Source organism: Arenibacter lacus (assembly GCF_008711145.1).
In the GTDB taxonomy this organism is placed as follows: Bacteria; Bacteroidota; Bacteroidia; order Flavobacteriales; family Flavobacteriaceae; genus Arenibacter; species Arenibacter amylolyticus.
The window spans coordinates 1-46,844 of sequence record NZ_VVIN01000030.1; the positions used below are offsets into that span (position 1 = coordinate 1).

Annotated in this window: 38 protein-coding genes and 2 tRNA genes; 20 read left to right on the forward strand and 20 right to left on the reverse strand. The window is 42.1% G+C overall.

All coding sequences use genetic code 11. From position 1 onward, the window contains the following. Positions 1–16 precede the first annotated feature (16 nt). From F1E73_RS10145 to acnA, 5 genes are all read right to left on the reverse strand, one after another. The gene (locus tag F1E73_RS10145) at positions 17–271 is read right to left on the reverse strand and encodes a methyltransferase domain-containing protein (protein ID WP_150451835.1); all 255 of its coding nucleotides are present in this window, start codon (positions 269–271) and stop codon (positions 17–19) included. Between the two features lie 36 nt (positions 272–307). Beyond that, positions 308–976: a ferredoxin reductase domain-containing protein gene (locus F1E73_RS10150; protein WP_150451836.1), complete on the reverse strand. Its 669-nt coding sequence runs from the start codon at positions 974–976 to the stop codon at positions 308–310. 32 nt (positions 977–1,008) lie between these two features. Beyond that, positions 1,009–2,004, reverse strand: a complete 996-nt coding sequence (gap, locus tag F1E73_RS10155; RefSeq protein WP_150451837.1) for a type I glyceraldehyde-3-phosphate dehydrogenase — start codon at positions 2,002–2,004, stop codon at positions 1,009–1,011. A 72-nt stretch (positions 2,005–2,076) separates the two neighbouring features. Next, positions 2,077–2,493, reverse strand: coding sequence for an OsmC family peroxiredoxin (locus tag F1E73_RS10160; protein ID WP_086477693.1), 417 nt, complete (start codon positions 2,491–2,493; stop codon positions 2,077–2,079). 47 nt (positions 2,494–2,540) lie between these two features. Then, positions 2,541–5,336 carry an aconitate hydratase AcnA gene (gene acnA / locus F1E73_RS10165; RefSeq protein ID WP_150451838.1) on the reverse strand — a complete coding sequence of 932 codons (2,796 nt, stop codon included), beginning with the start codon at positions 5,334–5,336 and terminating at the stop codon, positions 2,541–2,543. 1,077 nt (positions 5,337–6,413) lie between these two features. Between acnA and F1E73_RS10170 the strand changes: the two genes are divergently transcribed. Next, entirely contained in the window at positions 6,414–6,710 is a 297-nt protein-coding gene (locus F1E73_RS10170) for a hypothetical protein (RefSeq protein ID WP_223883407.1), read from the forward strand. 680 nt (positions 6,711–7,390) lie between these two features. Here F1E73_RS10170 and F1E73_RS10175 read toward each other — a convergent pair. After that, on the reverse strand, positions 7,391–8,632 hold the full coding sequence (locus F1E73_RS10175; RefSeq protein ID WP_150451839.1) for a 3-deoxy-D-manno-octulosonic acid transferase: 1,242 nt from the start codon (positions 8,630–8,632) through the stop codon (positions 7,391–7,393). 95 nt (positions 8,633–8,727) lie between these two features. On the opposite strand from F1E73_RS10175, the gene F1E73_RS10180 reads away from it, so the two are divergent. The 6 genes from F1E73_RS10180 to odhB all read left to right on the forward strand — a co-directional run bounded on the left by F1E73_RS10180 (position 8,728) and on the right by odhB (position 17,140). After that, positions 8,728–9,882 (forward strand): DegT/DnrJ/EryC1/StrS family aminotransferase, encoded by a 1,155-nt coding sequence (locus F1E73_RS10180; RefSeq protein WP_150451840.1) that lies wholly within the window; start codon positions 8,728–8,730, stop codon positions 9,880–9,882. 87 nt (positions 9,883–9,969) lie between these two features. Beyond that, complete coding sequence (gene galE, locus F1E73_RS10185; protein WP_150451841.1) at positions 9,970–10,986, forward strand: UDP-glucose 4-epimerase GalE; 1,017 nt, start codon at positions 9,970–9,972, stop codon at positions 10,984–10,986. 12 nt (positions 10,987–10,998) lie between these two features. Continuing rightward, entirely contained in the window at positions 10,999–12,276 is a 1,278-nt protein-coding gene (locus tag F1E73_RS10190; protein WP_150451842.1) for a metal-dependent hydrolase family protein, read from the forward strand. 30 nt (positions 12,277–12,306) lie between these two features. Continuing rightward, positions 12,307–12,663 (forward strand): hypothetical protein, encoded by a 357-nt coding sequence (locus tag F1E73_RS10195; protein WP_086477687.1) that lies wholly within the window; start codon positions 12,307–12,309, stop codon positions 12,661–12,663. 333 nt (positions 12,664–12,996) lie between these two features. Then, entirely contained in the window at positions 12,997–15,822 is a 2,826-nt protein-coding gene (locus F1E73_RS10200; RefSeq protein ID WP_086477686.1) for a 2-oxoglutarate dehydrogenase E1 component, read from the forward strand. A gap of 88 nt (positions 15,823–15,910) precedes the next feature. Continuing rightward, positions 15,911–17,140: a 2-oxoglutarate dehydrogenase complex dihydrolipoyllysine-residue succinyltransferase gene (gene odhB, locus F1E73_RS10205; RefSeq protein ID WP_086477685.1), complete on the forward strand. Its 1,230-nt coding sequence runs from the start codon at positions 15,911–15,913 to the stop codon at positions 17,138–17,140. A gap of 75 nt (positions 17,141–17,215) precedes the next feature. Here the strand turns inward: odhB and F1E73_RS10210 are convergent, their stop codons facing one another. Further along, positions 17,216–17,656 carry a retropepsin-like aspartic protease family protein gene (locus tag F1E73_RS10210; protein WP_150451843.1) on the reverse strand — a complete coding sequence of 147 codons (441 nt, stop codon included), beginning with the start codon at positions 17,654–17,656 and terminating at the stop codon, positions 17,216–17,218. 37 nt (positions 17,657–17,693) lie between these two features. Between F1E73_RS10210 and F1E73_RS10215 the strand changes: the two genes are divergently transcribed. From F1E73_RS10215 to F1E73_RS10250, 8 genes are all read left to right on the forward strand, one after another. Beyond that, positions 17,694–18,461: a TatD family hydrolase gene (locus F1E73_RS10215; protein WP_150451844.1), complete on the forward strand. Its 768-nt coding sequence runs from the start codon at positions 17,694–17,696 to the stop codon at positions 18,459–18,461. A gap of 120 nt (positions 18,462–18,581) precedes the next feature. Then, the gene (locus F1E73_RS10220; protein WP_223883408.1) at positions 18,582–19,613 is read left to right on the forward strand and encodes an asparaginase; all 1,032 of its coding nucleotides are present in this window, start codon (positions 18,582–18,584) and stop codon (positions 19,611–19,613) included. A 70-nt stretch (positions 19,614–19,683) separates the two neighbouring features. Beyond that, positions 19,684–19,771 (forward strand) — tRNA-Ser (locus F1E73_RS10225). A 78-nt stretch (positions 19,772–19,849) separates the two neighbouring features. Further along, positions 19,850–20,599: a MotA/TolQ/ExbB proton channel family protein gene (locus tag F1E73_RS10230; protein WP_150451845.1), complete on the forward strand. Its 750-nt coding sequence runs from the start codon at positions 19,850–19,852 to the stop codon at positions 20,597–20,599. A 24-nt stretch (positions 20,600–20,623) separates the two neighbouring features. Next, positions 20,624–21,067, forward strand: a complete 444-nt coding sequence (locus F1E73_RS10235; RefSeq protein ID WP_086477681.1) for a hypothetical protein — start codon at positions 20,624–20,626, stop codon at positions 21,065–21,067. A 14-nt stretch (positions 21,068–21,081) separates the two neighbouring features. Then, the gene (locus F1E73_RS10240) at positions 21,082–21,705 is read left to right on the forward strand and encodes an ExbD/TolR family protein (protein ID WP_150451846.1); all 624 of its coding nucleotides are present in this window, start codon (positions 21,082–21,084) and stop codon (positions 21,703–21,705) included. Between the two features lie 21 nt (positions 21,706–21,726). Next, a complete protein-coding gene (locus F1E73_RS10245; RefSeq protein ID WP_086477679.1) occupies positions 21,727–22,209 on the forward strand; it encodes an ExbD/TolR family protein in 483 nt (160 codons plus the stop codon). An 85-nt stretch (positions 22,210–22,294) separates the two neighbouring features. Continuing rightward, on the forward strand, positions 22,295–22,984 hold the full coding sequence (locus tag F1E73_RS10250) for a porin family protein (RefSeq protein ID WP_086477678.1): 690 nt from the start codon (positions 22,295–22,297) through the stop codon (positions 22,982–22,984). Here the strand turns inward: F1E73_RS10250 and F1E73_RS10255 are convergent. From F1E73_RS10255 to pyrH, 6 genes are all read right to left on the reverse strand, one after another. Then, entirely contained in the window at positions 22,979–23,584 is a 606-nt protein-coding gene (locus tag F1E73_RS10255) for a hypothetical protein (RefSeq protein ID WP_223883409.1), read from the reverse strand. The two genes, F1E73_RS10250 and F1E73_RS10255, sit on opposite strands and share 6 nt — an antisense overlap. Then, positions 23,584–25,041, reverse strand: coding sequence for an RNA polymerase factor sigma-54 (gene rpoN, locus F1E73_RS10260; RefSeq protein WP_086477677.1), 1,458 nt, complete (start codon positions 25,039–25,041; stop codon positions 23,584–23,586). The genes F1E73_RS10255 and rpoN overlap by 1 nt, the downstream gene beginning before the upstream one ends. A gap of 40 nt (positions 25,042–25,081) precedes the next feature. After that, positions 25,082–26,515, reverse strand: a complete 1,434-nt coding sequence (asnS, locus tag F1E73_RS10265; protein WP_150451847.1) for an asparagine--tRNA ligase — start codon at positions 26,513–26,515, stop codon at positions 25,082–25,084. A gap of 75 nt (positions 26,516–26,590) precedes the next feature. Next, on the reverse strand, positions 26,591–29,005 hold the full coding sequence (locus F1E73_RS10270; protein WP_150451848.1) for an efflux RND transporter permease subunit: 2,415 nt from the start codon (positions 29,003–29,005) through the stop codon (positions 26,591–26,593). Positions 29,006–29,286: 281 nt separating this feature from the next. Then, positions 29,287–29,841 carry a ribosome recycling factor gene (frr, locus tag F1E73_RS10275; protein WP_086477674.1) on the reverse strand — a complete coding sequence of 185 codons (555 nt, stop codon included), beginning with the start codon at positions 29,839–29,841 and terminating at the stop codon, positions 29,287–29,289. A 41-nt stretch (positions 29,842–29,882) separates the two neighbouring features. Further along, a complete protein-coding gene (gene pyrH, locus F1E73_RS10280) occupies positions 29,883–30,590 on the reverse strand; it encodes a UMP kinase (RefSeq protein ID WP_086477705.1) in 708 nt (235 codons plus the stop codon). A 234-nt stretch (positions 30,591–30,824) separates the two neighbouring features. Between pyrH and F1E73_RS10285 the strand changes: the two genes are divergently transcribed. Further along, positions 30,825–32,717: a M61 family metallopeptidase gene (locus tag F1E73_RS10285; protein ID WP_150451849.1), complete on the forward strand. Its 1,893-nt coding sequence runs from the start codon at positions 30,825–30,827 to the stop codon at positions 32,715–32,717. A gap of 402 nt (positions 32,718–33,119) precedes the next feature. Here the strand turns inward: F1E73_RS10285 and tsf are convergent, their stop codons facing one another. The 6 genes from tsf to F1E73_RS10315 form a co-directional block, all read right to left on the reverse strand. After that, positions 33,120–33,944 (reverse strand): translation elongation factor Ts, encoded by an 825-nt coding sequence (gene tsf, locus F1E73_RS10290; protein ID WP_086477673.1) that lies wholly within the window; start codon positions 33,942–33,944, stop codon positions 33,120–33,122. A 96-nt stretch (positions 33,945–34,040) separates the two neighbouring features. Then, positions 34,041–34,901: a 30S ribosomal protein S2 gene (gene rpsB / locus F1E73_RS10295; protein WP_086477672.1), complete on the reverse strand. Its 861-nt coding sequence runs from the start codon at positions 34,899–34,901 to the stop codon at positions 34,041–34,043. A gap of 237 nt (positions 34,902–35,138) precedes the next feature. Beyond that, positions 35,139–35,525 (reverse strand): 30S ribosomal protein S9, encoded by a 387-nt coding sequence (gene rpsI / locus F1E73_RS10300; protein ID WP_086477671.1) that lies wholly within the window; start codon positions 35,523–35,525, stop codon positions 35,139–35,141. Then, positions 35,525–35,980 carry a 50S ribosomal protein L13 gene (rplM, locus tag F1E73_RS10305; protein ID WP_086477670.1) on the reverse strand — a complete coding sequence of 152 codons (456 nt, stop codon included), beginning with the start codon at positions 35,978–35,980 and terminating at the stop codon, positions 35,525–35,527. The genes rpsI and rplM overlap by 1 nt, the downstream gene beginning before the upstream one ends. Before the next feature lie 584 nt (positions 35,981–36,564). Beyond that, entirely contained in the window at positions 36,565–39,411 is a 2,847-nt protein-coding gene (gene polA, locus F1E73_RS10310; RefSeq protein WP_150451850.1) for a DNA polymerase I, read from the reverse strand. A 42-nt stretch (positions 39,412–39,453) separates the two neighbouring features. Further along, positions 39,454–40,449, reverse strand: a complete 996-nt coding sequence (locus F1E73_RS10315) for an isoaspartyl peptidase/L-asparaginase family protein (protein ID WP_086477668.1) — start codon at positions 40,447–40,449, stop codon at positions 39,454–39,456. A gap of 42 nt (positions 40,450–40,491) precedes the next feature. On the opposite strand from F1E73_RS10315, the gene F1E73_RS10320 reads away from it, so the two are divergent. The 3 genes from F1E73_RS10320 (at position 40,492) to F1E73_RS10330 (ending at position 42,890) form a co-directional block, all read left to right on the forward strand. Beyond that, the gene (locus tag F1E73_RS10320; RefSeq protein WP_086477667.1) at positions 40,492–41,217 is read left to right on the forward strand and encodes a copper homeostasis protein CutC; all 726 of its coding nucleotides are present in this window, start codon (positions 40,492–40,494) and stop codon (positions 41,215–41,217) included. Positions 41,218–41,272: 55 nt separating this feature from the next. Beyond that, the gene (locus tag F1E73_RS10325) at positions 41,273–42,502 is read left to right on the forward strand and encodes a metallophosphoesterase (protein WP_086477666.1); all 1,230 of its coding nucleotides are present in this window, start codon (positions 41,273–41,275) and stop codon (positions 42,500–42,502) included. Positions 42,503–42,593: 91 nt separating this feature from the next. Next, a complete protein-coding gene (locus F1E73_RS10330; protein WP_086477665.1) occupies positions 42,594–42,890 on the forward strand; it encodes a thioredoxin family protein in 297 nt (98 codons plus the stop codon). 64 nt (positions 42,891–42,954) lie between these two features. Here F1E73_RS10330 and F1E73_RS10335 read toward each other — a convergent pair whose 3' ends face one another. Continuing rightward, on the reverse strand, positions 42,955–46,284 hold the full coding sequence (locus F1E73_RS10335; protein WP_150451851.1) for a glycosyltransferase family 117 protein: 3,330 nt from the start codon (positions 46,282–46,284) through the stop codon (positions 42,955–42,957). 286 nt (positions 46,285–46,570) lie between these two features. Here F1E73_RS10335 and F1E73_RS10340 point away from each other — a divergent pair. Further along, positions 46,571–46,642 (forward strand) — tRNA-Gln (locus tag F1E73_RS10340). Positions 46,643–46,844: the final 202 nt, after the last annotated feature.

Here is a 46,844-nt window from a genome sequence, read left to right on the forward strand (position 1 = left end):
AATGCAAAATTTATCCTCAAATTCCTTGAAGAAAAAACTCTTGGTGAATAATGCGGGCTAAAGCCGCCCGTATCATTTCAGGATCCAAATCAATACCCAGCACTTGTTGGTAATGTTCGCCCAACGCTAAGGAAAGGGTGCCTGTTCCGCATCCAATATCCAGTATGCTGCTATCCCTTTTTGGAATTTTTAATTTGATAAACTCCACTTGGTGGACATTGATTTTAAAAATATGGTGGTAATAAGGCGCAATTTGCTGGTAAAATCCCATAATGATCAGTGTATCCCTAAAGATAGCTGAAATAGCCTAAAATTCCTCCTTTACTATCCGTTCTTCAGAGACGCCCAATCCTACAAGGGCTTTTTCTACAGCTTCCATCATTTTTGGAGGGCCGCAAACATAAAAATATCCATTTAGGGAGGTATTTTCCTTTATAAAATTAGCGGTAATATGTCCGTGTGCGTAATTATCCGTTTTCTCCTCGGATAGGATATTGATGAAGTTTTGCCCTAGTGTATCTTTAAATTCTTTTTCTAAAATAATATCCGCCTTGGTTTTATTCCCAAAAAGAAGCTTGTTGTAGCCCAATTTACCCTGCGCTTTTAAATCTCTAAGAATGGCAACAAAAGGGGTGATGCCAGCCCCACCTGCTATGAAGGTGCCTTCTCCTTTATAATGGATGGCTCCAAATACCTCATTTACTATTAGCTGGTCACCGGCTTCTAGGCTAAGGAGCTCGTTGGTAACTCCCTGGTGGCTGGGATAGGTCTTTATCATAAATTCCAGATAGTCTTTCTCTGGTAAACAGGTAAAAGTGAACGGTCTTCCTTGATCCTCCCAACCAGATTTGTCCAAAAATATTTCAGTTGCCTGACCAGGAGCAAAACTTGCTTCCTTGGGTTTTTCAGTGACAATGTGTAATACATCATGGGTGATGTGATGTATCTTTTTTATTGTAACGGGTTGCTTTTCCATGGTTTAAATCGTTTAGAGGTTTTTAATGGATATTAGGATGTTTTTAATGCCACTATTTCTCGGATCATTTGATTGGTAAATCCCCATTCATTGTCGTACCAAGTCATAACCTTTAGTAAGTCGCCATCCACCACACGGGTCATGCTTAAATCAACCGTAGAGGCATAGGGGCTCTTTATGATATCCGAGGAGACAATGGGATCGCTGGTAACGGCCAATACCTGGTTATAACGCGCTGATGCAGCTTCTTCCGTGAAAATTTCATTGACCATTTCTGGAGTCACTTCTTTTTTGGTAACAAAGGTTAAATCTGAAATAGATCCCACGGGTACTGGGGTTCTTATGGCTACTCCATCAAACTTGCCAGAGAGCCCAGGTAAGGCTTTGGTAGTGGCTATAGCTGCACCGGTGGTGGTTGGTACAAGATTGGTGGCAGCTGCCCTGCCCATTCGAAAGTTTTTTTGCGATGCGCCATCTACCAGCTCCTGGGAAGCGGTATAAGCATGCACGGTAGTCATGATAGCTTTTTTAATGCCTATTCTTCGATCTAGGATTTCTACTACCGGAGAGATATTGTTGGTAGTGCAACTGGCACAGGAAAAAATGGAAATTTCCCCGTCCAAACTATTTACCCCATGGACCACCGTGGGAGTGTCCTTGCTTTTTGTGGGTGCGGAGATGACCACTGTTTTGGCTCCGGCATGGATGTGCTTTTCGGCATCTTCGCGAAGCGTGAACAATCCGGTGCTTTCTATGACTAGATCAATTCCTTTTTCCTCCCATGGTAATTCTTCAGGGTTTTTTATGGTAGTGTAGCCAATTTGGACTCCGCCTACCATAAGAGTCTGTCCTGTATGGGATACCCCTTTATCATAAATGCCATAGACGCTGTCGTATTTTAGGAGGTATGCTAGGTTTTCGATAGAAATAATATCGTTCACTGCAATAATTTCTAACCCTTTGGTTTCTAGGATTAACTTAAGGGCCGCTCTTCCAATGCGTCCCATGCCGTTGATAGCGATTTTCATAGTATATAATTTTAAATTAATGTTCCAATTATCTAGAAGGCTAAGGGATGTTGTTCACTGCTTGTTATTAGTTTATTCTAGAACGGCATCCAAGATGATGTTTAAACTTAGCGCCTTGCTCATAGGACAATGGTCCTTGGCTGAATGGGCATATTCCTTAAATTTCTTAAGCGCTATATTGGGGACCTTGGCCTTGAGGTACAAGTGTGATTCCGTAATTTCTAGCTTGTCTACATCCAAAATTACGGTAGCAGCCACATCTAGATAGTTTGGGGTGTACCCGGCCTCCCCTAAAATCTTGCACAAGGCCATGGCAAAGCATCCCCCATGTGCGGCCGCCAATAACTCTTCCGGATTGGTGCTGGTCCCATATCCAAAACGAGAGGTAAAGGAATACGGGGTATTGTTTAAGACTTTACTTTGGGTGGTTAGCTTTCCTTCACCCTCTTTTATGGAGCCACTCCAAAGTGCGTGTGCGGTACGTTTCATAGCGATTAGTTTTAAAAGTTATTGCTCAATTTGAAAGCATTTTCATTTTAGTGCTTTTCGTTTTCCAAGAACTGCCTAAGTACATACTGTAGAATTCCTCCATGGCGGTAATATTCAATGTCTATTAGGGAGTCGAGCCTGGTGATCGCACCAAATTTTATTTCTTCCCCTTTATCGTTCCTTGCAATCACCTGTACCTCTTTCATGGGGCTAATGTCCTTGGCAATACCGGTTATGGTGAATGTTTCCTCCCCGCTGATTCCCAATTTTGCTGCGGTGTCCCCCTCTTTATATTGCAGGGGCAAGACCCCTAGTCCTACCAAGTTGCTGCGGTGAATACGTTCGTAGCTTTCGGCCAGTACAGCTTTTATTCCCAATAAAAAGGTACCTTTGGCGGCCCAATCCCTAGAGGATCCACTGCCGTATTCTTTGCCCGCAAGCACTATCAATGGGGTTTTGTCTGCTTGGTATTTTTTGGCGGCATCATAAACTAACATCTCTTCTTGTGTTGGCAGATAGGTGGTATAGCCCCCCTCTTTCTCGGCGAGTTTGTTATTAATGCGAACGTTGGCAAAAGTGCCGCGGACCATCAATTCATCATTTCCGCGGCGACTCCCGTAGGAGTTAAATTCTTCCTTTTTTACCCCTCTGGAGATCAGGTATTTTCCCGCTGCTGAATGTTCGTCAAAAGCACCGGCAGGAGAGATGTGATCGGTAGTAATACTATCTCCTAGTACCAATAGTGCGCGGGCATGCTGAATGTCTTTTAAGTCAGGCGCCTCGGCAGAGATATCTCGGAAAAAGGGGATTTCTTTAATGTAGGTGGAGTCCTTGTCCCATTGGTACAGTTTTCCCTCTGGAATCTCCAAGTTTTTCCAGATCTCATTGCCCTCAAAGATCTCCCCGTAATTTTTCGCAAAATCTTTGGGAGAGAGAACTTTACTTAGTATTTCATTAATTTCGTCGTCTGTAGGCCAGATATCCTTGAGGTATACGGGCAATCCATTTTTGTCGTAACTAATAGGGGCCTTGCTAAGGTCTATATCTACCCTTCCTGCAATGGCATAGGCTACTACTAACATGGGCGACATAAGGAAATTCATTTTTACCTGAGAATGTACCCTAGCCTCAAAATTTCGATTCCCTGAGAGTACAGAACACACCACCAATTCATGATCGTCCACAGCTTTTGCTATTGCTGGTGGCAAGGGGCCCGAGTTCCCTATACAAGAGGTGCAACCATAACCTACTAAATGGAACTGTAAGGCTTCGAGATCTTTCATCAGGTCGGCTTTCTTTAAATAATCGGTGACTACTTTGGAGCCTGGGGCGAGTGAAGTCTTTACCCAAGGTTTTACATCAATACCATGTTCACGGGCCTTTTTAGCCACCAGTCCTGCCCCAATCATTACAAAAGGGTTGGAAGTATTGGTGCAAGAGGTTATTGCGGCGATCACTACAGAACCGTCAGAAAGCATAAATTTATCGTCCCCCTCGTTTATCCAGACCGTTTTGAGTCCGTCCTTTTCCTTGGTTTCAATTACTGCTTTGTGGGGCTGATGTTGGGTTTGAGGTTCGGGTTGGTTGCCCCCTTCCCCTTTCCATCTAGCCAATGAGTTTATGGTTTCTCGGTCTTTTTGCTCTATATATTCGCGCTCAAAGGAATGGTTTAGTAGGTCTATAAATGTAGGTTTAAAATTCCTTAACAAAATCTTGTCTTGCGGTCTTTTAGGGCCTGCTACGGTAGGTTCTATTGAGGAGACGTCTAGCGCTATTACTTCGCTGTACCTTATGCTTTCCTCATTTTCCCTCCACAGCATATTGGTTTTGCAATATTTCTCTACTAAGGCGATATGTTCTTCGGAGCGATTGCTTTTTCGCATGTATTCTAGCGTCTTGTCATCTATAGGGAAATAGGTGATGGTACACCCAAACTCGGGAGACATATTGCCGATGGTGGCCCTATCTGGTACGGAAAGGTGATCTAGACCAGGGCCAAATACTTCTACGAACTTGCCTACTACGCCTTGTTTTCTCAACACATTGGCAATAGTTAAAACAAGATCGGTGGCGGTAGCGCCTAAGGGAAGTTTTCCCGTAAGCTTAAGGCCAAGGACTTCAGGGGTGATAAAGTAAATAGGCTGTCCTAAAATTGCAGCTTCCGCTTCTATCCCGCCTACGCCCCAGGCCACTACGCCAATGCCATTGACCATGGGGGTATGACTATCCGTACCTACGAGGGTGTCTGGAAATAACACTCCGTCTCTTGAAATAACTCCTTTAGAGAAATATTCTAGATTCACTTGGTGGCAAATACCCATACCCGGGGGTACTACACTAAAATTATCGAAGGATTTTTGGGCCCATTTTAAAAATTGATACCGTTCCTTATTACGGTCAAATTCCTTTTCCATGTTCCGCTCATAGGAATAATTGGTGCCAAAATAATCTACTTGTACAGAATGGTCTATGACCAGGTCTACGGGGACTAGCGGATTTATCGATTCCGGATTTCCTCCCTTTCTGGCCACCTCTGCACGGAGGGAGGCAATATCTACCACCGCCGGTACTCCTGTAAAATCCTGCATTAAAACCCGGGCGGGTTTAAAGGGGATGTCCTTGTCAGATCCGAGTGGTTGCCAGTCTAGCAAGGTCTCAATATGCTGCTTGGTAATGGCAAAACCATCGTAATTACGGAGTACATTTTCTAAAAGGATACGAATAGAAAATGGGAGTTTATCTATTGGGTACCCCTGGTCTTTTAATGCGGTAAGACTGTAATAACTGAAAGGATTTCCCGCCAGAGTTATTTCCTTTTTTACTTTATATGGGTCTTTTTCCATGTCGTTTCTTTATTAAATGAGGGTGACAGATTAATATATTCCGATTTAGGCCTAGACTTGCTAGTATTTCCGATACCAAAGCTTGCTAAAAGGGGCCTATTTTTTTTATTTTAAAAGTTGTTGGCTAAGGAATTCTGGATGTCTTTATTTGGGGGAATATTATGATGCGTTTAATTGAACAGAACTTCTTGGCCAAGGGGGAGCTAGCTATTTTTATTGCCCTCATAGGAATAGGCGTCTACACCTTGCTTGTGGGGCCTATGCCTTAAAAGTGGATCGGGTCTTTAAATCCATTTTTAAGTTGTGAATACGATGGCATTAGGTTAATTGTAAGTGGCTGATTCTCTTCTAAAGATACGCATTATTTTATTTAGGACGAAACTATCTTAAATTGAAAATTGAGGGTGCTAGCTCTTCATTCTTAAGGAGATTAGGGGATGGCTATTTTCTTGGATTGTGGGGGTCTAGGGATGTTTAAAATGAAGGGGTTTGGATGTGTTTAGCATAAAAAGTGTAGCGGTTAGCTTACTGTCGCTACAAAGAGGTGGGATTCTGCGATCTAGAAAACAGATGGTAATTTATAGGTTGGACAAGATTGCCTTGCTATTGGTTTGATTCTTTTTTATGTTTTTCATCACTTTATCTTTTGTTACTTCGGTGCAATTGCCCCATTTAGCCAAGTTAATGAACATTGGACGGGGATTTTTTTTTCTTTATCGAGGTCTGTATAATTTAATTAATCCGTTTCCGTAGTTTTGCTTTACGGAGGGGATGTTTTGGCGGCTGGGATCGCTAAAAGTAGTTTGGCTTCCCTATGAGTATCACCGACAACAAATTACATTTTCCGAGGAATGAAAAAGAAATTCAATTTTATTGAAATGGTACTCACTTTTAGTGGGGCGTTTGTGGTGGTAATCTTGTTGTTGATATTGTTGAACTTTTTCAGGCGCAACTAAGGGATGCCCAATGGTTCTAGAACAATTTTAGTGCTTTATGGCAGATGATAAGGAAGCGTGGGGTCTCTTTTTAAAAAGACTTCCACTATAGGAATGAATGTTTTAATACAGGTTTACAATAATGTCTAAGAATAATGCTCGATGGATGTTTGCCATGGCGATGGTTATAATTGGTTTTCTAGTCGGAATTTACCTGCAAGATCTAAAGCACAGGGAAAGTACCGAAGCTGCCTGGAAAGCCAATAGGTTCAATGTGGCCAGGTTCAACAAAATTATGCGCTATACCGGGGAAATGAATGCCGAAAATTGGTGGGCTATGCGCGATAGTATTGGACAGCAATTGGACAGCTTAATGATTCTTCGTTTCCGTAAGGAAATGGATAGTTTAAATGCTATCAAGAAAAATAAAAAGCAATAAAACTACCTTTAAAACGCAAAATCGAATTTTGTTAATCCCTTCTTTTCACCTCCTACTTTCCTGGGTTTCGGACTTTTTAGTATAGTACTTAAATGCCTGTGTAAACCTTGCGGCATAAAGATGGCTGCGAAAGGGTAAAGAGGTGTAGCTAGGAGGGAATCGTAATGGTTCAGGAAAAAAGAGCAATAGATATTCTGGATGAAAAAGTTCATCTAATTGATATGCTGGAAAAATGGGTGCCTTCCAAGACGAGCCTATCGGTTTAAAAAAAGCCGAAAGCGGCTAGAATCAGGCTTACAATCACCGCCACTAGGATAGCGACCAAAACCACTATCATAACGGTTAGAAACCCATTGAGCACTCGTGTGCCTAAGGTGACATCGTTCATATCTTTTATGATTTTTATACAATGTAAGCAATAAATATTGATTTTGAGGCGATTAAAACCCCATTTCCGAGTGTTAAGTAGTGAATATTGTGTTTTTTAGATGAAGAGTTAAAAAACTCGATAAAACACCATATATCCTAAATATTTAAGGGAGTATCTGCTTCTAAATTTATTTGGGCCTCCATAAAAAGCCTGAGTTTTACTTGGGAGTGGATCAATACCCTTTGTTCCTGGGTAGGAGGTCATAAGTCGTGAGGTACTAATAGCAAGGGTTAGAGGGGAGGATTGGTACTTATGATTTAAGTAAGCCGTGAATGTGTTCCATTATACGGATGCTTGCTCCCTTATTTTTGATGACATAGGAGCCATTGATGTTTCCAGTACGCGTTAGATATTCCTGGTCCGAATGTAGTCTGTCCATATTGCTTTTAAACTCCTCCGGGTTGTTTACTACCAGCACGCCGCCTTCCTCTACGAGGTCTTCTGCTTCTTTAAACCCTTGGTAATTGCTCCCAATAAGAACTGGGATTCCAAAAACGGCAGGTTCCAAAGTATTGTGAAGTCCCGTGGCAAATCCGCCTCCAACATAGGCGATGTCTGCGTAGCTATACGTTTTGGTCAGTAACCCAATAGTGTCCAAGATCAACACATCGTACTGGGACAGGGACTTGTTTCGCAATTGGGAGTATAAAACGGTTTTTTTGTGGATAGATTCCTTTAGCTTGTTTATATGGTCGGCCTTAATGTTGTGTGGAGCCAATACATATTTAAAATGCGACGGGGCATTATTGATATAGGGCACTAAAACTGCTTCGTCCTCTGGCCAAGTACTGCCGGCAACCAGTAGTGGGGTGTCTGTTTTAAAGGCTTCCATAAACGCCAGCTGGTTGTCGCGTTCCAAGATTTCCATCACCCTATCAAAGCGCGTATCCCCGCCCACGGTAACGCTATGTATGCCTATTTGGTGCAGTAGGTCTACGGATTGCTGGTTTTGAACAAATATATGGGAGAATTGACCTAGCGCCTTTCGCATAAAGCCTCCGTAATTCTTAAAGTAGATTTGTTGCTTTTTAAAGAGGGCAGAAATAAGCAGGGTGGGGATGTTTCGTTCTCCCAAGGCTTTTAAATAGTTAGGCCAAATTTCATACTTTACGAAAATAGCCAGTTCTGGATTCACGACCTCCACAAAACGCTGGGCATTTTTAAAGGTATCCAAGGGAAGATAGGTAATGGCGTGTGCAACCTCACTGTTCTTTTTAACCTCGTAGCCCGAGGGGGAGAAAAATGTAACCACAATTTTATGGGAGGGGTAAGCTGTTTTTAGTCGCTCTATAATTGGCAAGCCTTGCTCAAATTCGCCTAGGGAGGCGGTGTGCACCCAAAACACCCTGTCTTCTGGTGACAAGCTGCCTTCCAGGTAGGGGAAAACACTCTTACGGCCGTCCACAAAAAGTTTAATCTTAGGATGGAATAAGGCAATTAATCGTAAGAATAAATTAGCTGTTTGAAGGGCAAAATTGTAGATCCGGGACACGTGAAAAAGGTTTGGGGCTAAAATACACTTCTTTAAATAATATCCATTAGCTGCGAATCCTTATTTTTGCAATATTATTGTGATAAATTAGGAGGATGAAGAAAATACAAATGGTAGACCTAAGTGGTCAATACCAGGACATTAAAGAGCAAGTAAATAATTCCATCGCCGAGGTAATGGAAACCACCGCTTTTATAAACGGCCCTGAAGTGCACAACTTTCAAAAAGAATTGGAAACCTATTTGGGGGTAAAACATGTAATTCCGTGTGCTAACGGAACCGATGCCCTTCAAATTGCGATGATGGGATTGGGGTTGCAGCCAGGGGATGAGGTAATTACGGCCGATTTTACCTTTGCAGCCACAGTAGAGGTAATTGCACTCTTAAATCTCACGCCTGTTTTGGTAGATGTAGAGCCAGATAGCTTTAATATAGATCCCATAGCTTTGGAAAAGGCCATAACGCCAAAAACCAAAGCCATTGTTCCCGTGCACCTTTTTGGACAATGTGCCAATATGGATGCCATATTGGAGATCGCAGAAAAGCACAATCTTTTTGTAATAGAAGACAATGCACAGGCCATTGGAGCCAGTTACACCCTTAAGGACGGAAGCCGGAAAAAGGCGGGGACTTTTGGCCATGTGGCGGCAACCTCCTTCTTTCCTTCTAAAAACTTAGGTTGTTATGGGGATGGAGGCGCCCTCTTTACCAACGATAATGAATTGGCGCATACCTTACGGGGAATTGTAAATCACGGTATGTATCAGCGCTACCATCACGATGTGGTGGGGGTGAATTCCCGTTTAGATTCCATTCAGGCAGCAGTACTGCGTGCTAAATTGCCGCTGTTAGATCAATACAACGAGAGACGAAGAAAGGCGGCCCAGAAGTATACTGAGGCTTTTGCAGGTCAGGAAAATATTATAGTGCCTAGCATGGTAAATACCTGTGCGGCAGCATGTGGCGATTGCGATTGCCATGTTTTTCATCAATACACCCTGAGGATTACCAATGGAAAGCGAGATGCCCTAGTGGCGCATTTTGCCGACCTCCAAATCCCTTGTGGGGTGTACTACCCTATCCCGCTGCATAGGCAAAAAGCGTATTTGGACGAACGGTACAAGGAGGAAGACTTCCCGGTAACCAATCAATTGGTTAAGGAAGTAATATCCCTGCCGATGCATACGGAATTGGACGATGAGCAAATCGAATACATTACATCGGCCCTTATAAAATTTGTTAACTCTTAAATAGAAAAATAGGCGCTCCAGCAAAAGGGAATTCCCTTGTGCTGGCGAAATACACTGCCATAAATAACCAATTAGCGTACAAGAAAAATGAAAATATTAGTAACAGGAGGATTGGGCTTTATAGGCTCTCATACTACAGTAGAATTGCAAAATAAGGGCTATGAGGTGGTTATCATTGATGATCTCTCCAACTCCACCGAAAAGGTGTTAGACGGAATTGTGGCCATTACCGGTAAAAAACCCGTATTTGAAAAATTGGACCTTAAGGAAAAATCCAAAGTTGAGGATTTCTTTAAAAGTCACCAGGACATTGCGGGGGTAATTCATTTTGCGGCTTCCAAAGCAGTAGGGGAGAGCGTAGAAAAACCGCTGCTGTACTATGAAAACAATATAGGGACCTTGGTATATCTATTAAAGGAGCTTTCTAAGAAGCAGCGTTCTAGTTTCATCTTCAGCTCTTCCTGTACGGTATATGGTCAAGCAGATAAAATGCCTATTACCGAAGATGCGCCAGTGAAGGCTGCAGAATCTCCCTATGGGAATACCAAGCAGATTGGCGAAGAAATTATTCAAGAGACCTGTAAGGTAACCCCGGGTATCAATGCTATTGCCTTAAGATATTTTAACCCAATGGGAGCTCATCCCTCGGCAGAGATTGGGGAGTTGCCTATAGGGGTGCCTCAAAACTTAGTGCCTTTTATTACGCAGACTGGTGCCGGAATTAGGGAGCAAATCTCGGTCTTTGGTGGAGATTACCCCACGGAAGATGGTACGTGTATCCGAGATTATATTCATGTGGTAGATTTGGCAAAAGCCCATGTAGTGGCCCTAGAGCGTTTATTGAATGCCAAGAACGAGGAGAATTACGAAGTGTTCAATGTAGGAACGGGTAAAGGCAGTTCCGTTCTAGAAGCCATTCAAAGCTTTGAAAGGGTATCTGGTAAAAAATTAAACTATAAGATTGTAGGGCGTAGACCAGGAGATATTATGACCGCCTATGCCGATACCACTAAAGCTAATGAAGTTCTGGGATGGAAAGCGGAGTCTACCTTGGACGAAGCCATGAAGTCTGCCTGGTTGTGGGAGCAGAAAATTAGAAAATAAACCCTTGCCAATATGAAAAAGCACCTTTTGGGGATAGCCCTCCTGTTGTCTGCCCTAGTTTCGGCCCAGGATACCTACTTGCATTGTGGACAGTTGTTGGATACGAAATCTGGGAAGCTGTTGACCCAAAAAACCATTGTGGTTTCGGGGAATACGATAAAAGGCATCCAAGATGGTTATGTGGAAGCAGGGGCGTCCGATAAAGTTATCGACCTTAAAAATAAAACAGTACTGCCCGGCCTTATAGATATGCACGTGCACATTGAAGGGGAGTCTAGTGCTCAATCTTACGTGCATAAATATACCTTAAACGAGGCCGATGTGGCTTTCCGGTCTACCGTGTACGCCAAGCGTACCTTAATGGCCGGATTTACCACGGTGAGAGATCTTGGTGGGACGGGAGTGAATATTGCGCTTAGGAATGCCATCAATAACGGTTTGGTAGTAGGACCTCGAATTTTTACTGCCGGAAAATCCTTGGCAACCACAGGCGGGCATGCAGACCCTACCAACGGTTCTAAGAAAAGCCTAATGGGGGATCCCGGTCCTAATGAAGGGGTGGTGAACTCTGCTGAAGATGCTAAGAAGGCGGTAAGGCAACGCTATAAGGATGGGGCCGATGTGATAAAAATCACGGCTACCGGAGGGGTGCTCAGCGTGGCTAAAAGTGGCCAAAATCCACAGTTTACCATAGAAGAGATTAAAGGGGTAACTGAAACTGCCAAGGATTACGGGATGTTGACCGCTGCCCATGCCCATGGAGATGAAGGAATGCAACGGGCCATTTTAGGTGGAATTAAGACTATTGAGCACGGGAGTTATATGAGTGACGCCACCATGGAACTCATGAAAAAACACGATTCCTATTTAGTGCCAACCATCACTGCCGGGAAGCAGGTGGCTGAAAAAGCTGAGGTAGACGGGTATTTCCCAGGGGTAGTAGCCCAAAAAGCGAGGGAAATTGGACCGCTTATCCAAGGAATGTTTGCTAGGGCCTATAAGAAAGGGGTGCCCATTGCTTTTGGTACCGATGCAGGAGTGTTTCCTCATGGCCTCAATGCCAAGGAATTTGGCTATATGGTAGAGGCGGGGATGCCAATAATGGAGGCCATCCGTTCGGCAACCATTACCAACGCCATGCTGCTAGGTATGGAAGAAGAGTTGGGTCAGCTTAAAGGCGGTTTCTTGGCAGATATCATTGCCGTAGATGGTAATCCTCTGGAAAGTGTAGAAGAACTAGAGAAAGTAGATTTTGTAATGAAAGAAGGAGTGGTCTATAAAGGCCTATAATCCGTGGTTTAGCAAATCTCGATATACTATATGGTACCGCAATTTTCCAACATTAGGGGGTTATTAGAGTATGCCCAGGAAGCCAATCTTTATGATGAGTTGGTGTTGCAGCTAAAAAAGGATTTTACCCTTGCTAATGTAGACTTGGATGTTCCGGAGGATGTTTTGCCTACGGACCTAAAGACGTTGGTTCATGAAAAAGTGTTTTACCTCATTAGGGAGCGGTTTGCAGACTACCTAAACCTACTCTATATCATAGATGTTTCGGAAAAAGTGGTGAAATCCATTCAAAGTGAGGATGTGCTGGAGATTTCCGGGGAGGTGAGTTTGGAAATTCTTAAACGAGAGTGGCAAAAAGTGTGGTTTCGCGATAAATATGGAGGCTAACCTAAAGTTGGAAGCAAAACGAAAATAAGCAGACCACAAACCTATCTGCTAATCTTGCCAATGAGAAAACCTAGGTTTAAAATCCTTAGGTTTTAAATCATATTGCTACCCGTCGCCAGGCTGAATTCATTCCAAAATTAATAGTCTTCAGAGCGAGTTATTTGGCCTTGAACGGCTTTAAAAGAGGAATAATTGGGCAGAAAAGGGGTGATTAGCTCCTATTTTAAAAATATATGCTAAATATTTGTCAATATTAAGGGCTAAGATAAGCCTAGGTGTTTGAAATATTGTATTTTTGATTTAATTTTTGTTCAAAAGACAGAGAATTTTTTCATGGATAAATATTCTTTTTTAAACGCTGCACATACTTCTTTTTTTGCAGAATTATACGACAAGTATTTAACGAATCCCGATAGCATAGAACCCAGCTGGAGAGCCTTTTTTCAGGGCTTCGACTTTGGAATGGAAAGTTCCAACGAAGGTGATGTGGTGGAAATGGCACCGCCTTCCGCCGCAGAAGGGCAGCAGGTAGAGATACCTAAATCGTTGCAAAAGGAGTTTCAGGTAGTCCGTTTAATTGATGGGTACAGGACCAGAGGTCACCTGTTTACCAAAACCAATCCTGTGCGGGAGAGAAGACAATACTTCCCTACCCTGGATTTGGAGGAGTTTGGATTGGATCGCGGGGATCTGGATACGGTCTTTACCGCAGGGGAGATCTTAGGGATTGGACCAAGCACCCTGGAAAATATAATTGAACACCTAAAGACCATTTATTGCGATGCCATTGGGGTAGAGTATATGTATATCAGAAACCCGGAAAGGGTTGAGTGGATACAGAGCTGGTTAAACGTAAATGATAACCATCCCAATTTTGACGCAGATCAAAAGAAGCATATCCTAAATAAGCTGAATCAGGCAGTGTCTTTTGAAGGATTCTTACATACAAAATATGTTGGGCAAAAAAGATTTTCCCTGGAAGGGAACGAATCTTTGATCCCGGCCTTGGATGCCATGATAGAGCGCGCTGCCGAAATGGAGGTAGAGCAATTTGTGATGGGGATGGCCCATAGGGGGCGTCTTAACGTGCTTACCAATATTTTTGGAAAAGAGGCGAAGGATATTTTCAGTGAATTTGACGGGAAGGATTATGACGAGGAGATTTTCGACGGAGATGTAAAATACCACCTTGGTTGGACCTCTGAGCGAAAGGCCAAGAATGGCAATAAAATTAAAATGACCATTGCTCCCAACCCTTCCCACTTAGAAACCGTAGGTGCGGTGGTGGAAGGAATTACCAGGGCAAAACAAGACCTTCATTATGGGGACAACTTCTCCAAGGTGATGCCCATAGTGGTGCATGGAGATGCTGCGATAGCTGGTCAGGGACTAGTTTATGAACTGGTGCAAATGGCCAATTTGGACGGTTATAAGACAAATGGTACTATACATATAGTAGTGAATAATCAGATTGGATTTACCACTAACTACTTAGATGCCCGTAGCTCTACCTATTGTACGGACGTGGCTAAGGTGACCTTGAGTCCTGTGTTGCATGTAAATGCCGATGACGCCGAAGCTGTAGTACATGCTTCGCATTTTGCGGTGGAATTTAGAATGCGCTTTAAGAGGGACGTTTTCTTGGATCTCTTAGGATATAGGAAGTATGGTCATAACGAAGGCGATGAGCCTCGTTTTACCCAACCTAAATTGTATAAGGCAATTGCCAAACACAAGAATGCAAGGGATATTTATGCCGCAATGCTGATAGAGCAAGGGGTAATTGGAGAGGATTATGTAAAGCAGTTAGAAGAGCAGTATAAGGCCGACCTTGAGGAGGAATTGAAGGATTCTAGGAAAGAAGATAAGACGGTTATTACTCCTTTTATGGCCGATGAGTGGAAAGGATTTGAGTATGTAAGGGATTGGGAAATGTTAGATCCCGTGGATACCTCCTATAGCAGGGAAAAACTTACCGAAATTGCCAAGGTGTTAACCGAGTTGCCAAAGGGCAAAAAGTTCTTGCGTAAAATAGAGCGCTTGGTGAAAGATCGTAAGGATATGTTCTTTAAGAAGAACGCGTTGGATTGGGCCATGGGAGAATTGCTGGCGTTTGGTTCTTTGTTAGAAGAAGGATACGGCGTGCGTATGTCTGGTCAGGATGTGGAAAGAGGTACGTTCTCGCACCGTCATGCGGTAATGAAGGTAGAAGAAAGTGAGGAAGAGGTACTGTTGTTAAACCACCTATCCGAAGATCAAGGAAAGTTTCAGATTTATAATTCCCTACTGTCCGAATACGGAGTGGTGGGGTTTGATTACGGGTACGCCATGGCCAATCCCAATACGCTGACCATTTGGGAGGCCCAGTTTGGGGACTTTAGTAATGGTGCCCAAATTATGATAGACCAGTATATCTCTGCGGCAGAAGATAAGTGGAAAATGCAGAATGGTCTGGTAATGCTATTGCCCCATGGATATGAGGGGCAGGGAGCAGAGCATTCCTCCGCTAGGATGGAGCGCTTTTTGCAATTGTGTGCCAGGGATAATATGTATGTAGCTGATGTTACTACTCCTGCAAACTTATTCCATATGTTAAGAAGGCATATGAGGGTTAACTTTAGAAAACCGCTAATTGTATTTACCCCAAAAAGCCTTCTAAGGCATCCGCGAGCAGTATCTACGGTAGAGGAGTTTACCGATGGGAAATTCCAGAAGGTGATAGATGACGCCACTGCTGAGGTGAAGAAAATTAAGAGTTTGGTGTTCTGTACCGGTAAATTCTACTACGATCTTCTAGCGGTTAAAGAGGAGAATAATCGCGATGATGTGGCTTTGGTGAGGATAGAGCAATTGTTCCCTATGCCATCTAGCCAGATCAAAGAAATAATGGAAAAGTATAAATTTGCAGATGATATTGTTTGGGCTCAGGAAGAACCGAGGAATATGGGAGCGTGGAGTCATTTATTGATGCACTTTAGCGAAGCGCATAGATTCCGAGTAGCTTCTAGGAGGTTTTATGCCTCTCCAGCTGCAGGAAGTGCGGTGCGTTCCAAGCGTCGTCATCAGCAGGTGATCGACTATGTGTTCGATATCACAAAAGACAATATGAGTAGGGATCCCGAGGTGGCGAGAAAGGAATCTGAAAGAAAAGCAAACTAACCGAAGTAGTATAAAATAGAAGCGTTTTCAATAACTAAATGGTTGTTGGAGAGAAAATAAGAAAAATCAAAAATTAAAATTATAGCAAATGATTTTAGAAATGAAAGTTCCTTCTCCGGGGGAATCTATTACAGAAGTAGAGATAGCGGAATGGCTGGTGGAAGATGGGGATTATGTAGAGAAAGATCAGGCCATCGCAGAGGTAGATTCGGATAAGGCTACCTTGGAGTTACCTGCAGAAGAGAGTGGGATTATTACACTAAAGGCTGAGGTTGGTGATGCGGTTGCAGTAGGAGCTGTGGTCTGTTTAATCGATACCAGTGCTTCCAAGCCCGAAGGAGCTTCCAAGAAAGAAGAGGCCTCGGAAAAGAAGCAGGAAGATAAGAAGGCTGAAGCGGCACCTGTAGCCGAAAAAGCACCCAAAACGGAAACGGCAACCTATGCTACGGGCACTGCTTCTCCGGCTGCTAAAAAAATATTGGCGGAAAAAGAAATAGATCCTGCAACTATAAAAGGTACAGGGAAAGACGGAAGGGTAACTAAGGCAGATGCTGTGAAGGCGGTGCCTTCCATGGGGACACCTACTGGTGGATCTAGAGGAGAGAGTCGTTCTAGATTATCCATGTTGCGCCGTAAGGTGGCAGAGCGTTTGGTGACCGTTAAGAATGAAACGGCCATGCTTACCACTTTTAATGAGGTAGATATGTCTGCTATCTTTAAATTAAGAGAGCAATACAAAGAGGACTTTAAAGAGAAGCACAATGTAGGTCTTGGGTTTATGTCTTTCTTCACCAAAGCAGTGATTAGGGCTTTGCAGATGTATCCTGCAGTAAACTCTATGATAGACGGCAATGAAATGGTGTCATTTGATTTCTGTGATATCAGTATTGCGGTTTCAGGTCCTAGAGGACTAATGGTGCCGGTAATTAGAAATGCCGAGAACTTAAGCTTTAGGGGAATTGAATCCGAGGTGAAGCGATTGGCCTTGAGAGCGCGAGATGGAGATATTACGGTAGATGAGATGACTGGTGGTACCTTTACTATTACTAATGGAGGGGTGTTTGGTTCTATGTTGTCTACCCCAATAATTAATCCGCCACAGAGCGCTATTTTGGGAATGCACAATATTGTAGAGCGTCCTATTGCTAGGGATGGTGCTATTGCCATTGCTCCTATTATGTATGTTGCGTTGTCCTATGATCACAGGATTATAGATGGTAAGGAATCGGTAGGATTCTTGGTAGCCGTTAAGGAGGCCTTGGAAAATCCAGAGGAATTGCTAATGGATAACAACGTAAAGAAAGCCTTGGAAATGTAATTTTTCCTTGAGATAGAATTAAAAAAGGCCCGCTGGATGCTAAATCTGTCGGGCCTTTTTATTTAATGGAATGATTTATTTTCTAAGATAGAGCCTCGACTTCTTATAGTCGATAACCGCATCTCCTTTTTTAAGTATGTCGGCGCCAATGATGCCATCTACAGGCATCGCCTGGTGGGAGATTAGGGCTTGGTTTACATGAATAAGATCGAAAAGGACAATTTTGTGTTTCTTCTTGGTCCATTTGCCAATTTCAATCTTGTTTTCGGTAGAGAGCATGGTGAGCATCTCGGTTGCTCCGGCACCTGCCGCCTTAATTTCAGATTCCTCTGAATTCAGTTTAAAGAAATCAATTTTATCCAGGCCGATACAGGTGTTGGAGGCGCCAGTATCTAAAATAAAGAGGCCCTCTACTCCATTGATGGATACCTTTATTTCAAAATGATTGGTGGCGGTAAGAGTAAGGGGAATGGAGGTGTATTTTTTCTTTTTGAGAAATGCTTTCAGGCTGGCCATGTACTTTTTTTGTCAAAGATAATCTTATTTTTGTTCCATGATGATAACAGATACGCATACTCACTTATATAGTGAGCTTTTTGACGAGGACCGTGAGTCCGTTATAAAATCAGCTTTGGATAAGGGGGTTTCCCGTTTTTTTATCCCGGCGATCGATTCGTCTTACACCCAATCTATGTTAGATCTGGAAAAAGCGCATCCAGACAATATATTTCTAATGATGGGTTTGCACCCTACCTATGTAAAGGAAAACTATAAGGAAGAATTAGACCACGTGGAAGCGATGCTAGCCTCCAGGAAATTTTATGCGGTAGGGGAGACAGGGATCGACTTGTATTGGGATGATACCTTTTTGGAGGAGCAGAAAATAGCCTTTGTACAACAAATCCAATGGGCTAAGAAATATGGCTATCCCATAGTGATTCACGGTAGGGATAGTTTTGATGAAATCTTTGAGGTATTGGAATCTGAAAAGGGCGATGACTTATACGGCATTTTCCATTGTTTTACCGGAGATTACGAGCAAGCAAAAAAGGCCATTTCCTATAATATGAAACTGGGTATTGGGGGAGTGGTAACATTTAAGAATGGGAAGATAGATGCCTTTTTAAATAAAATAGACTTAAAGCATATAGTATTAGAGACAGATTCACCTTATTTGGCGCCAATGCCCTTCAGAGGAAAGCGAAATGAAAGTGCTCATATCTGCTATGTTTTGGAAAAGGTAGCCTCCTTGTACGGAATGGATGTGGAGGAAGTAGCATCTATTACTACCAAAAACTCCAAAGAGGTATTCGGAATTTAGGGTTCCCTGTTTAATCTTCCCAGCGGAATTTTTCTAATAGGGAGGTAGATCTTGATTAATGGTGTTGGACGGGTGGTGTAGATTGCCGCATTTTTTTAATTCATTTTTAATAACGAGGGCTTGAAAGATAGAAAGACTAAAATTCTCCTGATTTATACCGGAGGTACCATAGGAATGGTTAAGGATTACACCACAGGTGCCTTAAAGGCGTTTAATTTTGAAAAACTTCTGGAACAAATCCCGGAGTTGCATCAGTTAGATTGTGATATTGATGCCATTTCATTTAAAACCCCTATAGATTCATCTAACATGGATGTGCCTAGTTGGGTGGCCATGGCAGAGATGATTGAAGCGCATTACGAAAGCCATGATGGATTTGTAATATTGCACGGTAGCGATACCATGAGTTACACCGCTTCGGCATTGAGTTATATGTTGGAGAATTTAAATAAGCCGGTTGTTTTTACCGGGTCTCAGCTACCCATTGGGGATTTGCGAACCGATGCCAAGGAAAATCTGATTACTTCCGTGCAGATTGCCACCTTGCAAGAAGATCATAAACCTGTGATCAGGGAGGTTTGTCTGTATTTTGAATATAAGTTATATAGGGCAAATCGCACAACCAAGATAAATGCCGAGCATTTTGAGGCCTTTGCTTCTTTAAACTACCCTTCCTTAGCAGAATCTGGGGTGCATTTAAAGGTGAATAGGGAGGCTTTATTGCGGAATAGGAAGGGGAAAACGCTGAAAGTGCATAAGAATATGGACTGCAATGTGGCTATTTTAAAGTTATTCCCCGGTTTTGGAAAATCTTTATTAAAAAGTGTGTTGAATACGCCAAATTTAAAAGCCTTGGTCTTAGAAACTTACGGCTCGGGCAATGCACCTACCGAAGAATGGTTTAAAAAAGAGCTTGCCAGAGCTGTTAAAAAAGGTATCTTTGTGGTGAACGTTACGCAATGTTCCGGAGGAAGTGTTATAATGGGGCAGTATGAAACCAGTGAACACCTCCGAGAATTGGGTGTGATCAACGGAAAAGACATCACTACAGAAGCGGCAATCGCCAAATTGATGTACCTTTTAGGAAATAATGTTTCCCCTAAGTTGTTCAAAACCAAATTTGAAACTCCACTAAGAGGAGAAATGCAATAAAAATAAGGTGCTAAATTTCATTAACTAATATATTTTTTGTTATTTGGCGCCCAGAAAACTTAGTGTATACAGAGAGGTGGCCGAGTGGTCGAAGGCGCACGCCTGGAAAGTGTGTATACCCCAAAAGGGTATCGAGGGTTCGAATCCCTTCCTCTCTGCTTTTAAGTTTTTAATTTTTTTATTGTGTTTTTTTTTTATCTTTAACCCTATTAACTAACTAAAATTAAGTTTAGAAAATGAAAAGATTATTCTCTATCCTAGCAACGGCTGGGTTATTTGTAGCAGGTACAAATACGGTAAGTGCAAAAGTTGTGGCTGCGGCGGTAGTTTTGCAAGACGCGGCACCAGCTGCAGAAAAAGGATTTACGCAGGTGCTTAAGGAGCAGTTCATACAAGGAGGTGCCGGATTTATGGGTATCGTTCTTTTATGTTTGATCCTGGGCTTGGCTGTAGCTATTGAAAGGATTATTTATCTAAACTTAGCCACTACCAACACTACTAAATTGAAATTGCAAGTAGAAGACGCTTTGGCTTCTGGCGGAGTGGAAGCTGCAAAAGAATTATGTAGAAATACAAAGGGTCCTGTTGCCTCTATCTACTACCAAGGTTTGGAAAGAGCTGGAGATAGCATTGAGTCTGCCGAGAAAGCGGTAGTTGCTTACGGTGGAGTTCAAATGGGGCAGTTAGAGAAAAACGTTTCTTGGTTATCTTTATTTATTGCGATTGCACCGATGCTTGGGTTTATGGGTACGGTAATCGGGATGATTCAGGCTTTCCAGAAAATTGCAGCGGTAGGTAACTTGAGTGCCTCTCTTATTGCAGGTGATATCCAGGTAGCATTATTGACTACAGTATTTGGTCTTATTACTGCGATCATCCTTCAAATCTTCTACAACTACATCATTGCGAAAATCGACAGTCTTGTAAATGATATGGAAGATTCATCAATCACTTTGATTGATATGTTGGTAGATCACAAAAAATAAGTCGGACTTAATACTTAAAGTATCATGCACAAAATAGTTAAAATAATATTAGTTGTACTAGGTGTCGTTGGAGCCATACTATGGTTTCAGCTGCCAAGTTCAGACGTTCCGGCATCGGAAGCCATCAACAATGGGTCTATGAGCTTTATGTTCAATATTACCTTTGCGTTGTTGGGGATAGCCATAGTTGCTACAGTCCTTTTCGGATTGAAGAACCTTATCACCTCCAAAGGAGGGCTTAAAAAGGCAGCGTTTGTAGTAGTGGGACTGTTGATCGTGGTTGCTATATCATACGCCATGGCCTCCGGTACCGATGTTAATCTGGACGAAATGGCCAGATTGGGCGTCCCTACCACTGAGGATACAGTAAAGATGATAGGAACAGGATTAAACGTGTTCTTTCTTCTAACAATAATTGCGGTTGCAGCCATGTTGTATTCAGGTGCGAAGAAAATGATCAGTAAATAATTTAAAACAATATTATGTCAAAAAGAGGAGCACCACCAGAGGTAAATGCAGGTTCCATGGCAGACATTGCGTTCTTATTGCTTATCTTTTTTCTAGTGACCACCACTATAGAGACAGATGCAGGATTAGACCGAATGTTGCCACCAATAGAGCCGCCTGATACCGATGTGGTCATTAAGCAAAAGAACATCTTTCAGGTGAATATAAACAGGGATGGACAGTTATTGGCCGATGAAGAGTTGATCGATATTAAAGATCTTAGAGCCAAGGCTATTGCCTTCTTGGACAACGGCGGAGCCCCATCTGGAACTGCAGATTACTGTAACTATTGTCAAGGGAACAGAGATCCTAGTTCTTCAGATAACCCATCCAAGGCAATTATATCACTGAAAAACGATAGAGAAACCAAGTACGGTACCTATATTACGGTGCAGAACGAATTGGTAGCAGCCTATAACGAATTAAGAAATCGGGAGGCACAGCGTTTGTACAAGAGAAACTTTACGGACATGGAAGCTGAATACCTCAACCCTGAAACCTCTGACGAGGATAAGGAGAGGCTGAAGGAAAGAGTGAAGAGTATTCAGGACTTGTTTCCTATGAAACTGTCTGAAGCGGAAACTTCCTCATCTAATTAATGCTTAAAAAACAAAAGTACTATGTCAAAATTTAACAAGAAAAAGGATGCCGCTTTACCTGCTGTGAATACGGCCTCCTTGCCAGATATTGTTTTTATGCTCTTGTTCTTTTTTATGACAGTTACCGTAATGAAAGATAGTACCTTAAAGGTGGAAAACACCCTGCCTAACGCTACTGAAATCAAAAAACTGGAGAAAAAGGATCGGGTAATTTACATCTACGTAGGGAAACCTACTAGAGAGTATCAAAAACTATACGGGACCGAATCAAAAATTCAATTGAACGATAAGTTCGCGGATGCTTCCGATGTGGGTGATTATATTTTAATGGAAAGGGCTAAAAAGCCTCAGGAACTTCAAAATGTATTGACCACTTCTCTAAAGGTAGACAAGGATGCCAATATGGGAATCATTTCGGATATCAAACAAGAACTGAGAAAAGTAAATGCGCTTAAGGTAAACTATACTACCTATGAAGGTGATGCCTTCCGTAATTTACAATAGTTAATAGAGGATTAGAGAATTAAAACGCTTCAAATGCATGGCATTTGAAGCGTTTTTTTGTTTAAAATAATTACCTTTATTCCTTATGAAGGGAGCACTACTTATTGTATGCTATTTGGTTGGCTTGTGGGGCTTTGCCCAGGAGGTGGTTATACGGGATGAACAGGATAGGAAGTTCTTGGAAGATCAATTTTACCTAGGGGTAACTTATAACTTTCTTTGGGACCTTCCCGAGGAAGTGGAACAGAGAAACCTCTCCTACGGCCTTCAGGGTGGCTTTATAAAAGACATCCCCTTAAATTGGGATAGGACCATAGGCTTGGGCTGGGGGATAGGCTATGCCATTAATTCGTACTATTCCAACGTACGGGCTGTGAAGGCTGGGGACAATGTTAGTTATGAGCTGTTGGAAAGGACCACCGCTTATAAAAGGAATAAAATTGAAACCCATGCGGTAGAAATGCCCATACAATTTAGATGGCGTAACGCAACTGCCGAGGACTATAAGTTTTGGCGGGTGTACACTGGGCTTAAATTTGGGTACGTATTTGGAAACCGATCCAAGTTTGTAGACGATACCACAAAAATAGGTTTTTATAACCGGGATGTTCGTAAAATTCAGTACGGCCTTGCTTTGGATGTAGGGTACAATACCTTTAATATACACGCTTATTATTCCTTAACCTCCTTATTTAGGGATGGGGTAACGTTAAATACGGGTACTCCCTTAGATCATCATCCGTTGCAAATAGGTCTGATCTTTTATATTCTATAACCAGAACTTTATAGTAAAGAGTTGGGTGCCCATACCCAATACTAGCCCTGTTAAGACCCTTGCCCAGTTATTATTGGTGATGTAGAGTCTAGCAGTAGCAGCTAAGCCAGTGAGTATGGTAATAAGGCTTATAAGGCCAATCATATGCTGTTCTAAATGTATACTGAGGTGAATAAGGAACATCAGTAAACTTCCCATTCCTACTAAATGTAGGCTACATCTAAAATTTAGAAATATTAATAGCAAAGCTGCAAAGGTGGCGGCAATTAATCCCAGGAAAAAAAAGTGTAATGGTAGCAATAAGTGGTTGGGGATAACGCGTATTACTACCACTAATAAAAGGGCTAAAATAAGATACAATGGGTATTTTTCATTGTATAGTAAGGGGTGCTGTATGTTGCTTCCCAATGCTAAATTACAAACTATAACATAGAATAGTAAGGGGATAAGAACCGTTAGGATGAAAATAGGCACTAGGATCCCTGCCTGCGCTTCTATGGAATGATATCCTGGTGTAAGTAGGAAATAGGCCAAAGTCCCGGCAAAGGGGATGTAAAGTGGGTGCAGCAGGTAGGATACAAGTTTTAGTAGGGCGCCCATTAGATTTCTTTGCGAAGCCTAGCTACTGGGATGTCCAATTGTTCCCTGTACTTAGCTACAGTTCTACGTGCAATTGGGTAGCCTTTTTCCTTTAATAAGGAGGCTAATTTATCATCGGTATAAGGTTTTCTTTTGGGTTCGTCCATGATCACCATTTCCAAGATCTTTTTAATCTCCCTGGTAGATACCTCTTCGCCCTGTTCATTAGTCATGGATTCCGAGAAGAAATCCTTGATTAATTTGGTGCCATAAGGAGTATCTACATATTTACTGTTGGCTACCCGGGATACCGTGGAGACGTCCATATCAATGGCGTCTGCAATATCCTTGAGTATCATTGGCCGCAATTTACGCTCATCGCCACTTAGGAAATATTCCTTCTGGTAGTGCATTATCTCGTTCATGGTGATATAGAGGGTTTGCTGCCGTTGCCTGATAGCATCTATAAACCATTTTGCGGAATCTAGCTTTTGCTTGATGAACAGCACCGTATCCTTTTGGGATTTGGATTTGGTCTTGGCGTGCTTAAAGCCTTCTAGCATATTGCTATATTCCCTAGATACGTGTAATTCCGGGGCGTTTCTACCATTGAGACTTAATTCTAACTCTCCCTCTGTAATGCGTATGGTGAAATCTGGGACTACATGCTCCACAATTCTGTTATTGCCAGAATAAGAGCCGCCCGGTTTGGGGTTAAGTCGCTCTATTTCGGTAATGGCGTGTCTTAATTGCTCTTCCGTAATCCCGTGCTTTTGAAGTAGCCTTTGATAATGTTTTTTGGAAAATTGATCAAAAGAATTTTCCAATAAATCTATGGCCAGCTCAACACTGGCCGTGGGTTGCTTTCTTTTTAGTTGTATTAAGAGACATTCTTCCAAAGACCGCGCGCCAACCCCTGCCGGATCCAAATCTTGAACAATATGTAGCACCTTTTCAATAGTAGCTACATCCGTATAAATGTTCTGGGTAAAGGCAAGGTCGTCCATTATATCTTCTAGTGGCCGCCTAATGTAGCCGCTTTCGTCTACACTTCCCACCAAAAATTGGGCAATAGACCACTCTTCGTCACTTAGGTAAACAGTGTTTAACTGATTGATCAAATATTGGTTGAAGGAAATTCCAGCAGCATACGGAACATTCTTCTCCTCATCGTCCGGACTGTAATTACTGGTCTGAGTTCTATAGTCGGGAATTTCGTCGTCACTTAAATACTCATCTATATTGATGTCTTCCGCACTAATGCTTTCACTATCTGTTTCATTATCATAGAGATCTTCAAAATCGTCCTCTTGGGACTCGGTTTCTTCTTTGCCCGATTCCAACGCAGGATTTTCCTCCAACTCTTGTTTTAGACGCTGTTCAAATGCCTGTGTAGGTAATTGAATCAACTTCATCAACTGTATTTGTTGAGGGGATAATTTCTGTGATAATTTAAATTGTAAGTGTTGTTTCAGCATAAGGGGTCGTAATCTTTCTTATAAAGTTAAAGAATAAAGATTAGAATTCTGCATTTTGTGGGGTTCTGGGAAATGGAATTACGTCCCTGATATTACCCATGCCAGTTGCAAAGAGTACTAAGCGCTCAAAACCAAGACCAAAGCCACTGTGTACGGCAGTACCAAATTTCCTTAATTCTAAGTACCACCAAAGTTCTTCTTCACTTAAGTTTAGGGCTTTTATCTTATCCTTTAATACATCTAGTCGCTCTTCACGCTGTGATCCTCCAACAATTTCGCCAATTCCAGGGAATAGAACATCCATGGCTCTCACCGTTTTTCCATCTTCATTTAATCGCATATAAAACGCTTTGATATCTGCAGGGTAATCAAAAAGGATTACGGGACACTTAAAGTGCTTTTCTACCAAATAGCGTTCGTGCTCGCTCTGCAGGTCTGCTCCCCACTGGTCTATTGGATACTGAAAGCGTTTCTTTTTGTTGGGCTTAGAATTCCTTAAAATTTCTATGGCCTCGGTATAGGAAACTCTTTTAAAGGTGTTTTCCGATACAAATTTTAACTTTTCTATCAACGGCATAGGGCTTCGGTCTGCCATTGGTTTGTTTTTCTCTTCGTCTAATAGTCGCTGCTCTAAAAATTCTAAATCATCCTTGGAGTGCTCCAGGGTATAGTTGATCACTTCTTTAATAAAATCTTCGGCCAAATCCATATTGGCATCTAGGTCATTAAACGCTACCTCGGGCTCTATCATCCAGAATTCGGATAAATGCCTGGAAGTGTTGGAATTTTCTGCTCTAAAAGTTGGGCCAAAAGTGTATATTTTTCCCAAGCCCATTGCGTATGCTTCCCCTTCCAATTGTCCGGAAACGGTTAAATGAGTTTCTTTTCCAAAGAAATCCTCACTATAGTCTACTTCACCGTCTTCGGTTAAAGGGGTATTTTTCATATCCAAAGTAGATACACGGAACATTTCTCCCGCACCTTCGGCATCCGATCCTGTAATTATTGGGGTATGTACGTATTGGAAACCGTTCTTCTGAAAATACTGGTGTACGGCAAACGATAGGGTAGAGCGTACCCTCATGATGGCGGCAAAGGTATTGGTGCGAACCCTAAGGTGGGCTTTAGCACGTAAAAATTCCAAGGAGTGTTTCTTAGGTTGTATAGGATAGGTGTCCGGATCTGCTTCACCTAATACGGTAAGTTCCTTTACTTCTATCTCTACATCTTGGCCTTTACCCTGACTTTCTATCAAGGTACCCGAAATTTTCAATGCAGCACCGGTATTGATTTTCTTAAGGAGTTGGTCATCAAACTCCTCAAAATTTACAACGCATTGTATGTTCTTTATGGTAGACCCATCATTAAGGGCGATAAACCTATTGCTTCTATAGGATCTTACCCAGCCATTTACGGTAACTTCTTTGTGAAGGTGGGCTGTTGAGAGTAATTCTTTTACGTTATATGTGCTCATGCTTATTGCTTGTAATTTAAGTGGCAAAGATAGCCATTTTCAATATTATGTGTAGGTTCTACAGGGCCTTAAGTTTTATTTTGAAAGATCTTGTTTTTCCTGTGCCGAATTTAAATCTTCTTGGGGAAGAATGTCTATTTGCGGTTCTTTAAGGACCTCCTTATTGGCGATGCTTCTTTCTAGGGAAAGCAGCAGGGAGGGCAATAATAGTAGGTTTGCCAACATTGCGAACAATAGAGTGGCAGAAACCAACGATCCCAAGGCCACGGTGCCCCCAAAACTGGAGATGGTAAAGACAGAGAAACCAAAGAATAATACAATGGAGGTGTAAAACATACTGACCCCCGTTTCTCTTAGTGCGGCGTAGACAGATTTCTTAATCTTCCATTTGTTGGCAATGAGTTCTTGGCGGTACTTTGCCAAAAAGTGTATGGTGTCGTCCACAGAGATTCCAAAGGCGATGCTAAAGACTAAGATGGTAGATGGTTTAATGGGGACTCCTACAAATCCCATCACTCCGGCGGTTACAATTAACGGTAGTAAGTTAGGGATAAGCGAGATGATCACCATTCTGAAGGAGCGAAATAAGTAGGCCATAAACAAGGCAATAAGGCCTATGGCCAAACTTAGGGACAATATTAGGTTTTTAACCAAGTATTTGGTGCCCTTTAAGAATAGCAACGCACTCCCAGTCATGCTTACCTCATAACGGTCCGATGGGAATATTTTATCGATATGATCTTGGAGTGTACCTTCAATGGCCTCCATTCTTTCGGTATTCACATCTTTCATATAGGTAGTTATTCTGGCTATCTGTCCAGTACTATCTACAAAACTGCTAAGAAGGTTGCCGTTGTTTTCGGAGTTACGGGCAACATCCATGATAAAATTGTTCTCTTGCGAGGTGGGGAGTTGGTAGTATTTGGGAATTCCGTTGTAAAAGGCCTGTTTGGAGTATTTTACAAGGTCTACCATGGAAATAGGTCTGGATAATTCCGGAATGTCCACGATATGACTCCCCAATTCGTCCATTTTCTTTAGGTTGGTGGGTCTTAACACCCCCCTAGGCCTCTTGGTGTCTACTACAATTTCTACCGGCATTATACCGTCAAACTCCTGTTCAAAGAACTTTATGTCCTTAAAGAACTTCGCCTTTTTGGGCATGTCTTCAATAGGACTGCCAGAGATTTCTATTTGATAAATACCAATAATGCTCGCTACCAATAGGGAAATGGATACGATATAAACGGCTATCCTTCGCTCGCGCACTATTCGCTCCATCCAATTGACAAAGGTCTCTATCCATTTAGTATTTAGATGTTTTAAATGCTTGCTCTTTGGAAGTGGCATAAAACTGTAAATAATGGGAATGATAAGGAGGGAGAGCACAAATATCCCGAGAATATTTATGGATGCTACAATACCAAACTCCTTTAATAATTTACTGTCTGTAATAATAAAGGTAGCAAAGCCAGAGGCGGTGGTGACATTGGTCATTAGGGTGGCATTCCCAATTTTAGAGATTACCCGTTGTAGGGAAAGGGCCTGGTTGCCATGTTTTTTAACTTCCTGCTGATACTTGTTAATTAAAAAGATGCAATTGGGGATTCCTATAACAATGATCAGGGGAGGGATGAGGGCTGTTAAAACCGTTATTTCATATTGCAAAAGACCTAAAATACCAAAGGCCCACATTACCCCAATAATTACTACAAGCATAGAAATGAACGTAGCCCTAACGCTTCTAAAGAAGAAAAAGAAAATTAAGGAGGTTACCCCCAGGGCCGCTAAGATGAATTTCCCTATTTCATCTATAATGTTTTGGGAGTTCATTGTCCTTATATAGGGCATCCCGGATACCCTAACATCCATCCCAGTTTCTTTCTCAAAACTTTGGATCAAGGGATTAAATTCTTCTAGTATAAAATCTTTACGGACGGAGGTGTTCACAAGGTCTTTGTCCAAGTAAACAACGGTGCGTATCGTATGTGTCTTTTTATTGTAGATTAAGTTCTCGTAAAACGGCAGCTCGTTAAAGAGGTGGTTGGTAATACTATCGATGGCCTCTTTGGTTGTTGGAGGAGTCTCTATTAGAGGGCGCATAACAAATTTATTCCCTTCGTTGTCCTTAACCAATTCTTGAAGGTTGTCTGTAGATAGTACAAAATCTACCTCTGGGAAAGCATCCAGCTGCTTGCTCAATCGGTTCCAGCGATTAAATTTTTCCGGGGCAAACACGGTACTGTCCTTTATCGCTAGTACCATTGCATTGCCCTCTTCCCCAAATTGTTCTAAGAACTTTAGGTATTCCAAATTCACCGGATGATGATCTGGCAAAAGATTGGCCTGTGTGTTGGAGAATTGCATTTTATCCCACTGTAGCCCCATGCCAACGGTAGTGGCAGCTAGGAGTAATAGGATAAGGATTCTGTTTCTAAGTATTATTCGTACGGTTTTTGCCCAAAAACCTTGTGTTAGCTTTGCAACCATCTGGTAGATACTTCGTTTATCACTTAGCCCTAAAGGGCAAAAAAATCTCTTGTATTAAAATCCGGTTTGATGAAAATGTACAGCGCGGAAACTAAATTTATATGCGCGCAAAGGTAGAGAATGATTGCTTTTGTTCCTAGGATGGGGAGTCAAAATACCAGCGTGCCAAACTGCTGGGGACCGAGCGGGTTTTGGATAGGGTGTTTTGCCATGGGGTGCCCTTCCCGGTAAAAGGAAGAGAGCGACTGTGGTAGTCGCTCTCTGGTAATTATTGTTTCTAATTAGATGGTCATTATCTCGGCTTCCTTAACATCCAATAGGGCATCTATTTTTTTGATGTATTTGTCGGTCAGGGTCTGCACGTCGTTCTCGGCACCCTTCTGCAAGTCTTCGGATACATCCAGATTTCTGATATCCTTGTTGGCTTCCTGCCTGGAGTTCCTAATACCTATTTTGGCCTCTTCGGCTTCGGCTTTGGCTTGTTTTACCAAGTCCCTCCTGCGCTCTTCGGTCAATGGTGGAACATTGATGATTACATAGTCACCATTGTTCATAGGGTTAAAGCCCAAGTTAGCGTTCATAATCGCCTTTTCTATTTCTTGGAGCATGTTCTTCTCCCATGGCTGAACAGATAGGGTTCTGGCATCGGGGGTGCTTACGTTGGCTACTTGAGACAACGGGGTTTGTGAACCATAGTATTCTACCATCACGCTAGAAAGCATTACGGGGCTCGCTTTTCCTGCCCTGATCTTCACGAACATACGTTCCAAGTGCTCAATGGCGCCATCCATGCCTTCTTTGGCGGTGTCCAGTATAAATTTAATATCCTCGTTCATATGCTATATGTTAATTAGATGTAATTCGAAAATTGTGGAAACTATAGGTTAACTACCGTCCCAATGTTTTCTCCGGAAACCAGTTTTAGAAGGTTTCCTTTCTTGTTCATATCGAAAACTACTATGGGTAACTCATTCTCCTGGCTAAGGGTAAATGCCGTGGTGTCCATTACTTTTAGCCCTCTGGTTAATACATCCTTAAAGGTAATGGTATCAAATTTAGTGGCTGTTTCATCTTTCTCGGGATCTGAAGTATAAATGCCATCTACACGGGTTCCTTTAAGGATCACATTGGCCTCTATTTCTATGGCTCGTAAAACCGCGGCCGAATCGGTAGTGAAATATGGATTCCCAGTACCACCCCCAAAAATAACGACCCTTCCTTTTTCCAAATGGCGCATAGCTCGTCTTCTTATGAAAGGTTCGGCCACCTCATTGATCTGTATGGCCGATTGCAATCTGGTCTGTACTCCTTTTAATTCCAAAGCGCTTTGCAAGGCCAAGCCGTTAATCACTGTGGCCAACATTCCCATATGGTCTGCCTGTACTCTGTCCATTCCTTGACTGGCACCTGCCAAGCCTCTAAAAATGTTTCCTCCTCCAATTACAATAGCAACCTCAGTGCCTTTGTCTACTACTTCTTTAATCTCCTCGGCGTATTCTGATAGTCTTTTTGGGTCTATGCCGTATTGATTTTCTCCCATTAAGGCTTCACCACTGAGTTTTAATAGAATTCTTTTGTATTGCATCATGCTTTGATTAATTCAAAGCAAAAATAATAAAAAATATGTACGAAGCAGACTGTTGGTGAGGATTCGTGCCTCCTAATTATTTCACAATGAATAGTGACAGATAAATTTATTTTTTTAATCTTGTTTATAATATGCAAAGCCCAATTTTGTATTGAGGGAACAGTAGCTTATTTTTTTAAGTGCCGCTGCTTGGTATAAGGCTGGTATTGCCTAATCATAATTATGTATCCTATGTATAAAAAATTAAATAGAATAAGAAGAGGTGTAGTGATCGGATTGACCGCTATGGCTATCTATAGCTGCGGTTCTTCTAAATTATCGACTAGCTCGGAGACACCCCCCATTATCGCTAGTATGGATTTGGTGAACGTGGTGGGGGATAAGGTGAAGGTAACGGTAGATCCAGGACCTTTTCCTTCTGGAGGAGTCACTTTCTATATTCCGGCTATAGTGCCCGGTACCTATAGCGTGGATAATTATGGGAAATATATAGAACAGTTCCAGGCCTTAGACTACAAGGGGAAAGCGCTTGCTGTGGATCGGTTGGATGATAACGCTTGGTATATTGCCAATGCCAAGGATTTGGATAAGGTGGCTTATTGGGTGAACGACACCTATGATACGGAAGGCGAGGTGGAGGAAAAGGTTTTTTCACCGGCGGGGACCAATATTTTGGAGGGCGAGAATTTTATGTTGAACCTCCATGGATTTGTTGGCTATTTCACGGATCTTAAGGAGGTGCCCTATACGCTAAGGATTAAGGCGCCTAAAGGATTGGAGCCAGTTACAACTTTGGATAAGGGGACTATAGATGAACAAGACACTGGAGTGGATGTCTTTAAGGCTGATCGTTATTTCGAAATAATTGACAATCCTATTTTATACTCCAAACCCAATACCGAAACCTTTATCGTAAATGATATTGAGGTAACGCTAAGTGTGTACTCCCCTAATGGTTTGTATACGGCTACCGACCTCAAGGGGAGTATGGAGAAAATGATGGCTGGACAAAAGAAGTTTTTGGGAGATATCAATAGCACCAAGCAATATGCTATTTTATTGTACCTCTCTACCATGGAGGAGACGGATGCAAGTGGTTATGGTGCTTTGGAACACCATACTTCTACGGTAGTAGTGTTGCCAGAGGGGATGCCAAAAGATCGTTTAGAGGAAGCCTTGATTGATATTGTATCCCATGAGTTTTTCCATATTCTAACTCCTTTGAGTGTTCATTCGGAGGAAATACACTATTTCGATTTTAATGAGCCTAAAATGTCTCAGCATCTGTGGTTGTACGAAGGAACTACGGAATATTTTGCGAATCTCTTTCAAATTCATCAGGGTATCATCGCTGAGGAGGAGTTCTATGGACGATTAATGGATAAGGTAGCCAATTCTAGGTCTTATGATGATGAAATGTCCCTGACTCAACTGAGCAAAAATGTACTGGCCGAACCGTATAAGAGTAATTTTATCAATATTTACGAGAAGGGGGCTTTGGTGAATATGGCGCTCGATATTAGGCTTAGAGAATTGAGTAAGGGAGAGAAAGGGGTGTTGTGGCTTTTAAAGGAGTTGTCTAAAAAGTATGGGGAACACAGGCCCTTTGAAGATGACAAGCTAATAGCTGAAATTGTGGAGTTGACCTATCCCGAAATTCAAGAATTTTTTGATGTGCACGTTGTGGGGGATACTCCCTTAGATTATGAAGCGTATTGGAGTAAAGTGGGACTCCAGGTGGTTTCTGAAGTGGAGCCAAGCGGATATTTCTTTGATGGGGAGATGCCAATGATAGATGTAGATCCTAAAAAGATGAACCAAGTCTTTGTTAGGGAAGGTATCTCTCTGAGTTCTTTCTATGCTGATTTGGGCTTGCAGGGAGGAGATGTTATCCAAAGCATAGACGGCACGGTTATTACCTTGGAGAGTATGAGGCCAATTATAGGTCAAAGTTTTGGATGGACACCGGATAAGGAGATTGAGATAGTGGTGCTAAGGGATGGGAAAGAGCTATTGCTACGTGGTAAAGTGGGGGCGCCTACCATGGAGGTTAAAAAATTGGTTCCCGTAGCAGGAGTTACCCAAGAGCAGCAAAAACTTAGGGAATCCTGGTTAAAGGGATAACACATAGTTATTATTGGAAAAAGGCGCTCTAACAGCGCCTTTTTTTATGCCCTATTTCTTGTTTGCTGTATGTGTTCCTTGGTCAGTTACAGATGTCCACGGAGTCATGTGGTGCGTTTTTAGGAAAGATCTAGGCAAAGGCATCCCAATTGTCTTGTTTTGGTCTAGCAGGGCGCTACAATATTGTTGGGTGCGGTTTAAGGGCTATTTCGTGCAAAATCTAAGCTAGGTGGTTAGGCCTTATTGCGTTTTAAGCTGAATGGGAGTTGGGGTAGGGAAGGTTTTTCTTTCGGGAATATATAGCTCCTTTTTGAAAATAAGAGACCTTGTAAGGCTAGGGAAAGGCACAAAAAAACCCGCTTTTTATATAAAAAGCGGGTCGTAGAGTATGGGTTGCTAGGATTATCCTAATGCAACTCTTTCAAAACCGGTTACTTCCAAGTTGGCGTCGAAAGTTTTTACGTATTCTGCAACGGTTTGTTTGCTATCTTTAATGAAAGCCTGATTTACCAAGGTATTGTCTTTAAAGAAACGGTTAAGTTTTCCTTTAGCAATATTGTCTAACATGGCTTCTGGCTTTCCTTCTTCGCGCAATTGGTCTTTAGCGATTTCTATTTCCTTGTCTATAACAGTTTGGTCTACACCATCCTCATTAAGAGCAATTGGGTTCATCGCAGCAGCTTGCATAGCTACATCCTTAGCAGCAACTTCAGCACCTTCAACAGCAGCAGAAAGTCCTACTAGGGTAGCAATCTTGTTTCCTGCGTGAATGTAAGAACCTACAAACGGAGCAGAAAGTCGGCTAAATCCGCCTATTTCAATCTTCTCACCAATAACACCAGTTTGTTCGGTAAGCTTGTCCTGTACCGTCATTCCGTTGAAATCGGCATTTAAGAAAGCTTCTTTGTTCTCGTGGTTCAAAGCAAGGTCAGCCAATTCATTAGCCAAGCTTACAAAAGAATCGTTCTTAGCAACAAAATCGGTCTCACAGTTCAAGGAGATAATAACTCCTGTAGTGTTATCGGCATTAACTTTAGCGATAGCAGCCCCTTCAGAAGATTCTCTGTCGGCTCTTTTAGCTGCTACTTTTTGTCCTTTTTTACGAAGGATTTCAATTGCGGTATCAAAATCTCCTTCAGCTTCAACTAGTGCCTTTTTGCAATCCATCATGCCTGCACCTGTTGTCTTTCTTAATTTATTTACCTCTGCGGCGGTAATTTTTGCCATTTTATTTTTGTTTTAATTCCCCCCTATAAAGAGAACATTGGTCTGCGTACAGGGGAGGGTTAAATTGATTTTCGATTATAGATAAAGAAGGTTGATCTATTCGTCGCTTTTAGTGCCTGCATCTTCTGTTTTAGGAAGCTCTTCGGCAGCCTTCTCTTCTTTCTTAGCTTCTTTGGCCTCAGGTGCTTCGGCAGTAGCCTTAACTTTTGCTTTCTTCTCCTTTGGCTTAGCGTTCTCCTTGCCTTCTTTTTCAGACTGCTTTTCAGATTTACGCTCGGCCAATCCTTCAGCAATAGCAGAAGTAACAGATTGCATAATGATATCGATAGACTTAGAAGCATCATCGTTAGATGGAACTACAAAGTCAATTTCTCTTGGATCACTATTGGTATCTACCATAGCGAAAATTGGAATGTTCAGCTTTTGAGCTTCCTTCACTGCAATGTGCTCGCGCATAGTATCTACAACGAAGATCGCTGCAGGAAGACGGGTCATATCGGAAATAGAACCTAAGTTCTTTTCTAATTTGGCACGTAAACGGTCTACCTGTAAACGCTCCTTTTTAGATAGCGTGTTAAAAGTTCCGTCTTTCTTCATTCTATCAATGCTAGCCATTTTCTTAACAGCTTTACGGATAGTAACAAAGTTAGTTAACATACCTCCAGGCCATCTTTCAGTGATGTAAGGCATATTTACATTCCCAGCTTTCTCGGCTACGATGTCTTTAGCTTGTTTTTTAGTGGCAACGAAAAGTACTTTTCTGCCGGATGCTGCAATTTTTCTAAGAGCCTCATTGGTCTCCTCTAGTTTTGCAACAGTTTTGTATAGGTTGATAACGTGGATTCCATTACGCTCCATGTAGATGTAGGGCGCCATGTTTGGATTCCATTTTCTGGTAAGGTGGCCAAAATGCACACCTGCCTCTAATAGGTCTTTTACTTCAATTTTACTAGCCATGTATTTTCTTAGTTTACGTTCCTTTGAATTAGCAATAATAAAGTGGTACCCAACTAAGGGAGCCTTTACTATTTAGATGCTAAACTAATTTGCCGTTACTGGGTTCGAGGGCTACCCGGACCTAGCTCCAATGTAATTGGATCGGTATATTTTAATTGCCTTCTGTAAAGAAAGCTTTCAATGAACAATTTTTGACAATAGGATACTGTTGCCAGTATCGACTTAAATAAGGTAATATTAACGCTTAGAGAACTGAAATTTCTTACGAGCTTTCTTCTGTCCGTATTTCTTACGTTCTACCATTCTTGGATCTCTTGTTAAAAGACCTTCTGGCTTAAGCGCTGATCTGTGCTCTTCGTCCAATTCGCATAATGCTCTGGATAAGGCCAAACGAATTGCTTCTGCCTGTCCTGTAGTTCCGCCACCAAATACGTTCACGTTAACGTCAAAATTATCTACGTTATCAGTTAAAGTAAAAGGCTGCTGTACTTTGTACTGTAATGTTGCAGTAGGAAAGTAGGTAGCCAATTCTTTGTCGTTGATGGTTATTTTCCCATCTCCTTGAGTTAGGTAAACTCTGGCAACCGCTGTTTTTCTTCTGCCAATCTTATGAATTCTCTCCATTACCTTAGGTCGTTTAAGTTAATTGCTTTTGGTTTTTGCGCTTCCTGATTGTGCTCCGCTCCAGCATATACCTTAAGGTTTCTAAAAAGTGCTGCACCCAATTTGTTTTTAGGTAGCATCCCTTTTACAGATCGCTCGATAATACGCGCTGGATCTTTTGTCAACAATTCTTTGGCTGTTGTGAACCTTTGACCTCCTGGGTAGCCGGTGTAGCGAACGTAGGTTTTTGAATCCCACTTTTTGCCTGACAGGTTGATTTTATCGGCGTTGATGATAACAACGTTATCTCCGCAATCAACATGTGGCGTAAAACTTGGCTTGTACTTCCCTCTAAGTAACATTGCTACTTTAGAAGCAAGACGGCCCAATGTTTCTCCTTCAGCATCAACTAGTAACCATTCTTTGTCAACGGTTGCCTTATTGGCCGAAATCGTCTTGTAGCTTAATGTATCCACACTAATATATTTATTTATTAAACACTAAAATCCCGAATAACGGGCTGCAAATGTACAATTATTAAGTTGAATTACAAACGCTTGCTTCTTATTATTTTATAGAATTTATTTTTTCAATTTAATTTACACCTCTTCTTTATGGTTTACAATTAGGGAAGTAAGGGTTTGCCACGCTTAGATAATTTCAAATTCATGGTGTTTTGTGGTGGCTTTCAAATCTTTTTCTGATATAAATTTAATAGGCGCTGCAAAAATATAAAATGTCACCATAAGAGGCCTCAAGACTACTATGGGTATTTTAAAGTATCATCCTATGGGATTGTGGTGGATTACATAGGGCGAATAAAGGTGCTTAGTCCCTTTATGGTTGTTTAGTTGTAATTAACAAGGAAGCGCTAGCGGCCCCTGCCAAAGGGGAAGTTTTTTGGAGTTGTTTTTTCTAACCACCTATATAAGGTATAAAGGACCCCGTGTAGACGTGTGTCGTGGGGCCCTTTAGGGTTGTTATAGCAAAGCTTGATACACGGCTATGGGATACCTTATAATATAGGTAGGGGAAACTTCTGATCTAAAAGAAACAATTTCTAATGTGCTTCTAACCAATTTTCACCAACCCCTAGTTCTACGTCTAATGGTACGGACAACTTATACGCATTTTCCATTTCCGTTTTAATCATGGTTTTAAGGGCTTCCAATTCGGGTTTGTACACGTCAAAGACCAATTCATCATGAACCTGAAGAAGCATTTTACTTTTGTAGTTGCCTTCTTTCAGTTTTCGGTGGATATGGATCATAGCTACCTTAATTATGTCTGCTGCACTTCCTTGTATGGGGGCATTTACCGCATTTCTTTCTGCGGCACCCCTAACTACTGCATTACTTCCATTGATATCCCTTAGGTACCTGCGCCTTCCCAATACTGTTTGTACATAACCGTTTTCACGGGCAAAATCTATTTGCTCGCTGATGTAATTACGGAGCTTGGGGTAGGTTTTGTAATAGGTGTCTATCAGGTCTTTTGCTTCCGCACGTGAAAGATCGGTCTGATTGCTCAATCCAAAGGCCGATACCCCATATATAATTCCAAAGTTTACGGTCTTGGCGTTGCTTCGTTGTTCTCTGGTAACTTCCTCCAAGGGTACATTAAATACTTTGGAGGCGGTGGAAGCGTGAATATCCTCTCCATTTTTAAATGCTTCTATCATGGTAGATTCCTCACTCAATGCAGCAATGATGCGCAATTCTATCTGGGAGTAATCTGCCGCCAATAAAACGTAGTCCTCGTTTCTGGGTACAAAGGCTTTTCTCACTTGTCTGCCTCTTTCTGTACGGATGGGGATATTTTGTAGGTTGGGGTTGTTGCTGCTTAAACGGCCCGTTGCGGCTACCGTTTGCATATAGTCTGTGTGCACCCTTCCTGTGCTTTCCTCTATTTGTAAGGGTAGGGCATCTATATAGGTGCTTTTAAGTTTGCTGAGCCCTCTATAGTCTAATACGTTCCTGATGATTTGATGATCCTTGGCCAGGGTAGAAAGTACGTCCTCGGCGGTGGAATATTGTCCCGTTCTAGTCTTTTTTGGCTTGGCGACTAGTTTAAGCTTGTCAAATAATATTTCTCCCAGCTGTTTAGGGGAGGCAATATTGAACTCTTCCCCGGCTTCCTTGAATATTTCCTGCTCTAAATTCTTTATATCGTTGTCCAGGTCTTGGGCAAGGGAGTTTAAGAACTCCTTGTCTAGATTAATCCCTTCCAATTCCATGTCTGCCAATACCTTTAGAAGTGGAATTTCTATATCGTTGAAGAGGTCTTGTGTTTTGGCCTCTTCTAATTCTGGCCTAAAATGTTGTGCCAACTGAAAAGTGATGTCCGCATCCTCTACCGCGTATTCGGTCTGTTTCTGCAAGTCTACCTCCCTCATAGAAAGTTGGTTTTTTCCTTTTTTACCTAACAGGTCGGTAATAGGGATGGGAGTATAATTTAAGTAGGTTTCCGCTAGGACGTCCATATTGTGGCGCATATCTGGATTAATCAGGTAATGGGCCAGCATGGTATCAAAACACTTGCCTTTTACGGTAACCCCATACTTGTGTAATACCTTAATATCGTATTTTAAGTTTTGACCAATTTTCTCAATGGATTCCGATTCAAAAAATGGTTTCAAGAGGTTAATTAGTTCCTGCGCCTCGGAACGGTCTTCGGGGAAGGGAACGTAAAAGCCTTTTCCGGCTTCCCAACTGAAGGCGATGCCAACCAGTTCTGCGGTAAGTGAATTTAACCCAGTAGTTTCCGTATCAAAACAAACGGCTGGCTGCTTCATGAGGTTTTTCAGGAATAGTTTCATGGCCATTCCGGGTGCCACGCTCTGGTATACATGGGGAGTGTTGGCTATGGTGTTTCTACTGGAGAACTCTTCCACAGTGCCACCAGAATCTTTGTCGCCCCCTCCAAATAAAGAGAATTGACCGCTGCCAGCGGAAGCGGGTTCTTTTTTTGCTGTGCTGTCCTTTTTTTTCTTGTCATTTTCGCCATTGGCCTCAGCAGGTTCCGTAGAGAAGAGTTTAATGAACTGGTCTTTTAGTCTTCTAAATTCCAGTTCCTCGAACAATTCTTGCACCTTATCCCCATCGGGCATGGTAAGTTCATAATCGGTAGCATTGAAAGTTACATCACAGTCCGTGTGTATGGTAGCTAATTTTTTGGAAAGCAGGCCTAATTCGGCATTCTCAATGACCCTTTCCTTCATTTTTCCTTTTAGTTGATCTGTATTGGCTAGGAGGTTCTCCATGGAGCCGTACTCTGCGATAAATTTTCTGGCGGTTTTGTCTCCAACTCCAGGAAGTCCTGGGATATTATCACTGGCATCGCCCATCATTCCCAGGTAATCTATGACCTGTTCTGGATGGTCCACGCCAAAGCGCTTTTGAATCTCGGGAATACCCCAAATCTCAATCCCATTCCCCATACGGGCAGGGCGGTACATGAAAATATTTTCGGATACCAACTGTCCAAAATCCTTGTCAGGGGTAACCATATAAACTTGGTAGTCCTCTTTTTCAGCTTGTTTGGCCAGGGTGCCTATAATGTCATCGGCCTCCCAGCCCTCCAGTTCCACTACTGGGATATGCATTGCTTTTAGGATTTCCTGTATATAGGGTACGGCAATCTTTATTGCATCTGGGGTAGCATCCCGGTTGGCTTTATATTCAGGGAAAAGTTCGGTGCGGTCTACACTTCCGCCCTTGTCAAAGCAAACGGCCAAGTGATCTGGTTTTTCCCGTCGGATTACATCCAGTAAGGAGTTCATGAACCCCATGATTGCAGAGGTGTCCATTCCCTTGGAATTTATTCGAGGGTTTTTGATTAGGGCATAGTAACCCCTAAAAATAAGGGCATAAGCATCTAGTAGAAAAAGTTTTTTTTGTTCAGCCATTTTATTGGATTGTTTCCGAAGTAATTTTTATTTGTAAATAGATTATGCCTTTAAAAAGGAGTCCGATGGGTTGTTTGTATGCCCCTCTTCGGAGTAGGTGCGGTAACTAAACCCAGGGTGAATACAATAGCCTCCTGTTTCACCCTTTTTATTAATAGCGATGAAGCCTATTTGAAAGTCCTTGCGGTCTTTGTTCTTTTCCATGATTCGCTTTACGCCTTCCTCGCAAGCTTCTTGGGGCGACATTCCCTGTCTCATTAATTCTACGATGAGAAAACTGCCTACGGTTCGGACTACCTCTTCTCCAACCCCAGTAGCGGTAGCTCCGCCTACGGCATTGTCCACAAAGAGTCCGGCACCAATGATGGGCGAATCGCCAACGCGTCCGGCCATTTTATAGGCCATTCCGCTAGTGGTGCAAGCCCCGGCTATATCCCCATCCTTGTCTATGGCCAACATCCCTATAGTGTCGTGATTTTCTATGTTGATTATAGTTTCGTATTGGGAATTCTTCTTCCATTCTAACCAATCTTTCTTGGCTTTTTCGGTAAGTAAATTGGTCTTGGGAAAACCTTGCTCATAGGCAAACTGCTCTGCTCCCTTGCCTACCAACATAACATGTGGGGTCTCTTCCATCACCTTTCTGGCCACGCTTATAGGATGCGCTATATTCTCCAAGCACAAGACCGCTCCACAATTGGCATCCTTGTCCATGATGCAGGCATCCAAAGTGACACGGCCATCCCTATCTGGTCTGCCGCCAACACCAACAGTCTCATTGTTGATGTCTGCCTCCTCTACCATTACTCCTTGCTCCACCGCATCCAATGAAGATCCTCCTTTTTCTAGTACCTCCCAGGCTTTAGCAGTAGCATTCATAAAATTCCATGTGCAAATGGCAATGGGTCTTATGGTTTTGGAACTATCGCTGCCAGCAAGCTTTTTTGATGAATTTTCCTGGCAAGAGGTTAAAAAAGGGACGGATAACATACCCGCGGTGGTAAGGGTAGAATTTTTGAGGAAGTTTCTTCTTTTCATTGGATTCTGTTACTTATTTTTAAGGTCCTAAATATAAGAAATATGATTGTAGAAGTGTGCGCCAATTCTTTAGAATCTGCTTTAAACGCCCAAAATGCTGGTGCTGACCGAATTGAATTGTGTGCAGAGCTCGGGGTAGGTGGGGTAACCCCTTCCTATGGCTTGTTAAAAGCGATAAGAAAACATATAACAATTCCCGTAAATGTGCTGATTAGGCCCAGAAGTGGTGATTTTACCTATTCCGAATCGGAATTTGGAATAATGAAGGAAAATATTGCCTTGTGCAAGAAATTGGGATTTAACGGAATAGTTTCTGGGGTATTGCATTCAGATTTTAGTTTGGATGTGGAGCGTACCAAGGAACTGTTGAAAATCTCCTCGCCGCTGGAGTTCACTTTCCATCGTGCGTTCGATTGGGTGACAGACCCCATGAAAACATTAAAGCAATTGGAAAAGATGGGGGTGGCTACCATTCTAAGCAGTGGGCAGCAGAAGACCTGCGAGGAAGGTTTGGAACTGTTGTGGGAGTTGCAAAAAAATACGCAGGGTCTAGTTATTATGCCTGGAGGAGGTATACGGGATACCAATGTGCATATCTTTAAAGAGAAGGGGTTTGCAGCAGTGCATTTGTCGGGTATCCAATTTCATAAAACCTTGGCCCAGAAACCGGAGATTCCGATGAGTTCTCCTAGTTTTTTAAGGGACGACGAAGTAGGGGTTAGTAGTCTGGAGGTCTTGCGAAATGTAGTGTGTAGGGTAAAAGAATAGGAGTGGTGCCATGCCTAGTGGTTGAAAACCAATATCTTTACTAAAAAATAAATACATGCTTAGATGGATCGTTTTTGTTATTTTATATGTTCTTCTGGCAATTTATACCTTGCAAGCACTTAGGACAGTCACTAGGTTTCCCTGGGTGTATTACGGAGGGATGGCGCTTTCCTTGTTGGTGCTAGGTAATTTTATTTATCAATTCACCTTGGGCGATACCCCAGGGAGGGTTTTAAACGTTCCCAAAAGTTACGCCTTTGGTTTGCTGATGGCTATCTTGTCCTTTAAGGTTATTACCATTATCTTTCTGTTCTCGGAGGATATATTTAGATTTCTATCCGGACTGTATTTAAAGGTAAACGGTACTCCAAAAGTTTTTAGTTTGCCGGAGCGAAGGCGATTTTTGAGTGTGATTGCCTTGAGTATTGCGGCCTTGCCTTTTTCCGCTTTGCTTTATGGGATGTATAGGGGGAAGTATAATTTTAAGGTGTTGCGCTATCAAATGGAGTTTGAGGATCTGCCCGATAGTTTTGACGGTTACCGAATAACGCAAGTTTCCGATTTTCATTGTGGCAGTTTTGATAACAGAAAGAAAATTGCCTATGGTATAGATTTAATCAATAGGCAAAAAAGTGATTTGCTGCTGTTTACGGGGGATATGGTGAACAATATGGCGAAGGAAATGCTGCCGTGGAAGGATCTCTTGGCTAGTCTGGAAGCGAAGGATGGGAAGTTTTCTGTTTTGGGGAATCATGATTATGGGGATTATGTAGAGTGGGAAACCGAGAAGGAAAAGAGGGAGAATCTAGAGATGTTGATGGAGTTGCAGCGCGAAATAGGTTTCGATCTAATGCTTAATGAAAGTAGGTATCTCAAAAGAGGTGCGGATAAAATTGCCTTAGTAGGGGTAGAGAATTGGGGGAGAGGAGGCTTTAAAAAAGCGGGGGATCTTAACAAAGCTACGGCCCAGATACATAAAGATGATTTTAAGATCTTAATGAGTCATGATCCCTCGCATTGGGAAGATCAGGTTTTGAAACACCCCTATCACTACCACCTTACCCTGTGCGGACATACTCATGGAATGCAGTTTGGGATAGAGATACCGGGCTGGATAAAATGGAGTCCGGCAAAATGGCGCTATAAATACTGGGCGGGGGTTTATGAAGAGTTGGGACAGCTGATTAACGTGAATCGCGGATTTGGATTTTTGGGGTACCCAGGGAGAGTAGGTATCTGGCCCGAAATTACCGTAATCACCCTAAAAAAGAAGTTGGTTGCCTAAGGGAGGCAGCGCTAGGCTTCATAAAAACAGGGCGGACGATGGTTTTTTGGCATTTTTTCTTATTTTTGATTGATAAAGCAACGAATACTATATGTCTAAGTTTGGAGATTTAATTGATATCAGCGGTCCGGTATTATTGGACTTTTATGCCGAATGGAATGAGCAATCCACCGCCATGCATGCGGTTTTAAAGGATGTTGCCGCAGCATTAGGCGATAAAGGCAAGGTGATAAAAATTGATGTGGATAAAAATAAAGAGCTGGCCCAAGCCCTTAGGGTGAAGGGGCTTCCTACCCTCATGATCTATAAAAAAGGAGAAATGGTATGGCGGCAGAGTGGGGAGCAAGATGCCAATACATTGATTGGTATCTTAAACGAGTATATCTAATGCGATAAAAGCATAAAAAAACCGGGACTTTAGTTCCCGGTTTTTTTATGCGCTGTTGTACCCTTTATTGAATAGGGGTAATGCTATCCAATTTCTGCTCTGGGATAATATCCAAGGCTGTAGAGTCTACCTCTGCTGGCTCTTCTTCTGGCAGCATGTCTTCTACGGCATCGCTTCTGTAAAAGCGTTCGAACTTGGCAATGTATTCGTTGAAAACAAGGGTTTCTTTTTCTGCCATATTTTTCTCCTTGTTGTTGATCAGGATGTCTATTATTCTACTGTAGGCTTCTAGATCAGGGATAATATCGTCTAGGAACATGCGCTGATCTTCAAAGGGAAGACTAACATAGTAATCTAAGTGTTCCTGATATATGGTCTTTAGTTTTTGGTAGAGTTCACGTGCCTTTTCAGTTTCACCTACTTTAAAATAGCCATCTACAAAAGGTTCTACAAATGCATAGTATCCAAAATATTCCACGGGCATGTTCTCCATGGCAATATCTATGATTTCCTTTGCTTTTTCTATTTTATTCTCTTGGATTAAGGCCTCCGTTAAACGAGCCAAATTTCCGCGGAAAGATAGTGCTTGGGTCCGTGTCTGTACGTCGTGATAAATGTCTGGGCTCCCAGCGTTGCCCCATTCCCATTTTTTTACGATATCGTACATTAAATCGGTATCTATCCTTCCCATTTCATAGCTATTCCTGTTCTGGGTTTTAATAGGTACCAATTTATAGGCCAATCCATCTAGTTGCAGGTAATCCTTCATCCAGATATATTCTGCAGGATCAAAACTTCCGCCAGAAAAATAGATAGGACGCTTCCAATCGTTGTTGGCAATGATATCCAACATAAGGATCCTGTTTTTGGGTAAGGCCGATTTTGGAAGGTCAATATCAATATAGTCTACAATAAGGGCAGAGTCTTTGGCTTTCACCAAGCCGCTCTCCAGAACATTTTTCTTGTTTACGGGGATCCTGATCTTATTGGTGGGGTAGAATACTACGTCCAGATTGTTTTCCGAATATTGGCTAAGATCGGCTCCTTGTCGCTTTAAGATGCTCTTAAATTTGGTTTCTTCCCTGTCGCTATCTATCCAATTCATGAAATCTTTTATGTTCCATCGGTTTTCCGTTAAACCATTATAGTAGATGGCATCTCTGGTACCAAACCTATATTTTTCGTGAGTTAGCTGAGACGGGATTGGCTCACTTTCATAGGCCTGCATTTTCATTTGGTCTATGTACCAGTCCGTGGCAAAAAGGCTGGTGTTCACCACCCGTACATCTGTGCGGAAACCTTCTATCTCCTGTACATACCAAAGGGGGAAGGTATCGTTGTCCCCTATGGTAAATATAATAGCACCGGCATTTTCCTGAGTAGAAGACAGGTAAGCCATGGCGGTAGTCCTTGCGGTATATCGATTAGATCGGTCGTGGTCGTCCCAATTTTGGAATGCCATTACCCCAGGTACAGCCAGTAGGCAAAGTAAGGTGATTGCCGGGGCCAGTATTTTGGGTTTTAATAATTTTCGGAATTCCTCAAAGAGTCCGTAGACCCCTAGGCCAATCCATATCGCAAAAATATAGAACGATCCCACTAGGGAGTAGTCCCGTTCCCTAGGTTGAAAAATGCCGGGGTTGGTATAAAATTGTATGGCAATTCCGGTGAAAATAAAGAATACAAACAGCACCCAAAATTGCTTCGGGTTTTTGCTGATCTGAAATATGAGTCCAATGATCCCCAAAAGTAAGGGTAAGAAGAAGTAGGTGTTCCTTCCCTTGTTGTTTTTGATGTCGCTGGGCAGGTTTTCCTGGCTGCCTAGGCGAACACTATCTACAAAGTTGATACCGCTAAGCCAGTTTCCGTGATTGTTGTACCTACCTTGTATGTCGTCTTGTTTTCCAACAAAATTCCACATAAAATAGCGCCAATACATATAGTTAAACTGAAACTGGAACATATAGCTGATGTTTTGCATCAACGTAGGAGGTTGCACATCTATATATTCACTAAACTCCCTTAAAAATCGTATATACTGGGAAGTGTCTATTTCACCTCTGGCATACCCATCCCTAAAGCGGCCTACAGCTTCCCTTAGTTCGGTATTTCCTAGGTAGGACGATTTTATCTTGAATTCTAGCGGGTAAAAATACTTCATGTAATTCTCCGCATTCTGCTCGCTCCACAAGCGGGGTAAGAATCCAACGTGATTGGGGTTGGGGCCTTGTAAAGCGTTCTTGTATTTATTTACAATGATGTATTTTCCAGTCTCATAGTCTTTCTCGTACTTGGGTTGCTCGTCCCTTTCTTCACCTGGGGAGGCAAAGGTGTTGGAATAGTAGGCGCCGTAAAACGGACTGTCTACCCCTGGGTATTGCTCTCTATTGTAGTATGCTAATAATGACCTGGCATCCGAGGGGTCGTTTTCATTAATCACCACATCGGCATTGGCCCTTATTGGAAGCATTAACCAAGAAGAAAAGCCCAAGAACAAAAACATAAGGCATAGCGTAATGGTGTTTGCTGTGACATAGTGGTTCTTTCTGGTATAACGAAGTGCAAAAAAGAAAATCCCAATAAAAATAAGCCCCATTATTATGGTACCCGAATTAAAGGGGAGTCCAAGATTGTTAATGAAAAACACCTCGCTCCATCCAAAAAGTTTTAATACGTAGGTGAGCGAAAATTTGTAAACCAACAGTAAAATGGCCACCGAGATAATATTGGCTAATAGAAAGTTCTTTATGGTTGTGGTCTTGTATTTCTTAAAGTAGTATAACAGTCCAATAGAAGGGATTGCTAAGAAGCCCATAAACTGAATACCAAAGGTGAGTCCCACTACAAAGGAAATGAGAATAATCCATTTATTGCCTCTAGGGTTATCCAAATCATCTACCCATTTTAGACCTAGCCATAGAAGGAGGGCCATAATAAGACTGGCCATGGCGTATACTTCTGTTTCTACGGCGTTAAACCAAAAGCTATCCGAAAAGGTAAAGGCCAAAGAGCCTACCAATCCGCTACCTAAGATGGCAATGGCCTTGCTATTGGTCAGTTCTTCTTTTTTTGCAATGAGTTTTTTGGTGAGGTTGGTAATGGTCCAGAACATGAGGAGAATGGTGAAGGCGCTGGAAACGGCCGACATCATATTGACCATTTTTGCAACTTGGTTTGCCTCTAGGGCAAACATGGCAAAAAACGCCCCTATAATTTGATATAGTGGGGCTCCTGGTGGGTGACCTACCTGTAATTTAGCGGAAGTGGAAATGTATTCCCCGGCATCCCAATAACTAGCGGTGGGTTCTACAGTAAGGGTATAAACGGTTAGGGCTATAAAAAAAACAAACCATCCAGTGATGGTGTCCCATTTTTTAAAGTTAGTTACAAGCATTTGGTTTGTTGTTATGCAAAAGGGCGAATTTACTAATTATATAATATAAACAGCCATTTTTTCTTAAACCTTTAACAGGTATAATGCGCTTTTAATGTTACTTGTAAATGGTAGGCTTGCATGTTTGGAATAGAAGGAGGGTGTAGGTGTTTGGGGGTTTAAAGGTGAAATATGAGTGGGTGAATTGGCTGGGGGAAAAGCATTTTTTCACTATTTTTGTAAAATGATGTCAAAATGTTTGTGGATATAAAACTTTGTTCTAAATTTGCACGCTGAATTACGGTAATGGTCTATGGTGTAATTGGCAACACAGCTGGTTTTGGTCCAGTCGTTCTAGGTTCGAGTCCTAGTAGACCAACAATAATTTCCCGCAAAGCATTGATACAAATGGATTGCGGGATTTTTGTTTTTAGGGGTGTCTTTTTAAGGCTTTTTTTGATGTTGGCAGTTAAGAGATCATGACTAGTTGTTGTGTTTATGTAAATGATTAATTCTGATTTAAGTAGGGCTTATTATTCGGATTTCAATTAAACTATACCTTTCCCCCTCAATCAAAATAC

Excerpts from the sequence above, each read along its gene's own strand:
- F1E73_RS10240 (WP_150451846.1), top strand. The coding sequence starts at position 21,082 with ATGTCAAAAAGAGGAGCACCACCAGAGGTAAATGCAGGTTCCATGGCA.
- F1E73_RS10190 (WP_150451842.1), top strand. The coding sequence starts at position 10,999 with ATGAAAAAGCACCTTTTGGGGATAGCCCTCCTGTTGTCTGCCCTAGTT.
- rpsI (WP_086477671.1), bottom strand. The coding sequence starts at position 35,525 with ATGGAGAGAATTCATAAGATTGGCAGAAGAAAAACAGCGGTTGCCAGA.
- F1E73_RS10200 (WP_086477686.1), top strand. The coding sequence starts at position 12,997 with ATGGATAAATATTCTTTTTTAAACGCTGCACATACTTCTTTTTTTGCA.
- pyrH (WP_086477705.1), bottom strand. The coding sequence starts at position 30,590 with ATGCAATACAAAAGAATTCTATTAAAACTCAGTGGTGAAGCCTTAATG.
- F1E73_RS10330 (WP_086477665.1), top strand. The coding sequence starts at position 42,594 with ATGTCTAAGTTTGGAGATTTAATTGATATCAGCGGTCCGGTATTATTG.
- galE (WP_150451841.1), top strand. The coding sequence starts at position 9,970 with ATGAAAATATTAGTAACAGGAGGATTGGGCTTTATAGGCTCTCATACT.
- F1E73_RS10255 (WP_223883409.1), bottom strand. The coding sequence starts at position 23,584 with ATGGGCGCCCTACTAAAACTTGTATCCTACCTGCTGCACCCACTTTAC.
- F1E73_RS10320 (WP_086477667.1), top strand. The coding sequence starts at position 40,492 with ATGATTGTAGAAGTGTGCGCCAATTCTTTAGAATCTGCTTTAAACGCC.
- F1E73_RS10170 (WP_223883407.1), top strand. The coding sequence starts at position 6,414 with ATGTCTAAGAATAATGCTCGATGGATGTTTGCCATGGCGATGGTTATA.
- F1E73_RS10235 (WP_086477681.1), top strand. The coding sequence starts at position 20,624 with ATGCACAAAATAGTTAAAATAATATTAGTTGTACTAGGTGTCGTTGGA.
- F1E73_RS10325 (WP_086477666.1), top strand. The coding sequence starts at position 41,273 with ATGCTTAGATGGATCGTTTTTGTTATTTTATATGTTCTTCTGGCAATT.
- F1E73_RS10180 (WP_150451840.1), top strand. The coding sequence starts at position 8,728 with ATGAAGAAAATACAAATGGTAGACCTAAGTGGTCAATACCAGGACATT.
- rpsB (WP_086477672.1), bottom strand. The coding sequence starts at position 34,901 with ATGGCTAGTAAAATTGAAGTAAAAGACCTATTAGAGGCAGGTGTGCAT.
- F1E73_RS10250 (WP_086477678.1), top strand. The coding sequence starts at position 22,295 with ATGAAGGGAGCACTACTTATTGTATGCTATTTGGTTGGCTTGTGGGGC.
- F1E73_RS10245 (WP_086477679.1), top strand. The coding sequence starts at position 21,727 with ATGTCAAAATTTAACAAGAAAAAGGATGCCGCTTTACCTGCTGTGAAT.
- F1E73_RS10270 (WP_150451848.1), bottom strand. The coding sequence starts at position 29,005 with ATGGTTGCAAAGCTAACACAAGGTTTTTGGGCAAAAACCGTACGAATA.
- F1E73_RS10210 (WP_150451843.1), bottom strand. The coding sequence starts at position 17,656 with ATGGCCAGCCTGAAAGCATTTCTCAAAAAGAAAAAATACACCTCCATT.
- F1E73_RS10160 (WP_086477693.1), bottom strand. The coding sequence starts at position 2,493 with ATGAAACGTACCGCACACGCACTTTGGAGTGGCTCCATAAAAGAGGGT.
- tsf (WP_086477673.1), bottom strand. The coding sequence starts at position 33,944 with ATGGCAAAAATTACCGCCGCAGAGGTAAATAAATTAAGAAAGACAACA.
- gap (WP_150451837.1), bottom strand. The coding sequence starts at position 2,004 with ATGAAAATCGCTATCAACGGCATGGGACGCATTGGAAGAGCGGCCCTT.
- F1E73_RS10335 (WP_150451851.1), bottom strand. The coding sequence starts at position 46,284 with ATGCTTGTAACTAACTTTAAAAAATGGGACACCATCACTGGATGGTTT.
- F1E73_RS10145 (WP_150451835.1), bottom strand. The coding sequence starts at position 271 with ATGGGATTTTACCAGCAAATTGCGCCTTATTACCACCATATTTTTAAA.
- F1E73_RS10195 (WP_086477687.1), top strand. The coding sequence starts at position 12,307 with ATGGTACCGCAATTTTCCAACATTAGGGGGTTATTAGAGTATGCCCAG.
- odhB (WP_086477685.1), top strand. The coding sequence starts at position 15,911 with ATGATTTTAGAAATGAAAGTTCCTTCTCCGGGGGAATCTATTACAGAA.
- F1E73_RS10315 (WP_086477668.1), bottom strand. The coding sequence starts at position 40,449 with ATGAAAAGAAGAAACTTCCTCAAAAATTCTACCCTTACCACCGCGGGT.
- F1E73_RS10215 (WP_150451844.1), top strand. The coding sequence starts at position 17,694 with ATGATGATAACAGATACGCATACTCACTTATATAGTGAGCTTTTTGAC.
- F1E73_RS10285 (WP_150451849.1), top strand. The coding sequence starts at position 30,825 with ATGTATAAAAAATTAAATAGAATAAGAAGAGGTGTAGTGATCGGATTG.
- F1E73_RS10150 (WP_150451836.1), bottom strand. The coding sequence starts at position 976 with ATGGAAAAGCAACCCGTTACAATAAAAAAGATACATCACATCACCCAT.
- frr (WP_086477674.1), bottom strand. The coding sequence starts at position 29,841 with ATGAACGAGGATATTAAATTTATACTGGACACCGCCAAAGAAGGCATG.
- acnA (WP_150451838.1), bottom strand. The coding sequence starts at position 5,336 with ATGGAAAAAGACCCATATAAAGTAAAAAAGGAAATAACTCTGGCGGGA.
- F1E73_RS10230 (WP_150451845.1), top strand. The coding sequence starts at position 19,850 with ATGAAAAGATTATTCTCTATCCTAGCAACGGCTGGGTTATTTGTAGCA.
- polA (WP_150451850.1), bottom strand. The coding sequence starts at position 39,411 with ATGGCTGAACAAAAAAAACTTTTTCTACTAGATGCTTATGCCCTTATT.
- asnS (WP_150451847.1), bottom strand. The coding sequence starts at position 26,515 with ATGAGCACATATAACGTAAAAGAATTACTCTCAACAGCCCACCTTCAC.
- rpoN (WP_086477677.1), bottom strand. The coding sequence starts at position 25,041 with ATGCTGAAACAACACTTACAATTTAAATTATCACAGAAATTATCCCCT.